The sequence below is a fragment of the Iodidimonas nitroreducens genome (genome assembly GCA_000710935.1).
Lineage (GTDB): Bacteria > Pseudomonadota > Alphaproteobacteria > Sphingomonadales > Rhodothalassiaceae > Iodidimonas > Iodidimonas nitroreducens.
Map to the genome: position 1 here is coordinate 57,672 of BAYV01000011.1, position 57,671 is coordinate 115,342.

Annotated in this window: 49 protein-coding genes (2 of these 49 cut by a window edge); 37 read left to right on the plus strand and 12 right to left on the minus strand. The window is 57.1% G+C overall.

The genetic code is table 11. The features are described from left to right. From AQ1_RS05130 to AQ1_RS05210, 17 genes are all read left to right on the plus strand, one after another. Positions 1–2,601, plus strand: partial view of a TonB-dependent receptor domain-containing protein gene (locus AQ1_RS05130; protein WP_042084905.1) — the 3' portion only. The gene continues 51 nt to the left of window position 1, outside the view; only the last 2,601 of its 2,652 coding nucleotides appear in the window; its start codon lies beyond the left edge, outside the window; the stop codon is at positions 2,599–2,601. A gap of 17 nt (positions 2,602–2,618) precedes the next feature. Next, on the plus strand, positions 2,619–3,494 hold the full coding sequence (locus AQ1_RS05135; protein ID WP_042084908.1) for a type II secretion system protein N: 876 nt from the start codon (positions 2,619–2,621) through the stop codon (positions 3,492–3,494). A 50-nt stretch (positions 3,495–3,544) separates the two neighbouring features. After that, positions 3,545–5,590 carry a type II secretion system secretin GspD gene (gene gspD, locus AQ1_RS05140; protein ID WP_161760439.1) on the plus strand — a complete coding sequence of 682 codons (2,046 nt, stop codon included), beginning with the start codon at positions 3,545–3,547 and terminating at the stop codon, positions 5,588–5,590. Continuing rightward, positions 5,571–7,130 (plus strand): type II secretion system ATPase GspE, encoded by a 1,560-nt coding sequence (gene gspE / locus AQ1_RS05145; RefSeq protein ID WP_081837097.1) that lies wholly within the window; start codon positions 5,571–5,573, stop codon positions 7,128–7,130. The genes gspD and gspE overlap by 20 nt, the downstream gene beginning before the upstream one ends. Next, complete coding sequence (gene gspF, locus AQ1_RS05150) at positions 7,117–8,376, plus strand: type II secretion system inner membrane protein GspF (RefSeq protein ID WP_042084910.1); 1,260 nt, start codon at positions 7,117–7,119, stop codon at positions 8,374–8,376. The genes gspE and gspF overlap by 14 nt, the downstream gene beginning before the upstream one ends. 10 nt (positions 8,377–8,386) lie before the next feature. After that, complete coding sequence (gspG, locus tag AQ1_RS05155) at positions 8,387–8,842, plus strand: type II secretion system major pseudopilin GspG (RefSeq protein ID WP_042085079.1); 456 nt, start codon at positions 8,387–8,389, stop codon at positions 8,840–8,842. A 3-nt stretch (positions 8,843–8,845) separates the two neighbouring features. Continuing rightward, complete coding sequence (locus AQ1_RS14425; protein ID WP_052370985.1) at positions 8,846–9,364, plus strand: GspH/FimT family pseudopilin; 519 nt, start codon at positions 8,846–8,848, stop codon at positions 9,362–9,364. Then, on the plus strand, positions 9,361–9,762 hold the full coding sequence (gspI, locus tag AQ1_RS05165; RefSeq protein WP_052370988.1) for a type II secretion system minor pseudopilin GspI: 402 nt from the start codon (positions 9,361–9,363) through the stop codon (positions 9,760–9,762). Before AQ1_RS14425 ends, gspI begins: the two co-directional genes overlap by 4 nt. 20 nt (positions 9,763–9,782) lie before the next feature. Continuing rightward, the gene (gspJ, locus tag AQ1_RS05170) at positions 9,783–10,439 is read left to right on the plus strand and encodes a type II secretion system minor pseudopilin GspJ (RefSeq protein ID WP_042084912.1); all 657 of its coding nucleotides are present in this window, start codon (positions 9,783–9,785) and stop codon (positions 10,437–10,439) included. Between the two features lie 2 nt (positions 10,440–10,441). Further along, a complete protein-coding gene (gene gspK / locus AQ1_RS14430) occupies positions 10,442–11,434 on the plus strand; it encodes a type II secretion system minor pseudopilin GspK (protein WP_052370990.1) in 993 nt (330 codons plus the stop codon). Beyond that, positions 11,431–12,729, plus strand: a complete 1,299-nt coding sequence (gspL, locus tag AQ1_RS05180) for a type II secretion system protein GspL (protein ID WP_042084914.1) — start codon at positions 11,431–11,433, stop codon at positions 12,727–12,729. Before gspK ends, gspL begins: the two co-directional genes overlap by 4 nt. Next, positions 12,726–13,226, plus strand: a complete 501-nt coding sequence (gene gspM, locus AQ1_RS05185; RefSeq protein ID WP_042084916.1) for a type II secretion system protein GspM — start codon at positions 12,726–12,728, stop codon at positions 13,224–13,226. Before gspL ends, gspM begins: the two co-directional genes overlap by 4 nt. After that, a complete protein-coding gene (gene gspN, locus AQ1_RS05190; RefSeq protein WP_042084918.1) occupies positions 13,226–14,011 on the plus strand; it encodes a type II secretion system protein N in 786 nt (261 codons plus the stop codon). Before gspM ends, gspN begins: the two co-directional genes overlap by 1 nt. A gap of 5 nt (positions 14,012–14,016) precedes the next feature. Next, a complete protein-coding gene (locus AQ1_RS05195) occupies positions 14,017–14,577 on the plus strand; it encodes a hypothetical protein (RefSeq protein ID WP_150007096.1) in 561 nt (186 codons plus the stop codon). 55 nt (positions 14,578–14,632) lie between these two features. Beyond that, on the plus strand, positions 14,633–15,187 hold the full coding sequence (locus AQ1_RS05200; protein ID WP_042084920.1) for a hypothetical protein: 555 nt from the start codon (positions 14,633–14,635) through the stop codon (positions 15,185–15,187). Positions 15,188–15,385: 198 nt separating this feature from the next. After that, positions 15,386–15,790 (plus strand): c-type cytochrome, encoded by a 405-nt coding sequence (locus tag AQ1_RS05205; protein ID WP_042084922.1) that lies wholly within the window; start codon positions 15,386–15,388, stop codon positions 15,788–15,790. A gap of 374 nt (positions 15,791–16,164) precedes the next feature. Beyond that, positions 16,165–18,945, plus strand: coding sequence for a TonB-dependent receptor (locus AQ1_RS05210; RefSeq protein WP_042085090.1), 2,781 nt, complete (start codon positions 16,165–16,167; stop codon positions 18,943–18,945). Between the two features lie 92 nt (positions 18,946–19,037). On the opposite strand, the gene AQ1_RS05215 is transcribed toward AQ1_RS05210, so the two are convergent. Next, a complete protein-coding gene (locus AQ1_RS05215; RefSeq protein ID WP_462687106.1) occupies positions 19,038–21,263 on the minus strand; it encodes an alpha-galactosidase in 2,226 nt (741 codons plus the stop codon). A gap of 189 nt (positions 21,264–21,452) precedes the next feature. Between AQ1_RS05215 and AQ1_RS05220 the strand changes: the two genes are divergently transcribed. The 4 genes from AQ1_RS05220 to glpD are packed head-to-tail and all read left to right on the plus strand — an operon-like array spanning position 21,453 to position 27,787. Then, entirely contained in the window at positions 21,453–23,420 is a 1,968-nt protein-coding gene (locus AQ1_RS05220; protein ID WP_042084923.1) for a beta-galactosidase, read from the plus strand. Then, positions 23,420–24,766, plus strand: a complete 1,347-nt coding sequence (locus AQ1_RS05225) for an alpha/beta hydrolase family protein (protein ID WP_042084925.1) — start codon at positions 23,420–23,422, stop codon at positions 24,764–24,766. The genes AQ1_RS05220 and AQ1_RS05225 overlap by 1 nt, the downstream gene beginning before the upstream one ends. Before the next feature lie 13 nt (positions 24,767–24,779). Next, the gene (locus AQ1_RS05230; protein ID WP_042084926.1) at positions 24,780–26,255 is read left to right on the plus strand and encodes an SLC5 family protein; all 1,476 of its coding nucleotides are present in this window, start codon (positions 24,780–24,782) and stop codon (positions 26,253–26,255) included. Further along, on the plus strand, positions 26,252–27,787 hold the full coding sequence (gene glpD, locus AQ1_RS05235; RefSeq protein ID WP_150007097.1) for a glycerol-3-phosphate dehydrogenase: 1,536 nt from the start codon (positions 26,252–26,254) through the stop codon (positions 27,785–27,787). Before AQ1_RS05230 ends, glpD begins: the two co-directional genes overlap by 4 nt. 16 nt (positions 27,788–27,803) lie before the next feature. On the opposite strand, the gene AQ1_RS05240 is transcribed toward glpD, so the two are convergent. Next, a complete protein-coding gene (locus tag AQ1_RS05240) occupies positions 27,804–28,604 on the minus strand; it encodes an SDR family NAD(P)-dependent oxidoreductase (protein WP_042085098.1) in 801 nt (266 codons plus the stop codon). 247 nt (positions 28,605–28,851) lie between these two features. Between AQ1_RS05240 and AQ1_RS05245 the strand changes: the two genes are divergently transcribed. The 8 genes from AQ1_RS05245 to AQ1_RS05280 all read left to right on the plus strand — a co-directional run bounded on the left by AQ1_RS05245 (position 28,852) and on the right by AQ1_RS05280 (position 35,978). Continuing rightward, positions 28,852–29,817 carry a 2-dehydro-3-deoxygalactonokinase gene (locus AQ1_RS05245; protein ID WP_161760441.1) on the plus strand — a complete coding sequence of 322 codons (966 nt, stop codon included), beginning with the start codon at positions 28,852–28,854 and terminating at the stop codon, positions 29,815–29,817. Continuing rightward, entirely contained in the window at positions 29,807–30,490 is a 684-nt protein-coding gene (locus tag AQ1_RS05250; RefSeq protein ID WP_462687107.1) for a beta/alpha barrel domain-containing protein, read from the plus strand. Before AQ1_RS05245 ends, AQ1_RS05250 begins: the two co-directional genes overlap by 11 nt. Continuing rightward, positions 30,480–31,418: an SMP-30/gluconolactonase/LRE family protein gene (locus tag AQ1_RS05255; protein ID WP_042085102.1), complete on the plus strand. Its 939-nt coding sequence runs from the start codon at positions 30,480–30,482 to the stop codon at positions 31,416–31,418. The genes AQ1_RS05250 and AQ1_RS05255 overlap by 11 nt, the downstream gene beginning before the upstream one ends. Positions 31,419–31,436: 18 nt before the next feature. Next, complete coding sequence (locus tag AQ1_RS05260; protein WP_042084928.1) at positions 31,437–32,189, plus strand: FadR/GntR family transcriptional regulator; 753 nt, start codon at positions 31,437–31,439, stop codon at positions 32,187–32,189. Between the two features lie 145 nt (positions 32,190–32,334). Then, entirely contained in the window at positions 32,335–33,342 is a 1,008-nt protein-coding gene (locus AQ1_RS05265) for a hypothetical protein (protein WP_042084929.1), read from the plus strand. A 22-nt stretch (positions 33,343–33,364) separates the two neighbouring features. Next, positions 33,365–34,453: a choice-of-anchor X domain-containing protein gene (locus AQ1_RS05270; protein WP_042084931.1), complete on the plus strand. Its 1,089-nt coding sequence runs from the start codon at positions 33,365–33,367 to the stop codon at positions 34,451–34,453. Positions 34,454–34,776: 323 nt separating this feature from the next. Next, positions 34,777–35,496: a DUF3800 domain-containing protein gene (locus AQ1_RS05275; protein WP_042084933.1), complete on the plus strand. Its 720-nt coding sequence runs from the start codon at positions 34,777–34,779 to the stop codon at positions 35,494–35,496. Next, positions 35,493–35,978 (plus strand): hypothetical protein, encoded by a 486-nt coding sequence (locus AQ1_RS05280; RefSeq protein ID WP_042084934.1) that lies wholly within the window; start codon positions 35,493–35,495, stop codon positions 35,976–35,978. Before AQ1_RS05275 ends, AQ1_RS05280 begins: the two co-directional genes overlap by 4 nt. Positions 35,979–36,169: 191 nt before the next feature. On the opposite strand, the gene AQ1_RS05285 is transcribed toward AQ1_RS05280, so the two are convergent. The 3 genes from AQ1_RS05285 to AQ1_RS05295 form a co-directional block, all read right to left on the minus strand. Beyond that, on the minus strand, positions 36,170–36,916 hold the full coding sequence (locus AQ1_RS05285; protein WP_042084935.1) for a SapC family protein: 747 nt from the start codon (positions 36,914–36,916) through the stop codon (positions 36,170–36,172). Then, entirely contained in the window at positions 36,916–38,454 is a 1,539-nt protein-coding gene (locus AQ1_RS05290) for a tryptophan halogenase family protein (RefSeq protein ID WP_042084936.1), read from the minus strand. Before AQ1_RS05290 ends, AQ1_RS05285 begins: the two co-directional genes overlap by 1 nt. Before the next feature lie 106 nt (positions 38,455–38,560). Beyond that, positions 38,561–39,451, minus strand: coding sequence for a PfkB family carbohydrate kinase (locus AQ1_RS05295; protein ID WP_042084938.1), 891 nt, complete (start codon positions 39,449–39,451; stop codon positions 38,561–38,563). 215 nt (positions 39,452–39,666) lie between these two features. Here AQ1_RS05295 and AQ1_RS05300 point away from each other — a divergent pair, with 215 nt between their 5' ends. Then, positions 39,667–40,650, plus strand: a complete 984-nt coding sequence (locus AQ1_RS05300; RefSeq protein WP_313980858.1) for a YeiH family protein — start codon at positions 39,667–39,669, stop codon at positions 40,648–40,650. Here AQ1_RS05300 and dctP read toward each other — a convergent pair. From dctP to AQ1_RS05315, 3 genes are read right to left on the minus strand one after another with little or no spacing between them, the layout of a single operon-like run. Further along, positions 40,635–41,696 (minus strand): TRAP transporter substrate-binding protein DctP, encoded by a 1,062-nt coding sequence (dctP, locus tag AQ1_RS05305; RefSeq protein WP_042084940.1) that lies wholly within the window; start codon positions 41,694–41,696, stop codon positions 40,635–40,637. The two genes, AQ1_RS05300 and dctP, sit on opposite strands and share 16 nt — an antisense overlap. 10 nt (positions 41,697–41,706) lie before the next feature. After that, positions 41,707–42,993, minus strand: coding sequence for a TRAP transporter large permease (locus tag AQ1_RS05310; protein ID WP_042084942.1), 1,287 nt, complete (start codon positions 42,991–42,993; stop codon positions 41,707–41,709). 3 nt (positions 42,994–42,996) lie between these two features. Next, a complete protein-coding gene (locus AQ1_RS05315) occupies positions 42,997–43,575 on the minus strand; it encodes a TRAP transporter small permease (protein WP_052371002.1) in 579 nt (192 codons plus the stop codon). 183 nt (positions 43,576–43,758) lie between these two features. Here AQ1_RS05315 and AQ1_RS05320 point away from each other — a divergent pair, with 183 nt between their 5' ends. After that, the gene (locus tag AQ1_RS05320) at positions 43,759–44,766 is read left to right on the plus strand and encodes an aldose epimerase family protein (RefSeq protein ID WP_161760443.1); all 1,008 of its coding nucleotides are present in this window, start codon (positions 43,759–43,761) and stop codon (positions 44,764–44,766) included. Here the strand turns inward: AQ1_RS05320 and AQ1_RS05325 are convergent. The 4 genes from AQ1_RS05325 to AQ1_RS05340 form a co-directional block, all read right to left on the minus strand. After that, entirely contained in the window at positions 44,761–46,929 is a 2,169-nt protein-coding gene (locus AQ1_RS05325) for a glycoside hydrolase family 31 protein (RefSeq protein WP_052371005.1), read from the minus strand. The two genes, AQ1_RS05320 and AQ1_RS05325, sit on opposite strands and share 6 nt — an antisense overlap. A gap of 51 nt (positions 46,930–46,980) precedes the next feature. After that, positions 46,981–48,396: an L-fucose/L-arabinose isomerase family protein gene (locus AQ1_RS05330; protein WP_042084945.1), complete on the minus strand. Its 1,416-nt coding sequence runs from the start codon at positions 48,394–48,396 to the stop codon at positions 46,981–46,983. Positions 48,397–48,398: 2 nt separating this feature from the next. Next, positions 48,399–49,448 (minus strand): tagatose 1,6-diphosphate aldolase, encoded by a 1,050-nt coding sequence (locus AQ1_RS05335; RefSeq protein WP_462687108.1) that lies wholly within the window; start codon positions 49,446–49,448, stop codon positions 48,399–48,401. A 184-nt stretch (positions 49,449–49,632) separates the two neighbouring features. Then, positions 49,633–50,352, minus strand: a complete 720-nt coding sequence (locus tag AQ1_RS05340) for a GntR family transcriptional regulator (RefSeq protein WP_042084950.1) — start codon at positions 50,350–50,352, stop codon at positions 49,633–49,635. A gap of 271 nt (positions 50,353–50,623) precedes the next feature. On the opposite strand from AQ1_RS05340, the gene AQ1_RS05345 reads away from it, so the two are divergent. The 6 genes from AQ1_RS05345 to AQ1_RS05370 form a co-directional block, all read left to right on the plus strand. Further along, a complete protein-coding gene (locus AQ1_RS05345) occupies positions 50,624–50,911 on the plus strand; it encodes a UxaA family hydrolase (RefSeq protein WP_042085109.1) in 288 nt (95 codons plus the stop codon). Positions 50,912–50,922: 11 nt separating this feature from the next. Continuing rightward, positions 50,923–52,095 (plus strand): UxaA family hydrolase, encoded by a 1,173-nt coding sequence (locus tag AQ1_RS05350; protein WP_042084951.1) that lies wholly within the window; start codon positions 50,923–50,925, stop codon positions 52,093–52,095. 27 nt (positions 52,096–52,122) lie between these two features. After that, positions 52,123–53,139: an Ldh family oxidoreductase gene (locus AQ1_RS05355; protein WP_042084952.1), complete on the plus strand. Its 1,017-nt coding sequence runs from the start codon at positions 52,123–52,125 to the stop codon at positions 53,137–53,139. Positions 53,140–53,151: 12 nt separating this feature from the next. Continuing rightward, positions 53,152–54,093: a hydroxyacid dehydrogenase gene (locus AQ1_RS05360; protein ID WP_042084953.1), complete on the plus strand. Its 942-nt coding sequence runs from the start codon at positions 53,152–53,154 to the stop codon at positions 54,091–54,093. Positions 54,094–54,377: 284 nt separating this feature from the next. After that, positions 54,378–56,813 (plus strand): TonB-dependent receptor, encoded by a 2,436-nt coding sequence (locus AQ1_RS05365; protein WP_042084955.1) that lies wholly within the window; start codon positions 54,378–54,380, stop codon positions 56,811–56,813. Positions 56,814–56,985: 172 nt separating this feature from the next. Beyond that, positions 56,986–57,671: the 5' portion of a universal stress protein gene (locus AQ1_RS05370; RefSeq protein WP_042084958.1), read on the plus strand. It continues 187 nt past the right edge of the window; the window shows 686 of its 873 coding nt (coding positions 1–686); the start codon lies at positions 56,986–56,988; its stop codon lies off the right edge, out of view.

Here is a 57,671-nt window from a genome sequence, read left to right on the forward strand (position 1 = left end):
TCCACGCTTTCTCTGGGCCTTGGTGCCGGGGATGCGGTGGCGCAAGCCGAGCCCGATATTGAAGAAATTGTTGTTTCCGGGAAATATATCCCCGATGAAAAGCGCGCCACATCCGAAGTATCGAGCCTAATTGATGCGGAAGATTTCGCCTTGTCTGGCGATAGCGATGCCGCCGCCGCTCTGCGCCGCGTTACGGGCCTGTCTCTGGTGGGGGATGGCTTTGTTTTCGTTCGCGGCCTTGGCGAGCGCTATTCAAAAGCCCTTTTGAATGGGGCGGAACTGCCCAGCCCGCAGCCGCTGGAACGGGTGGTGCCCCTTGATGTTTTTCCAGCCGGTTTTCTGGAAAGTGTGCTGGTACAAAAAACCCATTCATCGCAATATCCCTCGGAATTTGGCGGCGGTGTGGTGGCCTTGCGGACCAAGGGCCTGCCGGATGAAAATTTCATCAGTTTTGGTGTCTCATCAGGCTTTGATCTGGCCAGTAGCCTTGATGATGGCCTGTCGGTTGAAGGCAGCGGATTTGATATCTCGGGCGTTGATACGGGCGGACGTCAACTCCCCAATATTCTGCGGGATCTGCCTATTGGGGCGCTCAATTCCCTTGGCGGTGCCGAATTGGAAGCGGCCAGTGAATCTTTGCCGCAAAATCGTTATTCCATCGATAGCGAAACCAATGCCCCCAATGTGGCGGTTAATTTCTCTTTGGGCCAGCGTTATGAAATTGGCGATGAGGCGGAATTGGGCATCATCGCAGCGGCAAATTATGATAGCGAATTTCAAAATAAATTCGGCATCCGGCGCAGTGTAACAGTGCAGGGGGCCGATGGCAGCCTGGGCTTTAACGAAGATTTTTCGCCGGAAGTGTGCGAACGTCAGGAATTTGAAGGCGGCGGCGATGATTGCGGCTTTCGCTCTACGGAATGGGAAATCAAGCTCAATGGTTTGCTCACCGTGGGTCTGAAGCTCAATGATAATCACAGCTTTAAATATGATACTTTGATCCTGCGGAAAACAACCCGGGAAGCGGCCATCGAAAAAGGCGAGGCGGCGGATGATCCGGGCACTCTTGTGGCCGATAATCGCACTGAATGGGTGGAAGAGCAGCTTTGGATGAATTTGCTTTCAGGCGAGCATTTCTTCTCGTTTTTTGACAATCCTGTGCTGCAGGATACCAAGATCGATTGGCGCATGGCCTATTCTGAAGGCCGCCGGACTGCACCCCTGCGCCGCACATTCCGCTTTGAATTTACCGAATTTGATCAAACCTTCCGCCTGCCCACCGGCGCTTCATCGAATGTTTCAAGCTTTGGGGCTTTGGATGATGAAGTCTATGATCTGGGCTTTAATGGTCGGCAAAGCCTGACGCTTTGGGGTCGCGCGGTCGATCTCAATTTCGGGATGAGCTATTTCGATCAGCAGCGCACATCCGTGTTTCGTCGGTTCAGCTTTAATCTCAGCGGCTTGGGGCCTTTGCTCGATCTGCGCACGCAAATCCCCGAATTGATCTTTGCGCCGGAAAATATCGGCCCCGGGCAGATTCGGTTGATCGAATCAACACGGCAATCCGATGTTTCGGATGGCAGCTTTGAAAATTGGCAGGGCTTTGCCGGTTTTGATGCGCAAATTCTGGATACAGTGCGGCTGGCCGCCGGTGTGCGGGTGGAAAATTCCCTGCAAATCACCGAAACGGTGTTTACGCCCATTCCCGGCAGCCCCATCAGCCTGCCCAATGGAAGCCCTATCGAAACCCGGCTGGATAATGATTCGCTGCTGCCTTCGGCAACGCTTACCTGGGAATTTGCCAATAATATGCAGCTTCGTGGGGCTTTCAGCCAAACATTGGGCCGCCCCTCTTTGCGCGAATTGTCGTCATCGACTTTTCTTGATCCCGAACGCGATCGCGATGTGATCGGCAATCCCTTTCTGGGGATTACGGAATTCGATAATTATGATGTGCGCTGGGAATGGTATTTCGGCAATGGTGAACAGATCACTTTGGGCGGCTTTTATAAAAGCCTTGATAATCCCATTGAACGCACTTTTGTCTTTCTGGCCGATGAACCGGTGCGCACCTTCATCAATGCCGATAGTGCCGATTTATGGGGCATTGAACTGGAAGTGGAAAAGCTGATCCCGCTGGCCCAATGGTTTGATGGCGATTTTTTCCAGAACAGAGACTTCTTTTTCAAAGGCAATGCCACTTTCATCGATGCGGAAAGTCGACTTGATCCCGATTTTGCCAATGGGGCGCAAACCAATCTTGAACGCCGCCTGACCGGTCAATCCAAATGGCTGGGCAATGCCCAATTGGGCTGGCAAACACTTGATCTTGATGAACGGCTTGCGATCAATGTCAATTATACCGGTAAGCGGATCACCGATATCGGGATTTCCGGTGCCCCTGATTTGTTTGAAGATCCGCCGGTCATGGTCAATCTGACCTATGCCCGGGATCTGGAAATCTTTGGTGGCTTGTGGACCTTCAGCTTCGAGGCGGATAATCTTTTAGGCGAAGATTTCCGGCTGGTGCAGGGGGGGCTTGATGTTGAAGCTTTTCGCCTTGGGCGCGAGATTTCCATTGGTGCTTCGGTGCGCTTTTGATGGCAGCCTTCGCCTTTATGGATAAGCCCGGGTTAAGGGCCGAAGGGGCCGTGCGGATCGCTATTATGGCTTTGCAGATCGCGGCTGTGATCATGCTGGCCTGGCTGTTCGTGCGGCTTTTTTGGGCCCTGGTCGCGCCGCTTTCCATCAGCCCTTCGGCCCCCGTCTCGGCACTTTTGCCCATGCGGGCGCCGCCGCCTTTGGCCCGGCCTTTAAAGCTTGAAATCCTTCAAAGCTATGATCCATTTGAACGTCGGCAAAATGATGCTCCGCAGGCCGAAAGCCCGGCGGATTTGCCCCAAACCAGCCTTGATCTGAAGCTTTATGGGGTGCGGGTTGCCCTTGATCCCCATGATGCCGAACAGCGGGCCACGGCGATCATCCGCACGCCCGATCATCGCCAACAGGTGTATCGTCAGGGCGATCGGCTGATTAATGGGGTGCGCCTTTCCAAGATTCTTCCTGACCATGTGATCATCGACCGTGGAGGCGCCCGGGAAAGCCTTTATCTGACCGATAGAAAACGCCCTGCGGCAGAAAAGTTTTCTGTGCCCGAAATCAGCGATCAGCCGCCCAAAGCTGTGGATCAGCAGGCTGAGATGCTTGATTTGGAAGGGCTTTTGCAATCCGTTCAGATCAGCCCCCGGATCGAGAATGGAACGATCAGCGGATTGATCATGAAAGAACGGGGCACTGCAACAATCCTGCAATCAAATGGTCTTATTTCAGGGGATGTGCTGCTCTCTGTTGATGGCGTGCCGATGACCTCGGTCGCCAATCTGCAAAGGCTGGCGCAATCGATAAGCGGCACAAAAACCGTGACCCTTGAAATCGAGCGTGAAGGGGAGCGGCAAACCATCAGCATGCGCTCGGTGAGTAAGCCACGGGAATGACATCAAGACCACAGAGCGGGGAGACAAGGCGTAGGTCCGGGCGCTTTGGCTTGACTGCCGGGATTTTGGCCTATGCGGTCACACTATCCGGTTTTGGGGCCAGCACCAGCATAGGGGGATGGGCCCTTCTGGCGGTGTTCGGCCTTTCTGATGTGGCCATGGCGCAGGATAATCCCCAAGGTCTGGCTGCGGGGCGGGCCCGGGCAGAGGGGCAGGTGCTTAATTTTCGCGATGCCGATATTCGCGCCTTCATCGAAGATGTGTCGATGATGACCGGGCGGGCCTTTATCGTGGGGCCTCGGGTCACGGGAAAGGTCACGGTGATTTCTGAAGAGCCAGTGAGCCCCGCTGCGGTCTTTGATGTGTTTTTATCCACCTTGCAGGTGCATGGCTTTACCGTGACCCCCACCGCATCCGGGGCCTATAAAATCATTGAAGAAAGCCGCGCCGCCCAGCAGGCGCAGCCGCTTGGGCCTGAAGCTCAAGGGAAAGAAGATCGTTTCGTAACCGAAATTTTCCGCCTTCGCCGTGTCGATGGCCCCATGGCCATGCGTTCGGTGCAGCCGATCATCAGTGCGGATGGCCGGGCGATTGCCCAAGCGGGCAGCGATTTTCTGATCCTTGTGGATTATGCCTCGAATATGGATCGTTTGCGCCGGATCATCGCGCAGATCGATGCCGATCAATCGATCACCCGCACGATGGAATTGAAAAATATCTCATCCACTGAAATGGCCGGGATTTTGAATGAGCTTCTGGGTAAAAGCCGCAATGCCGAACCCGGCAGCGGCGGTGCAGCGCCCCGGGTGGTGCCGGTTGTGGCCAGCAATACATTGGTTTTGCGCGGCGAGCCAAAGGCGCTGGCAGATTTGATGGAAACCATCGAAGATATCGACGGCAAAAGTGCGGCGCGCAGTTCGATCCGGGTTTTTTATCTCAAACATGCCGAAGCCGCCGAGCTTGTGAGCCTGCTGCAGGAGGTCTCGCAATCGCTGGCGACATCAGGGGGAGAGGCGGCGGCGGGGCCACGGCGTGCCAGCATTGCCATGCATGAAGAAACCAATGCCCTGATCATCAGTGCCGAGCCCGATATGCTGCTTGCTTTGGAACAGGTGATCAATCAGCTTGATATTCGCCGGGCACAGGTGCTGGTCGAGGCGATCATTGTCGAAGTGTCGGATAATGCGGCCCGGGATCTGGGCCTGCAATATGTTCTGGGGGGTGGTTCGGGCAGCAATATCCCTTTCACTGCAACCAATTTTTCCAATACCGCGCCCGATATTCTGGCCGCCACCGGGGCGATTGCCGTGGGGGAGCAAACCAGCGGCGATAGTGATCTCCTTGATGGCCTGCAGCAGGCGGCGATCAGCTCTTTGCTCGGCGTTGGCGGTTTTGCCGCAGGCATTGGCGGGCTGACCAATAATGGCACTTTATTCGGGGTTATTCTCACGGCGCTGGCCGAAGATGTGCAATCCAATGTACTCTCAACCCCGCATATCATGACCATGGATAATGAATTGGCCAATATTTCGGTGGGTCAGGAAGTGCCGATCACCACGGGCGAAGTGGTGGGGGCGGATCTGGTCAATCCCTTTCGCACGGTTGAGCGCAAGGATGTGGGGGTGCAATTGGAAGTGCGCCCGCAGATCACCGAAGGCAATACGGTGCGGCTGGTCATCCGTCAGGAAGTATCGAGCATTTTAGGGCCGGTGAGCGCGGCCTCATCGGAACTGATCTTTAATAAGCGCGAAATTACCACCACGGTGATGGTGGATGATGGCGAGATCATCGTTTTGGGTGGGCTGATCGAGGATGATGAGCGGGTATCCCTGCAAAAAGTGCCTTTTTTGGGGGATATCCCCGGCATCGGGCGCCTGTTTCGCTCTGAAAGCCGATCGCGCGCCAAAACCAATTTGATGGTGTTTATCCGGCCCACCATCGTGCGCGATAAAAAGACCGCCGCCAGCGTGACGGATCGCAAATATGATTATATCCGCGCGGAACAGATGCTGCGCTCGGATGGTGGCGAAGCCCGGCTTGATAGCTATCTGAATAAGGTTTTGGGAGCAGGCCCCGATGACCAACCCCAACCCTGAGATCGTAACGCCGGATGCCTTTGATGCAGCGGCGGAGGAAAGCCGGGAGGAACAGGCCCCGCGCCTGAGCTATGGCTTTGCCCGGGCCCATGATGTGGTGCTGCTTGATTATGGGACAAAGGCGGTTTTGGGGGCGCGCGCACCCCTGGGCGGCCATGCTTTGCTGGAAGCCCGGCGGGTTTTGCGCCGTCCGCTGCGCGTGGATAGTTTGGACGGTGCGGATTTTGACCGGCTGCTGTCGGAACGCTATTCCCTAGAGGGCATGGCCGGGGATGATCTGGCATCCGGGGAAGGGGATCATGATCTCGATAGCCTGATCGATGATATTCCCCAAAGCGCCGATCTTTTGGATAGCGCCGATGATGCCCCGATCATTCGGCTGATCAATGGGTTGATCGCGCAGGCTGTGCGGCGGCGGGCCTCGGATATTCATATAGCCCCCTTCGAGCCGGCGCTTTTGATCAGCTTTCGGATCGATGGCATTTTGCATGAGGCCCTGCGCCTGCCGCCGCGTTTGGCGCCACGGCTGATTTCGCGGATCAAGGTGATGGCCCGGCTCGATATTACCGAAAAGCGCATTCCCCTTGATGGTCGGGTGTCTTTGAGTTTGGGCGGCAAAAGCATCGATGTGCGGGTGTCGACTTTGCCCTCGCGCCATGGGGAGCGGGTGGTGATGCGCTTGCTTGATAAGGATCAGGCGCATTTCCATCTTGATGCTTTGGGCATGAGCCGCCGAGCCCTTGCCGATTTGCAGCAGGCATTGGCCCAGCCCAATGGCATCATTTTGGTGACCGGGCCCACCGGATCGGGCAAAACCACCACCCTTTATGCGGGCCTGAGCCAGTTGAATGATGGCAGCCGCAATATTCTCACCATTGAAGATCCGGTGGAATATGCCCTTGATGGGGTGGGGCAAACACAGGTGAACAGCCGCGTGGGGATGAGCTTTGCCGCTGGTCTCAGGGCGATTTTGCGCCAGGACCCCGATGTGGTGATGGTGGGTGAAATCCGCGATGTGGAAACGGCCCAGATTGCGGTTCAGGCCAGCCTTACCGGGCATCTGGTGCTTTCAACCGTGCATACCAATTCGGCGGTGGCGGCCATCACCCGCCTGCGTGATATGGGGGTGGAGCCTTTTTTGCTGGCCTCGACCGTGAAGGCGATCATCGCCCAAAGGCTGGTGCGGCGTTTATGCAGCCATTGCAAAGAGGCTTATGCCCCCGATCCGGCGGAACGGCGGATTTTGGGCCTTGATGCGGCAGCCCCTGCGCCGCTGCTCTATCGCCCCAAGGGCTGCGACAGGTGCAATCACAGCGGCCACGAGGGGCGGATCGGGCTATATGAACTGGTCACCATCGAAGATCAGCTGCGGCAGATGATCCATGACAATGCGACCGAAGATGCGCTGGCCGAGGTGGCCTTCATGAAGCGCCAGACATTGCTGCAAAGCGGGCTTGATCATTGCCTCGATGGGGCCTGCAGCCTCACCGAGCTTTTGCGGGTGTGTCAGCCAAAAGGAGCAACGGATGCCAGCCTTTGATTATGAAGCGCTGGATGCCAGAGGCAAAAGCCGGAAGGGCATCATCACCGCCGATAGCCCCCGGCAGGCGCGGCTTGATCTGCGTGCCAGAAAGCTGATGCCGGTGGCCCTTGGTCTGGCCCAAGGGGGCATGGGCAGCGCCGGGCAGGGGGCAGAGGCCGAAAGCACGGCCAAGAGCAGGATGAGAAACAAGATGGGGCCAAAGGGCTCCCTGAATCAGAAGCAATTAAGCCTTGTGACCCGCCAATTGGCAACCCTGCTCGATGCCGGTGCGCCGGTGGATGAAGCCCTGCAATCCATTGCTATGCAGGCCGATCATCGGGCGGTGCGGCGGATTTTGCTGGCGGTGCGGGCCGATGTGATGGAGGGCCGCCGCTTATCGCAGGCGATGGCCCGGCATCCCGGCAGTTTCAATCCGCTTTATCGGGCTTTGGTCGATGCCGGGGAAACATCGGGGGCTTTGGGCACGGTTTTGCTCAGGCTTTCGGTGCATCTTGAAAAATCCCGGGCGATGCGCACCAAAATCGTCACCGCCCTGATCTATCCCATCATGCTCGCGATCACGGCGGTGGTTGTGATCATCGCCCTGATGACCTTTGTGGTGCCAAAGGTTGTGGATCAATTCGACCATCTGGGCCAAAGCCTGCCAGCCCTTACGCTTTTCATGATCAGCCTGTCGGATATCATCCGGGATCATGGGCTTATGATTTTGCTTGGTCTTGGCGGGGTTGGGGGGGCGGTGCGCCTATCCTTGCGCCGGGAAGCCGTGGCGCGCCGGGTGAGCATCTGGCTTTTGGCGATGCCCATATTGGGGCGGCTGATCCGCGCCGTGGAAGGGGCGCGCTTGGCCCGCACCTTGGCCACCCTGGTGGCTTCGGGGGTGCCGGTGGTGGAATCCCTTGAAAGTGCGCGGCCGGTTTTGCGGTCGATGCCATTGCAGGACGCTTTGGGGCAGGTAATCACGCAGGTGCGCGAGGGCAGCGCTTTGGCGCAGGCGCTGCGGCGGCTGGCGGTTTTCCCGCCTTTGATCGTTTATATGTCGGCGGTGGGGGAGCGTTCGGGGCAATTGCCGCAGATGCTGGAAAAGGCGGCGGATTATCTGGAAAGCGAATTTGAACAGGCAACCCAGATCACGCTGGGCCTTTTGGAACCGGCGATCATTATCATCATGGGGGCGATGGTTGCGCTGATCGTGCTGTCGATCCTGCTGCCGATTTTGCAATTAAACAGTTTAAGCCTGTTATAAGGAGATGACCATGACCGCTCATGCTGCACAGTCCCGCCATCCGCGTGCGGATCATCAGGCGGGCTTCACCCTTGTCGAACTGATGGTGGTGATCGTGATCATCGGCCTTTTGGCAACGGTGGTGGTGATCAATGTTTTGCCAAGCCAGGATCGGGCGATGGTGGATAAGGCGCGCACGGATATCGCCACCCTTGAGCAGGCGATTGAAATGTACCGATTGGATAATCTCGCCTACCCCAGCACGGAACAGGGGCTGGAAGCCCTGCTCAGCGCCCCCGGGGGGCTAAATCGCCCGGAACGCTATCGCACCGGCGGCTATATCAAACGCCTGCCGGCCGATCCCTGGGGGAATGCCTATCTGTATCTTTATCCCGGGGAGCGATCCACATTCGACGTGTTTTCCCATGGTGCCGATGGTCGGCCGGGCGGCGAGGGGCAGAATGCGGATCTGGGCAACTGGAATTGAGCCATGGCCGATTGTCGCCCCTTTGGCCCGCAATGCGGCCTCAGCCTGATTGAATTGATGCTGGTCCTTTTCGTGGTGGGATTGTCATCGGTCGTGGTCGTGTTCAGCCTTCCCCCCGCCACCCCCGATGTGGAGAAGAATGCGCAGGCTTTGACCCGCTCCCTGGAGATGGCCGGGCAGATGGCGATTTTAGGCGGGCAAAGCATCGGCATTTTGATCGATCCCGATGGCTATGGTTTTTATCGCCGCCACGAAGGCCGCTGGCAGGCTTTTGAAAGCCGATCTTTGGGCGGCGGAGCGCATCGCCCCTGGCCCCATAAACAGGCGGAGGATGTCACCCTTTCCATTGAACGCAATGGCCGGCCCCTTGCCCTTGATAGCCGGGAACCGCAGATTTTTTTCGATAGCACCGGGCAGGCGAGCCAGGCCCGGATCATGCTGGCGAGCCAAAATATGCAGGCAGAGATCGGGATCGAGGCCAATGGCCATATCGCCCTTGATCTGCAAAGGCGCAATCCATGAACGGGAAAGGCGGCATGGCGGGCTTCACCCTGATCGAGGTGATGGTGGCTTTGGGGGTTTTTGCCCTTGCGGTGCTGGCGCTTTTATCGGCGCAAACCCAAAGCCTCGTTACATCCGGGGGGGTGCGGGATCGGGCTTTGGCCCAGATCGTGGCGGAAAATCAGATGGTTTTATGGATGAGCCAGCCGCAATTATCCGGCCCGGGGATTGATCAGGGCCGGATCGAGGAAGCCGGGATGTTGTGGATCTGGACCGGGCGGATCATCGCCACCGCCGATCCTGCCATCAGCCGGATCGAGATCGATGTGCGGCGCGTTGAGGAAAGCAGGGTCGCCCCGGATCAGGGCAGCGGGGATGTTCTGGCCAGCCTCACGGCATTTCGCAGGGCAAGCCCATGATCAAGGCGAGCCCCATAAAAATGACAGGCGATGATCAAGGGCGGCGGGCAACCGGCGGCTTTACCCTTGTTGAGGTGCTGCTGGCGGTGGCGATCTTCGCGGTGATTGCCGCTGCAGGGGCCGGGGTGCTGGCGGTGGCGGTGGATGGTCGGGGGCAAATGGCCGATCTGGCGGATGATCTCGATCGCCTCAATAAAGCCCGGGCCTTGATGAAATCGGATTTCGCGCAGATCGCCCGTCGCCCGGTGCGCGATGCCATGGGCAATCGCCAGCCTTTTGTTTTTTATGGCAATGATCAAAGCGGCGCGGATCAACCCCTGCTGATCCTGACCCGGCATGGCTGGGATAATCCCGATGCCCTTTTGCCACGCGGCGGATTGCAATGGGTGGATTATCGGCTGCAGGATGGGGTGCTGATCCGCCGGGCCTGCCTTTATCCGGATCGGGTGCCCGAAACCCCCTGTTTTGATCAGCCTCTGCTTTTGGGTATTGAAAGCCTTTCCTTGCGTTTTCGGGTGGGGGATCAATGGCTTGATCGCTATGAGCTGCGCAGCGGGGGCAATGCCGCCATCGCTGGCGGCAATCTGGTGATGCTCCCCCGGGCATTAGAGATCATCACCAAAAGCCAAAGCCTGGGGTCTTTGCGGCAGCTTTTCCTGCTTCCCGGAGGGCCATGAGGATGAGGGTGTACGATCCCGATCCCCGCCAAAAGGGTGCGGCTTTGCTCAGCGTTCTGGTGCTGGTGGCGTTATTATCGGCCATGGCGGTGGTGATGCTGGCGGATGGGCGCGCGGCCATAGAAAAGCTGGCTTTGCTGCGGCAATCCGATCAGGCCTTCTGGTATGCCTTGGGGGCCGAGGAACTGGCCGCAGCGGTGATCACCCAAAGCCATCGGATCAGCCCGGATCGCGATAGCCTTCAAAGCCCCTGGGCGCAGGGCGAACAGATCTTTCCCATCACTGGCGGGCTTATCAGGGGGAGGATCATCGATGGCGGGAATTGTTTTAATATCAATGGATTGGTCAGCGATATGGGGGGGCGGCTGGTGATCGACTCCCTAGCTGCCGAAGAATTGGCCCGGCTTTTGGATCACCTTGATGTGGATGAGGCACAGGCCGCCCGGCTGATCGCCCGCTTTGGCGATTGGATCGATAGCGATCAGCGCGTTTCCCCACGCGGGGCCGAGGATTTTGCCTATGGGGGGAAGAATATCGGCTATAGAACCGCCGATAGCCTGATGGTCGAGGGCATGGAAATGCGGGCTGTGGAGGGGATGGATGCGGGGCTTTATCAAACCCTGCGCGATTGGCTCTGTGTTTTGCCCATGGCCGGGCCATCGGTGATCAATATCAATACTTTGGGCCCCAGCCAATGGCCGCTGCTGGCGATGATTTTCGGGGATCGCTTCACCGAAAGCCAGCTTCGCGGGCTGATTCTTGATCGCCCCGAAGGCGGCTATCGCGGGCAGGGCAGCTTTTTGGCGCAGCCCCTGTTCGGATCGATGGTTATCCCCAGCGAGATGCAGCAGCGCATCGGGGTAAAAACCCGATTTTTCGTGATCAGATCAACCATTTTACTGGATAGCCGCAGCCTTGTTATTCAAACGCTTTTTGAAAAGGCAGCCAATGGGCGGCTGACCCGCCATCGTCGGCAGATCGGACAGGATCTATGACCAGAACGCTTTTGATCCGCCTTCCCGCATTGCCGGATGATCCTTTGGATTGGATCGTCTTGTCTGATGCGCCACTGTCCGAGAGTCTCGCAAACGAAGAACGGGCAAACGAAGATCTGGCAAAAGCGGCGGCCGCGGCAGATCGGATCATCGCGCTGGTGCCGGGCAGTGATGTGGCCTCACGGTTCATGGCCTTGCCCCCGGCCCGGTTTTCGCAGATGCAAGCCGCAGCAGCCATCGCCCTTGATGATGATCTGGCCCATGATCATGAACGGCTGCATGTGGCGCTGGCCCCCGCCGATCAGCCCTCGATGGCGGGCGATGGGCCATCCCGGCGTTTGGTTCTGGCGCTTTCGGATCGGCTGATGGCGGGGTGGATCGCGCGCCTGCATGATTGCGGCGTGACCCCGCATCTGATGCTGCCTGATTATCTGGCGCTGGCATCGGGGCAATCGGAAAAAGAAGTGCAGATTTTTGCCGATGGTCAGATGATGATCGTCGCCTTGGGGCCCGATGATGGCTTTGCGATTGAAGCCGAGCATCTGATCCCGGTGTTAAAAACGCATTCCTGGCGGGCGGCGATGCTGGCCCATGGGGGCGGCGGCCATCTGCGTCTATATGTGGATGATCGGGCAGGCGAGCAGGCGGGTGCGGGGGCGAAACTGGCCCGGGATCTCGCCGATTTATTGCCGGATGCTTGGGAAATCGACCATGCGCCTACGCCGCCATCTTTGCTTGATCATCTGCGAAAACGCGGTGTTGAGGGGGCGGCGGCCAATTTATTGCAGGGGCCTTATCGGCGGGCTTCGGCCTTTCTGCCTGATATGCGGGCCTTGCGGCTTTTGGCGGGGCTTTTGGCGCTGGTATTTTTCGGCCATGGGCTGTGGCTTTATCTGGATGGCCAGCGCTATGCGGCGGAAGCCGATGCCGCTTTTGCGCGGGCCGAGGCGGTTTTTTCCCATGCCATGCCCGATCAGAAGCGGATCATCAATCCCCGGGCGCAATTGGATCAGGAACGCAGCCGCCTGATGGCGGCGGGGGGCGGGGCCGGTTTCCTGCGTCTTGCGGGTCTTTTGGTGGATGCCCTTGCCCAAAAGCCGGGCCTGCAATTGGTGATGATGCGCTATGATCATGAAAGCGAAAGCCTTCATTGCGATCTGGTTTATCAGGGCTTTGATGATCTGGAAGCCTTGAAGGCCGCCATCGAGGCGGGCGGTGGGGTGCTCGAAGATGGCGGGGTGCGCCAATCGGGGGATCGGATCGAGGGCAGCGTGGTGATAAGGATGGCCTCATGAAAAGCTGGTGGATGGATTTGAGCGGTCGGGAACGCAGGCTTTTGCAGGGTGCGGCTTTGATTCTCCTGATCCTTGGGGGCTGGCAATTTATCCTGCGGCCTTTGCTGGATTATCGGGCCGAGCAGATGGCGGTGCGCCAAAGCGCTTTAACCACTCTTGAGGAGATCGAAGGGCTGGCCGCCGATGTGCTGGCCTTGCGCGCCCGTCAAAAATCCATGGCCCCTTTGGCGGGCAAGGGCAATGCGACGGCGGATCCGGTGCGCAGCATCATCAGCCGCACGGCCAGCGAAAAGGGCCTGTCGATGACCCGCCTGATGCCAGAAGAGGATGGCGGGGTTACGATCTGGTTCGATCAGATTTCATCGCCGCAGCTTTTTAGCTGGATTGCCGATTTGCAAACAGAACATGGGATCAGGGTGATGCGGGCCAGCCTGTCTGATAATCGCGAACAGGCAGGCATCCGGGCGCAGATCCGCCTGCAAAAAGGGGCGTTTTGATGAAAGGACGTTTGATCCTTTTGTTCGTGCTGGCCGCCTTGGTTTTATGGATCGCCACGCTGCCCGCTTCGCTTGTTTGGCGGAGCTTTGGGGATCGGTTGATGGCCACCAATGGGGTGGGGGTGAGGCTGGTTGATGGCACGCTGTGGTCGGGCACATTGGATGGGCTGAGCCTTGATGGCCGCCTGCTGGGGGATTTTGGCTATCGCCTTGATGGCTGGGCTTTATGGCGGGGCAAGGCGGATATGGACTGGCAGCTTGCGGGCGGCGATCTGACGGGCCAGGGGCGCGCGGTGATGGGTCTGTTTGGGGGTGCTTTGGATATTGAGGGGGCGCTAGAGGGCGAGCTTGTCGGATTACCCCTGCGCCTGCCGCTTTTGGGGCGGTTTACCGCTGACATTGATGATCTGCGGTTCGTGCCCGGGGAAGGCTGCCGCGCGGCTTCCGGCACATTATGGAGTGATGCCCTCAGCCGCAGCCAATCGCTGCTCGGCTGGGTGGGGCCTGAATTGGACGGACGCCTTTTATGCCGCGATAAGATTGTGCATTTGCCCCTTAGCGGGCAGGATGCACAGATCAGGATCGAGGCTTTGATGCGGATATTCCCCGATCAGCATTGGCAGGTGGATATGGTGGTTGAAATGCGTGACCAGGCGCCCGATGAAGCTTTGGCCGGGCTTTTGCCGATGCTCGGCTTTCGCGCCGATGGCCGCCGCTATCTCTTTCAGCAGGCAAGCCCCGGTGCCCCATTGGTGCCGCTTTCCCTTGGCAGAAAGGACGGCTGATGATTATGTGCCATTATATTGTTGGTCTTATGTTGCGGCTGGGGCGGGTGGTGTTTTTGTTGCTGGGGGCGGGGCTTTTATTGGCCGCCTGCACAACGGGTTCGCCATCCGCGCCTTTATCCCCCAGAGCATCAAACCCGGCAGCGTCTATCTGGGATGATGAGGGCCTGCACAGAATCGGGCGGCTGCCCTCCCAAGACCTGCCGGCGGGCACCTGCGGGCTGTTTCTCTTTTCCAAAACCCCCGAACCGGCGCTGGTTTTTTATGAAAATTCCGCATCCGCCGCAGCCTTGATGCGCATCGATGGGGCGCTGATGACAATCCCCCGGATTGCGGCCGAGGGGGATGTGGAAGCCGGATATTTTACCCGTCAGATTTTTGCCACGGCGGATGGCGCTTTGCGGCTTCAACTGAGCTTTGAAACTGAGATCAGCGAGCAGATCATCGGTGGTGCGCTGGTCCCTAAAGGCACGCTGCGCCTGAGCGGCCTCGATGGCTGGGACCAGATGCGGCCGGTGGGCGGGTTGATCGCTTGCCGACAGGCGGATGCGCCTGCTAAGAACTGAAGCCATGCATGAAAGGCGGTTGTCTTTCAATGAAAGTGAATAATGCAAGGATTTTATGATGCGCCTCAAAATGGGATTCGCCCTTCTTTTTTGCCTGTTTGCGATGCCATTGGCGGCGCAGGATCTGGAAACATCATCGGCAACGCGGTTCATTGAAAGCCTGCCAGAGGTGATCCGTTTGGGTGAAGATTTACAGGAAAGCGGCTTGGCTGAAGGTTTTCAAAATGCCCTGAAGCCCAGCGCCGAGCATGGCTTTTCCCCCTATCAGCGGGGCACGGATTGGATGAAGACGGCCGCCCCCGAAAGCTACCAGAAAATGAAGGATGTGGCCGCCGATCATGGTTTTTCCGATGTGGATGAATGGGCCAAAGTTGGCGATCAGGTGATGGGCGCTTTCATGGCCATGGAAATGCAAAATATTCCCGATGAAAGCCGGGCCATGGCCGAACAGATGACCCCGGACATGCTGGCGCAGATGCCCCAAGCGGTGCGCGAACAGATCGAAGGCATGAAGATCATGCTGGCAGCGATCAAGGATGTCCCGGAACAAAATATCGAAACGGTGCGGCCCTTAGTGCCGGATCTGAAGGCGGTTCTGGGCGGGCAATAAGCCAAAACATGATGGCGAGGGATGAAGCGGAGCAGGGCGCGACAATAGACCGCCCTTTTCGATCTCCTCATTCATGCCATATCTGTTTTATAGGCTATGATAAACGGTCTTTCATGTCCGGTAAGATCATTGGCCGGGATCATGGCTCATGTGTTGTAAAGACCAGGCAGCTATAAAAGGAGAGTGGATGTGCCAAGGATGCGTTTATTATCGGCGATCTTAGCGGTTTTAGGTTTTGGGGCTTTGGGCGCGGGCGTTTCTGCCTTGCCTGTGATGGCTCAGGAAGCAGGCAATGCCGATGAGGGGGCGAAGATTTTCCGCCGCTGCCAGGCTTGCCATACGGTCACCGAAGGCCAGCATCGCGTGGGCCCCTCGCTCTATGGCGTGGTGGGCCGTCAATCGGCTACGGCTGAGGGCTTTCCCCGCTATTCCGATGCCATGAAAGCATCCGATATCACATGGACGGAGGAAAACATCTCGAAATATCTGGAAAATCCGCGGGCGTTTATTCCCGGGAATATCATGGCCTTTCCCGGTCTGCGGAAGGAACAGGATCGCTTGGATGTCATAGCTTTTTTAGAGCGTGCCGCCGAAGCGGAGTAAGCGACCGGATTAAGCGGCCGGCCTATGCTTTGGCCGCGAGCCGTCTTCTGACTGTGTGAAAAAATCCTACATGTGTCCAAGCTTTTGAGGGCCCAAAGATCACCGCCATCTGGCGCGCCGGTCTTTGGGTCTTTTTCATTTTGACTAAAAATTGCTTATTTACAATAACTTGCAAATTTAACCCTTATAAAGCGCAGAATGCTGAAAAGGGGTATGTGCCAGCTTGACTAAAGATATTTAATATCATAAGTCATATAAATAAACGGGTGAAAAGGATTGCCCGTTCGATCAGGGCCCGGATGCGTCTGTGCAAGAAAAAGCACAATAAAAACAAGCACCCGTGCCCATTTGGATTTTTTGGGAGGGAGAATGAGATGACACATAAGGCCCCGGATGCGCCCTGTTCCCGGCGTTTCTTCACATCCATGACCAGCCGTTTTGCGCTGTTGTCTATGCTGGCTTCGGCCCCGGTGCTGGCGCAGGACGCGGGCACATCAGGCGAAGATGAACCTTTTGAAATCGATGAGATCGTCGTTACCGGGATTCGCGGCAGCTTGAACCGGGCGATGGATATCAAGCGCAATTCTGATCGGATCGTTGATTCCATTTCATCAGAAAATCTTGGCAAATTCCCGGATTCGAATGTGGCCGAATCCCTTCAGCGGATTTCCGGGGTTTCCATTGATCGGTCCGGCGGCGAAGGCCAGTTCGTCACCGTGCGCGGCTTTGGGCCGTCGTTCAATACGGTGCTGGTGAATGGCCGCACCTTTGCCACCGAAAATCAGGGGCGGGAATTCAGCTTTGATCTTTTGGCCGCCGATCTGATCACCGGCGCCGATGTTTATAAAAGCTCGGTCGCCACCACCCAAACCGGGGCTTTGGGGGCTACCATCAATGTGAAAACGGCCCGGCCCCTTGATATTGGCGGCTTCAAATTCGTGGCCAGCGCCAAGGGCATGTATGAAGAGCTGTCGGAAAGGGTGCAGCCTCAGGGTTTTGCCTTTATCAGCGATACCTTCATGGATGATCGTCTGGGCCTTTTGCTTTCGGTTTCCCATCAATCGCGCGATGCCCAGATCGATTCTGTGGAAACCCGTGGCTTCAATCCCAATAGCAGCCTGCCACAGGCCGGGCTTGAAGGGGTGTTTGTGCCGCAAAATTTCGATCAGATCACCAATTTTGAAAATCGGGATCGCACCGGGGTCACCGGGGTGATCGAATATAAGGCAACAGACCGGCTGCATTTCACGGTGGATGCCCTGTGGAATCGCTTCAAGGTGAAAAGCAATGCGGCCTCTATCGGCCATTGGTTCACCGCCGATCAGATTTTGGATGCCGAGATTGACAGCAATCGCACGGTCACCAATCTCACGCATTCTGAAAATGGGGCCACTGATTTCATCAGCCGCACCTTTAATCGGCCCACTAAGATCAAGGCCCTTGGCTTCAATGCCGATTGGCAGCTCAATGATATGATCAATCTGGTGTTTGATAGTTCATGGTCGCGCGCCACTTCCAATAATGGCGGCAATGATAGCTTTGCGGTGATCGGCTTTAATAATGGTGTCAGCTTCAGCAATGATGGCACAACCGATCTGCCTTCGGTGACCGGCCTGCCCGCCAATCTGCAGGATCCATCCATTGGCCGGGCCCATATCGCCATTCGCGAGGGATGGGATGTGACCGATGAGATTTTTGAAAACCGCCTCGATAGTGCATGGGAAGTGGATGGCGAGCATCTCAAGCGATTGAAGATCGGTGCCTATTATGCGGATCGCACCAAAACCAACGAGCTTGTGCGGACCGATCCCAATACCCTGTGCCTGTTTTGCGGCTATTTCGTGGATGTGCCGGATTCGATCCTTCGGCCTTTTGAAAATAGCGGCTTTCTGGCCGGATTTTCTGGCGATATTCCCCGCGCGTTTCAAACCTTCGATCCTGATGATCTTTTTGCCTTCCTCGAATCTCCCGAAGCCGCCACAGCCCGGGATACGCTGTTGAATCTGGCGCCCGGCACCACCGCATCCCTGATCGGACCCAATGGATTTTCCGCACAGGTGCAGCCCGATAGCTTTCGGGTGAATGAAATCGTCGCCGATGCCTATATCGAAGCGGATATCGAGGGCGAAGTGGGTGGCCTGCCATGGTTTGTGAATTTGGGCGCGCGCTATACCCACACCAATCTCACTGCAACCGGTTCGCAGCTCACTTTGAATGATCTGCGCACGGTTTTTGGCGATGAAACAATTTTCCAAGGCGTGTTTGCGGGCGGGGTGGAAACGGTTCGGCAGTCCAATTCCTATGATAAATTCCTGCCCAGCCTGAATGCCAAGATCGAATTCACCGACGAGATCATCGGGCGCTTTGCGGCTTCGAAAACCGTGACCCGGCCGCAATTGACCGATCTCGCCCCCCGGGTGAATTTCGATGTGCTGCGCCCGGGCAATCTGATTGCCAGCGGCGGCAATCCCGATCTGAAGCCCTTTACATCGGATAATTTCGATCTGTCTTTTGAATATTATTATGCGCCGGGCGGCTATTTCACCGTTGCCCTGTATTATAAGCAGATCGACGATTTCATCGTCTCGACTTTGGCGGTGGAAGATTTCCCGGTGGATAATGCCGATAATATCTTCCCCGGTGGCCTGGCTCCGTTCAATGTGCGGCGGCCACGCAATTTTGAAAGCGCGAATGTGCGCGGTGTTGAAATTGCCTTCCAGCATCTGTTCGATTATCTGCCCGGTGTGCTGAGCGGCTTTGGGGTGACGGCGAACGCCACGTTTGTTGCCAGCAATGCCGATGTGGATCAGGGCAGTATCAACCAGACCTTTGCCCTTGAAGGGCTAGGCAATTCGCAGAATTTCATTCTGTTCTATGATAAGGGCGGCTTTGAAAGCCGGATTGCCTATAATCGCCGGGGCGAATTCCTCCAAACCGTTTCCAATCCGGTGGGGGGTGATCCGATTTTCGTCAAAACCTTCGATCAGATCGATGCCCGGGCAAGCTTTGCCATCACGCCCAATGTTTCGGTTTTTGTGGAAGGCATCAATATCACCAATGAAAAAGTGTTCAAAACCGGACGTTTTGACAATCAGCTTTTGCAGGTGGTGAATACCGGTGCGCGCTATGCCTTTGGGGTGCGTACGGAATTCTGACCCTGAGGGATGGGGTTGTTCCCATCCCTGATTGAACCGGCCGGGGCCCCACCCCGGTCGGTTTTTTTATCAGGGGGCGGCCCAAATGGGCTTCAGATCGCCTGCAGATGCAGGATCAAAAGGCTGTGGGGCATCATCCGGGGCGGCAAAAGGCCCGATTGCATCAAAACCGCGCCCGATGCGGTGATCCCGCCGTCAAATAATTCGGCCCAGAAAGCACTGTTGCCGGGGTCGGGATTTTGCGGCCATAGGGCGCGCATCTGATAAGTGCGATGGGGTTCCAGACCAGAAAAGCGGATTTTGGGCGGCAGGCTTGTAGGGGCGAGGCTGCTGGCAGCGAGATCATGGCCAAGATGGGCGATGCTGACCAGCGCCTGCCCGCCACCATCTTCGATCATGGCAAAGGCATCAAAGGGGGCGGGGCTATCAAAGCGCACCAATTGGCCGGAATGGATCAGCCCGCGCGTGCGTTTATAAAGCGCGATGGCCTGGGCCAGAATGGCTTTATCGGAGGGTGTTTCCTGCCGCAGATCGGCTTCGATCCCCATATGCCCAAACAGCGCCACCGCCGCCCGGGTTTCCATGGGGAAAGCCCGTTTGGTAATGTGGCACAGATGCGGCCCCACATGCGCCCCCATGATTTCGGGCGGAAAAAACAGCGAAAATCCGCGTTGGATGGCCAGCCGGTCCATGGCGTCATTGCTGTCGGATGTCCAGATGCGATCGGCGCGGGCCAGAATGCCATAATCGGCGCGGCCTCCCCCCGATGCGCAGCTTTCGATCTCGACCTTGGGATGGGCCGCGCGCAGGCGATCCAAAAGGGCATAAAGGGCATGGATCTGCCGCTCCATCACCGGTTCACCCATTGCCCCGCCGGGATGAAGATTATCGCGGTTCATATCCCATTTCAAATAGGCGATGGGATAGGTTTTCAAAAGATCATCAAGCCGGGAAAACAGCATTGCGCTCACCTCCCCGTGGCTGAGATCAAGGCAAAGCTGATGGCGGTAGGGGATGGGATCGGCCCCTGATGCTGCCAGCACCCAATCGGGATGGGCGCGAAAAAGATCGCTATCGGGATTGACCATTTCCGGCTCGACCCACAGCCCGAAATCCATGCCCTTTTCGTGCACATGATCGATCAGGGGCCCGAGGCCATCGGGATAGATTGCGGGATCGACGAACCAATCCCCCAATCCTGCCCGATCATGGCGCCGGCCTAAAAACCAGCCATCATCAAGCACGAAGCGCTCCGCCCCCACCGCTGCCGCTTCATCGGCCAATTGGCATAAGGTTTTAAGATCATGCTGGAAATAGACCGCTTCCCAGCTATTATAATGAACCTTGCGCGGCATGTTTTTAAGGCCGGGCGATAAAAGGCTGTGGCGCACAAAATGATGGAAATGTGCGCTCAGCCCGTTCAGGCCCTGATCGCTGATGCTGATGAACACATCGGGGCTTTGATAATGCTCGCCCGGTGCAAGGCGAATTTCGCCGGGCAGGAACAAAGACCCTGCCTGTAGATAGCATCGGCCATCGGGCAATTGCCCATGGATGAGGCGGTGATGACCGCTCCATCCCAAATGAAGGGCAAGGGCCGATCCGCGATGATAATCAGTGCTGCTTTCCTTCAAAATCAGCGCCGGGAAGCTGTCATGAGATGTGCGCCCCCGGCGGTTTTCCCGCACGAACTGGCCCATGAAGCCTTTGGTTTCGCGCATTTGAAATTCGCCCGCCCAGCGCCCCTCGAACGATAGAATCTGATCGAGATGATCGGGGACCGGGATGGTGATCGCAGCACAATGATCGATGATTAAAGGCTCGGGCTCGGCGGATTGATTGCACACTTCCGTTGAGGCTTTCAAAACATCGCCGATCATCGCCAGCCGATGGATGATCATGATCCCTAATCGCGGATCGGATGCGGTGATCATGAGGGCCTGGCCGCCCGCGATTTCATCGGTTTTGATCCTGTCCCAGCGGGGATTGAAATCCCAGCCACACCCCCCCTGATGCAGGCTGATCGCCGGAGCGCCCAGCCAGCCCGCGGCAGTGGTGGGGCTGAGGGAGAGCGGGGCATCGATGGCCGGGCCGCCGGGCACTTCATAGCGTTCATCAAAATGGGCCAGCATGGCGGGGGTGGTTTCGGCGGAGAGATGCCGGCCCAGATAAAGCAGCGCCGGCAGACTGCCCCGCAGATCGATGATGGCGCTGAGATGATCGCCCTTCAGCACATGGAAAGCAGGGCGATTTTTTTCGGGCTTCAGGGCGCGCCGTGCATCCAATGGCTGGTCAGATCGCTTTTTGCTGGTCATCATGATCCTCATCTGGGGCAAAGCTTAGAAAATGGGGTGGAAAAACTTTACAGCATCGGAAGCCGCCAGCCTTGCATCCTTATAAAATCTTATTAATATGATCAATAGGCAGCGATCTAAAAATAAAGCCTGCCATATAATCAGAACAAAGGATTGGCAGCATAAGCCGATCTTGATGAAAGGGGAGGGGGAATGCTTGGCGTTTGTTATTATCCTGAACATTGGTCGCCCGCTTTATGGCCCGATGATGCCAGGCGCATGGCCGATCTGGGCCTGAAGATGGTGCGAATCGGGGAATTTGCCTGGTCGCGATTAGAGCCAAAGCCCGGAGCATGGCAGATCGATTGGCTGGATCAGGCGATTGAAACCCTTGCCAATGCCGGATTGAAGATCGTGATCGGCACCCCCACCGCCACGCCGCCGAAATGGCTTATCGATGCGCATCCCGATATTTTGCCGGTCGATCCCCATACGGGCCGGGTGCGGGGCTTTGGATCGCGGCGTCATTATGATTTTTCAAGCCGCCTTTATCGCGATCTGGCGGCAGGCATCAGTGAAAAGCTCGCCCGGCATTATGGCGGGCATAAAGCGGTGATCGGCTGGCAAACCGATAATGAGCTCTGTTGCCATGAGACGGCGCTGTCCATCTCGCCACAGGCGGTGGTGGCTTTTCGCGATTGGTGCAGGGCGCGCTACGGCACCATCGCCGCCCTCAATGAAGCCTGGGGAAATGTATTCTGGTCGATGGAATACAATGATTTCAGCGAGATCGAAGCCCCCTATGGCGCGGTCACGGAAACCGCCCCGGCGCATCGCCTGGCTTTTCGCCGCTTCACATCCGATCAGGTGGCCTTGTGGCATCGCGCGATGATCGCGGCCATCCGCCCCCATGCGGGGGATCAGTTCATCACCCATAATTTCATCCCCATGGCGGAAACCGGGGTGGATAATTTTGCTCTCGCCCGGGGGCTCGATTTTGCATCCTATGATAATTATCCTTTGGGGCGCACCGATCTGGTGCTGGCCGATGCGGGGGCGGAGGAATTTCAGCGTTTCATGCGCACCGGCCATCCCGATCTGGGGGCCTGGACCTTCGATCAAAGCCGCTGCCTCACACCCTCTCGCCAATTCTGGGTGATGGAACAGCAGCCCGGGCCGGTAAACTGGGCCCGGCACAATCCCCGCCCGGCTTCGGGCATGGTGCGGCTCTGGACATTGGAAGCCTTTGCCCACGGGGCCACATGCGTCAGTTATTTTCGCTGGCGCCAAGCCCCTTTTGCGCAGGAACAGATGCATGCCGGGCTTTTGCGGCCCGATCATAGCGAGGCGGAAGCCTGGCCCGAAATCAAGGCTGTTGAGGCCGAAATCAGGCAGTTGAAACTGGCCGATCTGCCTGCCCCAAAGCCAAAGATTGCAATGATCGTTTCGGCCCCATCACAATGGGTGACCGAGATCGAGCGCCAAGGCGACAGCTATGATCATGAAAGCCTGATGCGGCAATATTACACGGCCTTCCGGTCTTTGGGGCTGGATGTGGATATCGTGAGCACAGAGGATGATCTGACAGGCTATCGGCTCATCTGTGCGCCGGTTTTATCGATCATCAGCGAAGCCGAGGTGGAGGCTTTGCAAAAAAGCGGGGCGACGCTGGTTTTCGGCCCCCGCAGCGGGGGGAAAACGGCGGATTGTGCGATCCCCGAAGGATTGGCCCCCGGGGCCTTGCGGGCCTTGTTGCCGATCAGGATTTTGATGGCGGAAACCCTGCGCCCCGGCTGCGGTGGCAGCCTCCTATGGCAGGGGAAACATTATAGCGCCCGGGCGTGGCGCGATCATGTGGATCCCGGCCCGGCTGAATGCCTTGCCCGCTTTGATGATGGCAGCCCGGCGCTGGTGCAGTCGGGGCAGGCCTATTATCTGGCGGGCCTCACTGATGCGCCATTCCTGCGCGATTTTTTCCGCCATTTATGCGCCTTGCCCGGCCTTGATCTGCCGACGCTCGATTTGCCTGATGATCTGCGGATCAGCCGCCGGGGTGGGCTGGTTTTTGCCTTTAACTACGCCGCCAAAGCTCAGCCGGCCCCGGCCCCCGATGGGGCGGATTTCGTGCTGGGTTCGGCGATGATCCCCGCCCATGATGTTGCTATTTGGAAGGATATCTGATGATCCGTCTCGTTTTATTGGCCTGTGCCGCCCTTGTGATCAGCCCTTTTGCGGCGGGGGCCTTTCCACCCTCTGATGCCCCGGAACTGGCGGCACGGGGCGATTATGCGGTGGGTTATTCCGGCTTGACACTGGTCAATCCCGATCAGCCTGATCCCCAAAGCGGCGGGCGCGCCGATCGCTCCCTTGATCTCGCCATCTGGTATCCCGCAAAAGCCCTGCCCGATCAGAAGCAGGAGATCACCTATCGCAGCCCCACCCCCTTTACCCCCACCATCGATCCTGCCGATCTGCCTGCGGAAATCACAAGGCAGGGCCGGGCGATCTTGGATGGCGAACCGGTGCGGGGCGAAGCGTTTCCGCTTTTGGTGGTGTCGCATGGCTATCAGAACTGGACCAGCCTTTATAGCTGGCTGGGGGAAGCGATGGCATCGAAAGGCTATGTGGTGGTGGCCATTGCGCATCGCGATATTTTGCCGGTCAACGCCATGGTGCAGCAATTATCATTCGCCACCACCGTGGCCCATCGCAGCCGGGATCAGCGCTTTGTGATCACGGCCTTACAAGAATTAGCGGCGGATGGCGAAAGCCCGTGGCATGATCTTTATGATCCCCAAAAGATCGCCCTTTTGGGCTATTCCATGGGGGGCTTTGGGGCGATCACCACCGCCGGTGCGGGCTATGATCCGGCCTCATTGGTGATGCAATCCATGCCCAAGGATATCATGCAGGGCCTGTTGGAAGATGATGCCCCGCCGCCGCCCGCAGGGGTGAAGGCGCTGGTGGCTTTTGCCCCCTGGGGCTATCAGCCGCCTTTTTCATCCTGGCGGCCTGAAGCGCTCGCCCGGATCACCCTGCCCAGCCTGTTCATCGATGGGGATCTTGATGATGTATCCGATTATGCCAAGGGCGTGCGCCCCTTATGGCAGGCGATGACCGGCTCGGATCGCTATCTTTTGAGCTTTCAAAATGCCCGGCATAATATCGCGGTCAATGATGCGCCCCCGGAATTGAAGGATTATTTCCAGTTTCGCGAAAGATTGGAAGAGCCGGTTTGGCGCACGGATCGAATCCTCGCCATCAACATTCATATGATCACCGCTTTTCTTGATTGGACCTTGAAGGGCGATGATGCGGCCCGCAGCTATCTCGATGTGCCCACGCCTCTGGCTCAGGATGGGGTTTGGCCGATTGGTCAGGGCGAGCAGGTGGGCGCGGCATTGGCTGATGAGGCCGGGGCGAGCGCGGGCTATTGGCGGGGCTTTCATCGGCGCTGGGCGGTGGGGTTGCAGCTTGAACATCTGCTCCCTTCAGCGGATGGGGCAGCGAACGTGACAGGGGATTGAGATCGTGGAGGAGATGGATCTCAAATCGGTTCAGGTCATCGTTTTTTTTGCCGTCACTGCGCTCATCGGCTTTGCCACCTGGCGGAAAGTGCGCGGCGCGGGGCGGAAAAGCAGCGATAGCAACAAGGAATTCTTCCTCGCGGGCGGGGGGCTTTCCTGGGTTTTTGTGGCGGGGTCGATCACGCTTACCAATCTTTCCACCGATCAATTGGTGGGGATGAATGGCAATCAGATGGCCCTCTTGGCCTGGTGGGAATTATTCGCGGTGCTGGGGCTGATGATATTGGCTCGGCTTTTCCTGCCGGTTTATTATCATTATCAATGCACCACCACCACGGAATTGCTGGAAAAGCGCTTCAAGGATCATCATGTGCGGGCAGTGATTGCCCTGCTGTTTTTACTGGGCAATGTGTTCATCTATCTGCCGATCATGCTTTATACCGGCTCGTTATTCATGAAATCGATGTTCGGGGTGGAGGCGCCGATTTTATTGATCGCCACGGCCTTTGCCATTGTGGGGGCGGCCTATGCCATTCTGGGTGGCCTGCGGGCGGTGGCGGTATCGGACACCTATAGCGGCATCCTGCTTTTGGGCATGGGGATTTTGGTGGTGTATCTGGCCCTTGATGCCATTGGCTTTGATTTATCGGGCATCCCGCGTGAAAGGCTGACGATGCTGGGCGGCAATGATAGCCCCATCCCCTGGCATACCTTGCTCACGGGGATGATTTTCATCCAGATTTTCTATTGGTCCACCAATCAAACCATCACCCAGCGGGCGATGGCCGCGCCCACGGTGAAAGAAGCACAAAAAGGCGTTTATGCGGCGGCCCTGATCCGGCTGGTGCTGATCCCGCCGATGATCGTTTTGCCCGGCATTGTTTCTTATAAGCTTTATGGTCCTATCGGCGATGCAGCCTATGGCCGGATCGTGGGCGATGTTTTGCCCTTGTGGCTTTCGGGGCTGTTTGCGGCCGCCATCGCCGCCGCCGTGCTGACCAGCTTTAATAGTGTGCTCAATTCATCGGCCACCCTTTATGTGTGTGATATTCATGAACGCTATATCAAGGCAAAGCCCAATGTGGTGCGGTTGAATGCGGCGATCACCTTGGGGTTCGTTGTGGCCGCGCTGATGCTGGTACCGGTTTATGATGGGGCGGCCAGCATCATCAATCTGGTGCAGCAATTGAATGGTTTATTGTCGATGCCGATTTTGTCTGTTTTCATTCTTGGTCTGTTGTTCCAGAATGTGGATGCCCGGGCGGCGATTATCGCGGTGGTTTTCGGGGTGGGGCTTTATGCCATCTTCACCTTTTTATGGACTCCCTTACACTATATCCATCTGATGTTTCTGACCCTGATCAGCACGCTTTCGGTTTCTTTGCTGGTCAATAGGCTGGTTTTTGGCCGCCATGTCCGATTTGAACTGCCCATGCGCAGCCAGCAGGCTGTTAGCATCCCTAATGAGGAGAGCGTGACAATCTCATGAGTATGATGGAGCAAGACCCGGAACAGACCTATGATGTGCTGATCGTTGGGGGCGGGGTGAATGGTGCGGGCATTGCCGCCGATGCCGCCGGGCGGGGCTTATCCGTTTTATTATGCGAAAAAGATGATCTGGCCAGCGCCACCTCTTCATCGAGCAGCAAGCTCATTCATGGTGGCATCCGCTATCTTGAGCATTATGAATTCCGGTTGGTAGCCAAGGCTTTGGCCGAGCGTGAAGTGCTCCTTCGGGCCGCTCCGCATATCATCTGGCCCCTGCGCTTTCGCCTGCCGCATCTGCCATCTTTGCGCCCGGCCTGGATGATCCGCATCGGCCTTTTTCTCTATGATCATCTGGCCCGCCGCGCCAGCCTGCCGGGATCGCGATCTGTGCGCTTTGGCCCCGATAGCCCGCTTAAACCCGGTATTCAAAAGGGCTTTGAATATTCGGATTGCTGGGTGGATGATGCCCGGCTGGTGGTGCTGAATGCCATGGCGGCGCGCGATCATGGGGCGCTGATCTTGCCGCGCACCCGCTGTGTTTCGGCGCAATATGAGGGCGCGGTTTGGCAGGTGCTTTTGCATAATGAGTTCAGCGGCGAGCAACAGCGGGTGAAGGCCCGGCTTTTGGTGAATGCTGCAGGGCCATGGGTGCAAAGCTTCATCGAAGAAAAGCTGCATCGCCCCTCGCCCCGCCATGTGCGGCTGGTAAAGGGCAGCCATATCGTGGTGCCCCGGCTTTATGAGGGCCCGGAATGCTATATCTTGCAAAATGATGATAAGCGGATTGTTTTTGCCATCCCCTATGAGGGAGAATTTACCCTGATCGGCACCACCGACAAGGAAATCAGCGGCGATCCCGGCAAGGTTGAAATCGATGCCGACGAACAGGCCTATCTTTTGTCGATCATCAATCATTATTTCAAGCGCCAGATCACGGATCGCGATATCTGCTGGAGCTATGCGGGGGTGCGCCCCCTGCTTGATGATGAAAGCAGCGATGCCTCCACTGTGACCCGCGATTATCTGCTGACCCTGACCGGAATGGCCGAGGGTGGGGAAGATGGGGCCAGGGCAGAGGGCGGGGCGCCCCTGCTATCGGTTTTCGGCGGCAAGATCACCACTTTTCGCCTGCTGGCAAAAGAAGCGGTGGATAAAATGCAGGCGGTCTTCCCCGATCTGGGGCCATCCCGCACCCAGGAACAAACCCTGCCCGGCGGTGATTTTGATAACCCCGCCACCCTTTATGATCGGCTGAAGGCTGAAGCCCCGTGGCTGCCCGATGATGTGGCGCGCCGCTATGTGCGCAGCTATGGCACGGCGGTTTTTGCATTGCTTGATGGATGCACCTCGCTTGCTGCCATGGGCGAAGATTTCGGTGCCGGGCTTTATGAGGCGGAAGTGCAGTATCTGCGCCGCCATGAATGGGCGGTGCAGGCCGAAGATATTGTGTGGCGGCGCAGCAAGCGCGGCCTGTTCATGACCAAGGCGCAGCAATCGCGTTTGCAGGAATGGCTCAACAGCCGTAATGATTAAGCCTTGATAACAGCCTTTAGCGCATCACCCGGCCGCCATCGACAAACAGCGTTTGGCCGGTGATCATGGCCGCCATCCGCGAGGCCAGAAACAGCGCCGCATGGGCGCAATCTTCGCCCGATATGGTTTGCTTCAGCGCCTGTTGCGCCAAACACTCCGCCAAAGCCTCGTCGGTGACCCATAAGTCCTTTTGCCGTTCGGTCATCACCCAGCCGGGGATCAGGCTATTGACGCGAATACCATCCGGCCCCAATTCCCGGGCCAAAGCGCGGCTCAGCCCCTCAATCGCGGCTTTCGCCGCCACATAGGCCGGATAGCCCGAAAGCCCCAGATGGGCGGAGTTCGACCCCACATTGATGATCGCGCCCCGGCCTTTTTCGCGCATGGCGGGGGCGGCTGTTTGGGCCGTGAAAAAATGCGGGCGCAGATTGGTATCAAGGCTATCGGCCCAGCCTTTTTCATCCAGATCAAGCAGGCTGTGGCGGGTATCGCGGGCGGCATTATTGATCAGAATATCGATGCTGCCATGCTGATCGGCAGCCTTTGCCATTGCCGCGCAGAGGGTGCTAAGATCGCGAATATCGCACGGGATGAACAAGGGCCGCTGGCCGGTTTCCTCGGCCACCGCATCACAGAGCGCCAAAGCCGGGGCTTGGGTCAGCGACACAAAGGCAACCCGTGCGCCCTGACTTGCGAAGGCATGGACGAAATACGCCCCGATGCCCGATCCGCCGCCGGTGATGAACACGGACTGCCCATCCAGATCGGTAAGCTTAGGATATGGCTGGCTGGCAATGCCTTCAGTTTTTGGGGCCATGATCAATTCTCGTGCCAAATAAAGAGGATGAGATGCGGAAAAGACAGATAAGTTCATGCTTTAGCAGCGGCGGGGCTTTACAACAAGATTATTTATCATATAAATTTAGCACAACAAGATCGAACCATCCCGATTTTTCCCATAAAGTTCGAGAATCTATAGAGACCAAGAGACTATGTTGCCTTTAAAGCCTATGAAAGAACCAAAGAATGGTCGGCATGAAAATGCCCAAGCGGGGACCGCGCGGATGAATATGAATGCGGATAGGGCGTTTTCGATTGTCGGGGATTGGGGAACCAGTCATCTCAGGCTTTTTCTGGTTCATGATAACCGGATCATCGATCAGTGTGATGGGCCGGGTCTGGCGGCGGCGATTGCCGATCCCGGCGATGCCTTCATGCGGGCCACAGCAGGCTGGCGGGCGGATCATGGTGCTTTGCCGGTGCTTTTGGCGGGCACGGTGGGATCGAATATCGGCTGGCGCGAAGTGCCTTATCGGCCATGCCCCATTGCCTGTGATAAGCTGGTGGATGGGGCGGTTCATTTCCGCCATGAAGGCCATGATCTGGCGATCATTCCCGGGCTCAGCTGTATCAATCCTTTGGGCTATGCCGATTATATGCGGGGCGAGGAAACGCAGATCCTGGGGGCTTTGATGAGCGATCCGGCCCTGAAAAGCGGGCGGCAGATCATTTGCCTGCCCGGAACCCACAGCAAATGGGTGATTTTACAAGATGGGGTGGTGGAGCGGTTTTTTTCCAGTTTGACCGGCGAATTTTATGGGATCATCAAGGATCATAGCGTTTTGTTGCTGGGGTCTGCGCCTGATGACGGTTTTCATGAAACCGCCTTTATCGAAGGGGTGAAGCGGATTTGCGCAAACAAAGGGGCGATGTTGCTCAATCGCCTGTTTGAAGTGCGGGCCCGGCAGATTTCCAAAGAATTGACAGTGGGCGAAGCGGCCTCGTTTTTATCCGGGCTTTTGATCGGCGCGGATGTGGATGCCGCCCTGCGTATTCTGGATTGGCGCCATGCGGGCTATGATCGGGTGAGCATCATCGCCACCCGGCATTTGTCCGATCTTTATGCCTTGGCCCTTGATCGTTATGGGGTGGCGTCCCAGTCTTTGGATGGCAAGCAGCAATCGGGCACCGGATTGATGGCGATGGCGGCCCGCTTGCGTGATTTGGAAAGGTCTGTCGATGTCCCTTGAAACAGTCTCTGAACGATCCATTGATCAAAAAGCCCAAGCGCTGCGCCACCGGCTGGGTGAGAGGCTTGCAGCGATGCCGATCATCGCCATTCTGCGCGGCATCACCCCCGATGCGGTGGAGGATGTGGGGGCGATCCTTGTGGATGCCGGAATCACGATCATCGAGGTGCCCTTGAATTCGCCCAATGCGATGGATAGCATTGGCAGGCTGGCCCAAGCCCTGAAGGGCCGCGCCGTGGTGGGGGCGGGCACCGTGCTCACGCCCATGGATGTGGATCGGGTGGTGGAAGCGGGGGGCGAGATCATCGTTTCTCCCGATTGCCATGCCCCGGTCATCCGGCGCGCCATTGCTTTGGGGGTTGAGCCCATGCCCGGTTTCGCCACGGCCAGCGAGGCGTTTTCGGCCCTAAGGGCGGGGGCGCGCTTTTTAAAATTATTTCCCGCCGCCAGCTATGGCCGGGGGCATATTTCGGCACTGAAGGCGGTTTTGCCCGATGATGTGCGGGTTCTGGCCGTGGGTGGCGTGGGGCCGGATCATCTGGCGGATTGGGCGGCGGCGGGGGCGGATGGCTTTGGCATCGGCACGGGGATCTATAAGCCGGGTCTGCATCCTGATGCTGTGGCAAAGGCCGCAGCGGCCCATGTGGCGGCATGGCATCGTCATGTTGGCTGAAGCTTATGGGCGGATCGCCTGCGGGTGCACTTTGGGCGAGGGCATTCAATGGCACGAACCCTCACAAACTTTATGGTGGACCGATATTGAAAAGGCCCGGCTTTGGCGGGCAAAGCCGGATTTCCCGGCATTGGAACGCAATCCGGGCGCGGTGATCGAAGCAACCGCGATCCCCCTGCCGGAACGCTTATGCTCTTTTGCCTTTACCAAAGAACCGGATGTGATTGCGGCGGCCTTTGCATCGGGGCTGGCCTTTTATCATCTGGAACATCGCACGATCGATTGGATTGCCCGCCCGGAATTGGGGAAAACGGGGCGGCGCTTCAATGATGGCCGGGCCGACCGGGCGGGGCGCTTTTGGGTGGGCAGCATGGTCGAAGACGAAGGCATCGCCGGGGCGGCCAGCGCCAGCCTCTATTGTCTCGATCTTGATGCCCGGCTGCATCTGCGGCAAGGCGGGATTGCCATCTCCAATGGGCTGTGTTTCAGCCCCGATGGGAAAAAAGCCTATTTTGCCGATAGCCCAACCCGGCGGATCGTGGTTTCTGATTATGATGGAAAGAGCGGTGATCGCCGGGCACAGCGTCTTTTTGCACAAACCCCGGATGGCGCTTTTCCCGATGGGGCGGCGATTGATGCGAAGGGCGGTTTGTGGAGCGCATTCTGGGGGGCGGGGCTGGTGCGGCATTTTGCCCCGGATGGCCGCCTGATGGATGATCTATCCCTGCCGGTGCCTCAGCCAAGCTGCGTTTGTTTTGCCGGGCCGGATTTGGATTATCTGTGCATCACCACAGCCCGAGCCGGGCTTTCCGCCGAAGCCCTTGCCATGGCGCCGCAATCGGGCGATGTTTTTATTTATAAAATAAAACAGGCGGGTTTGCCGGAAAATCGGTATGAGGGGCTCATTCCGGGCAAACGTTCCTTCTAATCCAAGGGTGGGTGAGAAATGCAGAATCATTCAGGTCGTAACCTGACCTATGTCATCGTGCATGATCTGGGGCGGGCGATTGTGAAAGGCCATTATGATCAACATAATCCTTTCCCGATCGAAGCCGCCCTTTGCACGCAATATGGAGCCAGCCGCAGCGTGCTGCGCGAAGCGGTCAAGATGCTGACAGCTAAAGGCTTGCTGAGAGCGCGTCCCCGTCAAGGGACCTGGATCGAGCCGGAAGAAAACTGGAATCTGCTTGATCCTGATGTGCTGCAATGGCTGTTGGAGCGAAAATATTCTCCCCAATTGCTGGTGGAATTTACGGAAATGCGGCTGGCCTTCGAGCCGATGGCCGCTGCCCTTGCTGCTCAGCGCTGTCAGCCCGAAGATATCCAGAATATTCTGGCGGCCCTGGATCGCATGCGCGAAGCCGAAAAGGGCAATGATGATCCCTTGAGTTCGGATATCGCTTTTCATGTGTCGATCCTCAATGCCTGCGGCAATCGCTTTTATGCGCAGTTGAAAGGCATGATCAACACCGCCTTGCGGATTTCCATCCGCCTGACCAACCAGCGCAAAGGCGTGCCTTTGGCCAGCATCCGCGATCATAAAAAGGTGGTGGATGCGATCATGGCCCGTGATCCCGAAGCGGCCAGCGAAGCGATGCGCGCCCTGATCGTTGAAGCGATGATGCTCATTCAGCAATCAAAGGCTGATGAACTGCAAAAAGCTGCCAGCATCGGTAGCTCAATAAAAAGCGCGCAATGATAGAATTGAAGATATTTTTATAAACTGATAGTTTGTATTTCTCACCTTTTTCAGAAGGGCTGAACGCTTCTGGACAAGGTCCATGATGGCTTGCCGCTCGGGCTTTATCCCCAGCGCTCGGGCCGGATCCATGAGGAGTGCAAACATGAAAAGACAATCGATTCTGGCGATCCTGACCACTTGGCTGCTTCTGGCTTTCGGGAGCACCGCCATGGCCATGCCCTGCATGATTTTTGTGCATGGAAAACAAACCGATACGGGAAGTTTTACCAATTGGACCCAGGCCCGGGATTATTGGCGTTCGGGGGGGTCGGATTTCATCGGTATTTCGACCAAGAATTTCAATGCCTCGCATTATGTGGTGGGCTATAATGGCACCCGGCCCTTTTGGGATTCTCTGGCGGCGGGTGAGGTTGCGGCTGAAATTATCAATGCAACCAATGGCGGAGCCGATGGCGGCGGCAATCGCTGTGCCACAAGCTGGGCGGCGGGCGGCAATTTCTGGATCATCGCGCACAGCATGGGCGGCACGGTGATGGATTTCATTCTGGGCAATGCCAATAGCAGCACCCCCAATTTCAATCTCAATGGCGCCTATGATGTGGTGGCTCAGCGCACCAGCCTCGTGGTGTCGGTTGGCGGGGCCCATCGCGGTTCTCAAGGGGCGGATGCGGTTTGCGGCGATGCGGCGTTATTGTGTAATTTCATTGCCGGTTTCATTCAGGATTGTGATGATGCCACCTTCTGGCTGCGCAGTTCCGATGATGTGCAGGTACGGACATTTTCCAATGCGCCGGCCCGCAATGTCTATTTGATTGGCGGTTTTGAAGCCATTTTCGGGGCCAGCGCCTGTTTATCGGGCGAAGATGATGGGGTGGTGCAATATGCCTCGATCTTTGCCTGTGGGGGCAGTGCCACCGCCAGCTATAATAACAGCAATGTCTGCAATAATGGCTTCAAGCAGGAAGCATCGGGCTTTTTCAATCTCGATTCCGCCCATGAAAATCATAATGATGAGCGGAATGCGGTTGATTCCGATGAGCGCCGTCAGGTCCCGGATGGTTTCTGGACCTGCGGTGGCGCAAGCTGTGCGCCCAATACCCGGGTGCAAACAGGCATGACGACGGCCCGTTTCATCAGTACCCTTTATTGATATGTACAAAGGATCAAGGATCATGAAAAGACTGTTGTCTTCGATTACGCCGAAGATTGTGGGCGCGATCATGGCCGGATCGGTGCTGATGGGGTCGTCATCGGCCCGCGCGCAAGGGTCCGCCGAAACCATCCCCGATCTGGCGGCCCATGCGGCGGCCAGCTATCGCCAGCAGGCCCGCTTTCCAGCCTGGTCGCAGCCGGTGGCGCGCGGAGCGGTGGACCCGGTGCTTGCCGAACGCATCCCAACCCGCCAGATCCTGCCGAGCGAAAGCGGCATGGGCTTAAGTGTTTGGCCCGATGATATGCGCTTTGAATCCGGGGATGAGGCCCGGCTTTATGCGCGCCTGGAAAGCACGGGCAAAAATGATGAGGATCTGCTCAGCATTCCCAATGCTGATGGGGCCACAGGGCCATGGCAGATCAGCGCTGTTGTCACCGGCCAGCTTTCCGGGCCGCTGGGCACGATCAGCTATCAAGATGATGGCCGCAATGGCGATGAGCAGGCGGGCGATGGCATTTATACCGCCCGCTTCACCTTGCCCGAAGCCTTTGATCCCTTGCCGGGCTATGCTGAAAATATTGCCGTGGTCGTCACCGCCAACAATGGCAAGGGCGAGGAATATAAAGGCATCACCGGCTTTTTATACAGCCATCCCGCGGCCCGCCTCACCGGCCAATATGTTGAAAAGCTGGTGGATGGCGATCTGGTGATCAGTGCCGAGATCGAGGCCACCACAAAGGGCCGCTTTCATCTTTCGGGAACCATGCACAGCCTGCGCGGGGTTCCTTTGGTCACAGCCCAAAGCGCGGAAAATCTCGATGCCGGCACCCATTGGATCGATCTTCGTTTTTATGGATTGGCATTGAGCGAGGCCGGGGCGAAAGGGCCCTTGACCCTTGGCAGTGTCACCCTTGCCAGCATCAAGGGGCTGCCCAATGCTTTGGGCCCGGTTTTGCATGATGTATATCGCACCATGCCTTTCGTGCCCGAGCAATTCCACAGCCGTTCCTTTGATCGGCCGGATCTGATGGAACAGGCACGGCGGCTGGATGTGGGCCGGATCGATCTCGATCATCAGCGCGGCGATAAAAAACCGCCTCGCAATTAAAGCCTTTTAAGCGGGGCTTACTATAGGGGCCGGTGCCGGATCAGGGCATCGGCTCAATTTTTATGAGGCAAGGAGATGCGCTGCTAGTGTCCATTGTGTGGATTTAAGCGATTGTCTGTGATGGGACGATCCGAAAGGGGAAAGGCTCCGGGTTACATAAATTGATAAGGGACTAATTTTGAATTATAACTCTTTTAGGTTGCATATTTTTCTTATTTGTATAAATAAGTCGTATAATTAGGACTTCTTCAAAAAATTTTTGAGATTAACAGGTTAATCAAGACGCATGTGATTGAGCAGGTATCCCTTATGAAGGCTGGAGAATGACTGAAGAGCGATTGTTCAATGTTTATTGTGACGAGAGCTGTCATCTTGAGCATGATGGTTCACCAGTAATGGCTTGGGGTGCCATCTATTGCCCTGAAGCTGCGAGCCATATCATTTCCCTAGCTGTGCGGAAGCTGAAGTCCGAGCACGGCCTTGCACCTGATTTTGAGGCCAAATGGACAAAGATTTCCCCAGCTAAAGTGGAATTCTACTTAGCATTATTAGATTTATTCCTGGCCGATGAACGAATGCGTTTTCGTGGCATCCTCGTCCCTGATAAGGGTCTTCTGGATCACGCGCGCTTCGGTCAGTCACACGATGACTGGTATTATAAAATGTATTTTACAATGCTGCGCCCGATCTTTTGCGCACCGCATCACTATCGCATTTACCTCGATATAAAAGACACGCGTGGTGGGCCAAGAACTCGCAGGCTTCACGAGGTACTAGCCAACAGCCTTTATGATTTCAACCAAGAATGCGTCGAGCGGGTTCAGCAGGTCCGATCACATGAGAGCGAACAGTTACAATTAGCCGATATTTTGATCGGCGCGCTCACATACGCGAACCGTGGCCTCAGAACCAGTCCCGCAAAGACAGCGATTGCAGCGCGGCTATGTGAGCGCCTTGGGCAGAACATACTTACCCGCACATCCTCTTTTTCTGCAACGAAATTTAACATTCTAGTATGGCGGGCACGGGATCTAACTGGATGACGCCGCCCGATCTGATAATGTTCGGCGGAGAATGGGCCGTCTATGAAGCTGAACTCTACCGCATCTTCAAAGAAGAAATCGCGGGGGGTAGTTTGATGTTTTGCCATTCTCCCGTTAAATGCCGCCGATTGCCAGAAGCAGCAGGTCGCTGGGCTTCATTCTGGCATCTTGTGCAGGAGGGCCGCGTGGAGGATGATCGCACGCCCGATCTACGCCGCTGTGAGCGAATTCGCTGGGTGCGCTGGGTAATTGAAAATGCGGCAGATCATTCCGAGATTGACATATGGCAGAACACTCGCAATGGAAGAGTGAGCAGGCTACTTTGGTTTCGTGAGGAATATCTGGTCGTTCTGGCAGAGCGTACAGGCTATTGGTTGCTTTTGACAGCTTACTGCACCGACAAAAGTGGTCGGATCAAGCAGCTTAGGAAGGAGCGTGACGTTTTTCTTCGCGCTCATATGACGGGAGTCCAAAACGACTGAAGCCGCCCGAGTGAACTAGGGCGGCCTCGAATGCTCTTCCTACTCATGGCAGGTGAGACAGATACAAAATGCGTGTATCAAGGTCGTTTGTCAAGAAAATTCAGAGAGACAAACGCAAGGCATCGAGTCAAACAGATCTTTTTGATCAAATTGGACTTGGCCGGTGCCGGATCAGGGCATCGGCCCCTTATTTATGGCATCGAAACATGGGCGGAGACGAGATCGTCGCCCCGGCGGATTGCTAAATGAAGCAGGCGCTGAAGATGGCGCTCCGATTGGAGCATCGCAAAAATCAGCCCCAGATACTGATCGAGATTGAGGCTTTGAAGGCTTGCCCCATCAAGATCGGCCAAAGCCTCTTCATCGATGCCATAAAGCCCGGTGATCTGCGATGTGGCGCCCGTTTGATGGGTCAGTTCAATATCCTTGCGCCGGATCAGATGACAAGACAGCAGCCTTTCGATGAAGGGGATCGTTTCCTGATGATCCTTGCGCATGAACAGCAAAAGCCGCAGGGCATCATCCAGAAGGGGGCTGGGGGCCCCCCTTTCATCATAAAGGCGCAGAGCTGAAGGCGCATCGCGCACCAGCGAGGGTGAGGCGAAATCGGCGCATATGAGTGGCGCTGCATCGTCATTTTCCCCCAAAATAAAGGGATAGCGCAGGAGATTGAGGGGGATATAAGCCGCCCCCCAGCCACCATCCCGGCAAAAAAGATTGCAGGGTTCGGATAATCCCAAAAGGGCGCTGAGGTGGAATGTGCCCGATGGTTCGCCCTTCATCAGAAAAAGGGGGAAACAGCCTGCGGCTTCCAGAATTTCCGAAAGGCCAAGGGGCGTGCTGCGCCAATTGGCGGCATGGGCAAAGCTGCGATCGGGGCGCAGGCCATAATCCCCATGTTGGGCGGGGCTGAGGGCGGTGATCATTTCATCCATCATCAGATCGCCTGAAAACCGTGGCGATGCACATGGTTGATCAGATCCCGATGGCGGGGCAGGGTGCTTTCCATCCGCCCCATAAGGCCATCCAGCATCTGTTGCCAGCGGGCGGGCGCGCCCTGGCCCCGAGGCGGATTCCTTGGGGCGGCAAAGCCCATGCCATAGAGCACATAGCGATAGCTGAGATAGGAAAAAACCTCATTTTCAGCGCCCAGATGATCGGGCAGGGGGGGCTGATCGCGCCAAAGGGCCAGCAGTTCGGCCAGATCATCGGGCCAGCTTTGGGCATCGCGGTTTGCCAGCCAGAAAGGCTCGGTGCGGCGGCTTAAGATATAATGGAGCTTCAGGAATTTCAGGATGGCGGGCCAGAAATGCGCAAAGCGCTGATTATAGCGGCGGCTGGCAATGGCCAGATCGCCGTGATCAAGGGGCAAAAGGGCGCATAAAGCCTGGGCTGAAAGCTCGGCCAGCATCAGGGCCGAAGCTTCCAAAGGCTCGAAAAATCCGGCAGAAAGCCCGATGGCCACGCAATTTTTCTGCCACAGGCTTTGGCGATAGCCCGATTTGATCTTTAAAAGGCGGGGCGTGGCCTCGGCTTCTTTCATCCCGGCATGTTCGAGCAGGATCTTTTGTGCTTCATCATCGGAGAGAAAATCGCTGGCATAAACATGGCCCAGCCCCCGCCGTTCCTTAAGCGCGATATCCCAGATCCAACCGGCTTTTTGCGCTGTTGCATGGGTTTGGCAGCTTAAAGGGGCATCTGCTGTGGCATGGGGCTTTTGCACGGCAATAGCGCGATCAGCAAACAGGATGTGGTTGCAATCCCGAAAAGGCACCCCCAGCGCCGTGCCAATCAAACGGGCCGAAAAGCCGGTGCAATCGACAAAAAAATCGCCGTCCACCCGCCCGCTTTGCTGGCAGATCAGATGGCCGATGGCACCATCTTCATCCAGCCCCACATCCAATACATCATCGCGCAGATGCCTGATGCCCAGATTTGTGGTGCCATGCTGGCATAAAAGGCTGGCGAAAGCCCCGGCATCCAGATGATAGCCATAGTTGAGATGCCCCTCATAATCGGCTTGCAAAGGGGTTTTGGGGCCAAAACCGGCAGCGCATAATCGCGCCTGCACATGGTGGAAATCGGCAAAAGCCGGGCGCTGCTCTGCCCCCATCGCACACCAAAGGGCAAAGGGATCAAAGCCATGGGCATCAAGCGGCGGGGAAAAAGGGTGATCATAATGATCATCAGCCGATCCATCCGCCCAGCCGATGAAGCGGCTGCCCTGTTTCAGCCCTGCTGTGGTGGCGCGCAGGAAATCGGTTTCCGTAAGGCCGATGCGTTTTAAGCTTTGGCGCATGGTGGGCCATGTGCCTTCGCCAACGCCGATGGTAGGGATGGAGGGGGATTCGATCAGGGTCACCGTGCCACCCCGGCCCTGTTCGGTTTTGCAATGGCTGGCCAGCAAACAGGCGCTGAGCCATCCCGCCGTGCCGCCGCCCACGATGATGATATTCCGGATAGGGCGCTGGGGCATGATGGGCCTTTTACTGCAGAGGGACAATGGATCGGGATGCGCAAAGCAACAGAATTAATCATATAATTAGAAAGAGCAAGCCGGAAAGCAATGCAAGCTTCGGCCTTCAGGGATCGGGAAAGGCTTCGAGATCGGCGCGGCTGGGCACCCCGGCGCGGCCCCCGGGGCGGCTGACCTTGATCGCCGCCGCCTGATTGGCAAAGCGCACGGCATCGGGTTCGTCTTTGCCCTCGCCCAAAGCAAGGGCAAAGGCCCCATGCCACACATCGCCCGCCCCCAATGTATCGCGCACCGTCACTTTTGGGGCCGGAAAATGAGTGATCGCCCGCTGATCATGGACCAAAGTTCCGGCGGCGCCCAAGGTGACACAACACCACGCCCCGGTTTTCCGGGCGATCATCGCCAGCATCGCTTCGGGATCATCCTTGCCGCAATAATCGGCCAGGCCCGGCTGGGAAAAGGCGATATGGCTGGCCGCCCTGATCAGGCCATCCTGGCCCGCCAGCGGCATATCCGCATCCAATATCGCCGGAATCCCATGCTTTTTGGCCTGATCGAGCAGGGCAGTGGCCCCTTTTGGCCAGCGGCAATCCGCCAAACAGGCGGCAAAGGGGCGGATATCCACCGAGGTCAACCAATCACAGGCATCGGGGATCGCAGGATCAAGGAAATTGACGATCATCCGTTCGCCGGACCGGTCCACACAGACCGATGAGAGCGAGGATCGGCAGCCAGGATAACGCCGGAGATGGCTAAGCTCTACCCCATAATCGGCCAATTCGGCAGTGATCAGATCGGCAATGGGATCATCCCCCAAGCGGGTGATCAGCGAGGCTTCGCCGCCCAGCCGGACAATGGCCACTGCTGCCGTCGCCGCCGGACCGCCCCCCATCTGGCTGCAGGCACTGGCCCGATATTTTTCGCCGCGATCGGGCAGGCTTTCCACAGAAAACAAAAGATCCTGAACGGCATGGCCAAGACAAAGAATTCGTGCCATCCCTTTATGCTCCTTTCATCTCAGCCCTGTTCAGCCACTCGCCGCTGATCTATAAAGCCATGAGCTTGGGCAATAGTTTTTCTATTGATATGCAAAAGCAAATATTGCTAACTCTTTTATAAGATATAAAAGCCAGAAGGCTGGCGGTTTGTCCAGCCCGGAAGCCATGCCATCTGAATGCGGCCCGCAGATCAAGAGAAAGGCGTTTCATCACAGTGACCCAATATCTGGCGCAGATGCGAAGCCTTGTCCCCGGCCTTGTGCTGTGTTTCACCATCGCGGCGGCGGCGAATTTTCTGTCCGAGCATTATGGCGCGCCGGTGATGCTGTTTGCCCTGCTTTTGGGGATGGCCTTTCATTTTCTGGCCGAAGATGGCAAATGCCTTGCGGGGATCGAGTTCACGGCCAAGCGTCTGTTGCGGATCGGGGTGGCGCTTTTGGGGGCGCGGGTGACGGCCGGGCAGATCACCAGCCTTGGGATCGGGCCGGTGATTGCGATCCCGGCGCTCGTTCTGATCACCATTTTATTTGGCATTCTGTTTTCCCGCCTGCTTGGAAAATCGGTGCGTTTGGGCCTTCTCACCGGCGGTGCGGTGGCGATCTGCGGGGCCTCAGCGGCATTGGCCATTGTCGCTGTTTTGCCCCCTGAAGATGGCGAGACGGATACCCTGTTCACGGTGATTGCGGTCACCACATTATCCACCATTGCGATGATCGCCTATCCCATTTTCTATGCCACATTGGGGCTGGATGATGCCGGGATCGGCTTTTTGCTGGGGGCCACCATCCATGATGTAGCGCAGGTGGTGGGGGCTGGCTATGCGGTATCGGATGGGGCAGGGGATGTGGCCACCTATGTGAAAATGCTGCGGGTGAGCCTGCTGCCGATTGTGGTGCTGGCCATTGCCTTTATGTATCGCAAGCAGAAAAGCGGCGATAAAAAAGCTGCGATTCCGGGCTTTGCCATCGCTTTTGGGCTGATTTTACTGGCCAACAGTCTGGGCCTGATCCCGCCGGTTCTGGCCGGGGCGATGACCGAAGCCTCGCGCTGGTTGCTGGTGGCGGCAATTGCTGCTTTGGGGGTGAAAACATCCCTGAAAGCGATGACCGATCTGGGGCCGCGCTATCTGGGGCTGGTGCTGGGGCAAACGGTATTTTTGGCTTTTGCCGCGATTGGCGCACTCTATCTGATCGCGTGACCCCGGGATGATCCGCCCAAGCCTTCACAGCGGGCGATTTCCGCCGTCAAAAGATCCAGCCATTCCGGCCCATAGCGATCCTTATACCATGCACGCAAAGGCTGGGCGGCCTTGACGAAGGCCGCTTTTTCTTCGGCATCAAGGGTGATCACCGTGCCGCCGGCGGCTTTGAACGCATCAAGGGCTTGTTGCTCGCCTTCTTTTGGCAATCTGCGGGTGATGGTTTTTAGGGCTGCAAAGCCCTTTTCCACCGCTGCGCGATCCTGTTCGGGCAGCATCGCCCATTGCTTTTCGGAATACCACCACATGGCCGCCATATAGGCATGGCCATCAAGGGTGAGATAATCCAGCGCTTCATGCAGCTTGGCCCCCACAATATCCTGCACGCTGTTTTTGGTGCCTTCCACCACACCGGTTGCGAGGGCTGTATAAACCTCGCCCCAGGCGATGGGGGTGGGATTGGCCCCAAAAAGCCGCAAAAGTTCCTGCTGCATGGCCGAAGGGGTGGAGCGGATTTTCAAACCCGCCAGATCCTGGGGTTTGTGGATCGCTTTGTTTGCAGTGGCCAGATGCCGCCAGCCGCCGGTATCCGAGATCACCATCAGGCGCAGGCCCAGATCCCGTTCGAGGGCGGCGCGGCGCAACTGATCGAGCATCGGCCCATCCAGCACACAATGTGCCACCGCATCATTGGGTAAAAGATAAGGCAGATCAAGCACCTGAGCCGCCCCAAACAAACGGCCAATGCCGCCGACCGTGGTCATGTGAATATCCAAAAGGCCGCTGCCCAGCCCATCGAGACATTCCCGCTCATTGCCGCAAAATTGCCCGGATGGAAATATATCCACCCGCACCCGGCCCACTGTTTCGCGCTCCACCACCTCCTTGAAGGCGGCAGCGCCTTTATAATCCTCATCTTCAGGCGAGCTTAAAAAGCCGATGGTGATGATGCGTTCGGGCTGGTCTTTTGCCGATGTCAAAACGCCGATGATCGCGATCACGAACAGGGCCGCCAGAATGATCATCGCGCGGATTTGCGGGTTCATGGCATCCCCCTCAGCCCAAACCCATAAGCCGGGGCAGGGTCATGGTGAGGGCGGGGATATAGGTGATGAGGAAAATGACAAACACCTGCACCGCCAGAAAGGGCAGCATTTCGCGAATGATGCTTTCCACCTTTTCGCCTGAAACCGAGGCCGCTACGAACAAAACAAGCCCCATCGGCGGGGTGGCCAGCCCCACGGTCACATTCACGCACATCACGATGGCGAAATGCAGGGGATCGACCCCCAGATTGATGAACAAAGGCCCCAAAACCGGCCCCAAAATCATGATCGCCGGGCCGGCATCCAGAAACATGCCCACGATGAACAAAAGGATATTCACCGCAAAAAGCAGGATCAGCACATTATCCGATACGCCCCCAAGGCCGCTGGCGATGGTATCGGCCATGCCGGAAACCGAAATCATCCAGGCAAAGGATAAAGCCGCCCCCACCAGTAAAAGCACCACGCCCGATTGCATCGCCGCTTCACGAAACACATCGGGCAGATCGCGAAAGCGCAAGGTGCGGGTGACGAACAAGGCCACTACAAGGGCATAGGCGGCGGCAATGGCTGCGGCTTCGGTGGGGGTGAAGATTCCGGCCAAAATCCCCCCGAGCAGGATCACCGGGGTAAGCAGGGCGGGAAAGCTGATTTTGAAGATATCATAGCGTTCGCGCAAACTGGCCTTGCGGTTTGAGATGGGATAATTGCGGCTGCGGGCGAGCCGTGCTGTGAGCACCATCATGCCCCCGGCGATCAGAATACCGGGCACGATGCCTGCGGCAAACAACCCACCCACCGAGACATTCATGATGAAAGCATAGATGATCATGATGCCCGATGGTGGAATGATTGGCCCCACAACCGAGCTGGCCGCGGTGATGGCGGCGGCAAAGGGGCGGGAATAGCCGCTTTTATGCATGGCCGGGATGAGCATTTTGCCCAAGGCCGAGGTATCGGCCACCGCCGAGCCGGACAGCCCCGCAAACAGGATGGATGACAGGATATTCACCTGAGCCAGGCCGCCCCGCACATGGCCGATCAGCGATTGGGAAAAACGCACCAGGGCTTCGGTGATGCCGCCCCGGTTCATGATTTCACCCGCCAGAATGAAAAAGGGCACGGCCATCAGGGGGAAGCTATCCATGCCATTATAAAGCCGCGATAAAAGAGCGGGCAGATAGCGCCCCTGCCCATCGATCACAAGGCTTAATCCCGGCCCGATCAGAAGGGCAAAAACCACCGGCGTGCCAATCGCCAGCAAAAAGATGAAAATCCAGAAATAAGCCAGCGACATCGGCTATTCCCCCTCGATCACGGGGCGGGCAGGGGCGAGAGGATAGCCGCCATCGGGATCGATCAGATGCATCACCCCGCGCAAAAGATGTTCGATCGCCACCGACATTAGGGTCAAAAGCCCGATGGGCATGATCGCATAGAAAAAAGCCATGGGGATGGGCAGGCTGGCGGCGCTGATATCGGCCCCGCGCGCCACAAATCCAAAGCTCAGTTCAAACAGAACGAACAAAATCCACAAAACCAGCGCATCGATCAGAATTTTGAGGGCGGCCTGAAGGCGAACCGGCAGCGGGGTGATCAGCATCAGAATGGCCACCGCCGCCCCCCGGCGATAAGCCCAGGGGGCAACCAGAAAGGCCGACCACACCATCAGCGCCTTGGCCAGTTCCTCGGTCCAGATCAGGCTATCATTGAGAGCATAGCGGAAAAGCACCTGCAACAGAACGATCCCCAGCATGGCCATCAAAAAGACCACCGAAAGCGTGCGCCCGGCGCGCGAAAGCCCTTGATTGATGCGCCCCAGACCATGAATGATGGACAGGATCGAAAAACCTGAGGGCTTGGGCTGGTTTTCGGGCATTCCTGACTATCCCAACTTATCTATCTTATATATGATAGCTTTTATGATGCAGTAAGGATAGGCTTTTTTGCCACATCTGAAACCGCGCTATTCAGGCCATTCAGGCCAATTGGGGCATGTAAAATCAATTTTGGGGCACGAAAACAGATTATGCAGCGGATTATTATATCAGGCCATGGGCTGATGGCCGACCTCATCCCCATGGGGGCGGTTTTGCAGCGTTTGCAGATCAGCCTGCCCAATAGCTTACCCAACAATTTACCCAATAGATTACCCAATAGCTTACCGAGGGCGGACTCTCCTCGCGATCTGACTTTGGGCTTTCCCGATCCGGCCGCCTATCCTGATTTTTCGCCTCATTTCGGGGCCACCGCAGGCCGCTATGCCAATCGCATCCGGGATGGCCGTTTTGAGCTTGATGGGAAAATTATTCAGCTCAGCTGCAATCAGGATGGTCGCCATCATCTGCATGGGGGCCAGCGCGGCTTTGGCAAAAGGGAATGGACGCTTTTGGATCATGGGGCGGATTGGGCGGACTGGGGCTATGAGGCAGCGGATGGCGAAGAAGGCTATCCCGGTGCCTGTGAGGTGCGCTGCAGCTATCGCCTTTTGCCCGGGCCCATTTTGCGGGTGGAGCTGATGGCCCGCAGCACCAAGCCCACTATTATCAATCTAGTGCATCACAGCTATTTCAATCTTGATGGCGGGGGTACGATCCATGAGGCCCGGCTTGAAATCGACGCCGATCATTATGTGCCCGTGGATGAGGCTGCGCTGCCTTATGATGGGGTGCAGCCGGTGGCTGGTACCCCCTTTGATTTTCGCACCGCCCGGCCGATCCACGCCAAAGCCGCAGGGGATGAACAGGCCTTCCCCTATGATCATTGTTTCATTCTATCGTCGCCCATCGGTGCCGATGGCCTGCGCCGGGCTGCCCGGCTATCGGGGGCGCGGCAGGATCTGGCGATGGAGCTATGGACCAATCAGCCCGCCGTGCAATTTTATGCCGGGCACAAGATCAAGACCGCCATTCCCGGGCATCAGGGCGTGGCCTATGGTGCCTTTTCCGGTTTGTGCCTCGAACCGCAAATCCCCCCCGATAGCCCGAACGGGCCCTTTCGGGCGCATGCCATCCTCCGCCCCGGTGAAGACTATCACCAGATCAGCGAATTTCGCTTTTACCCGCTATGAAGCGATGAACCCGCTGCCCGCTTCCCAGATCAGGCTGATGGGCGGGCGGCCCTCCACAAGGCTGAGGGCATCTGTGCGGCTGACCGCCGGGCCAAGGGGGATCTGCGCGCCCTTTCTGGCGAAAACAGCGATCTCGTCCAGCGCCAGTTGCAGGTGATGGCAGCGCCCGCCCATGAAAGCTTCGCCCGCTGCGGGTGTTGTGGCCTCGCCCCTGATCAGGGCCGGAATCGGCAGGCGAATCCAATCCCCTTGAGGTAGAAAGGCCGTTACATTTCCATCGGGATCAAGGCAGGGGGCCACCAAAAGATCGGGGCCACATAAAAATTGGGTGTCAAAGCCCCAGGCGGCGCGATCATCGGGAAAGCCTAAAACCATCGCGCGCTGCACCGGCAGGCCGCTTTGATGGGCCATTTCCATGGCCTGCCAAAGATAAGGCAGCAGGCGATAGCGCAGGCGCAGGGCATCCATCACCGCCCCTTCGGCCGTCTCGCCATAGCTCCAGGGTTCGCGCGGGCCAATGCCATGAAGGCGCATATGGGCCGCGAAAACCGCCGCCTGCGCCCAGCGGGTATAGAGCACCTGATCGCGTTGATCGCCATAAAACCCGCCCACATCCGTGGCATAAAAAGGCCCGCCCGATAGGCCCCAGCTTTGCCCGCCGCGCAGGCTGGCCGCCAGCCCTTCAAAATCGGCCTGCGGGTCGCCCCCCCAATGGGCGGGATAGCGCTGGGAACCCGCCCAAGCAGATCGGCTGAATAAAAAGGCCCCCGAAGGGCAAAAGGCGGTCGCCGCCTCATAGCAGCAGCGATTATATAAAAGGCTGTAAACATTGTGTAATTCTGCACCCGTTGCGCCATTATAGGCGATCATGTCCTCGGTGACCTGCTCGCCGAAATCGGGCTTGAGCATATCGATGCCCAGATCAAACAGGGCCTGATGGGACTCGCGCCAGAAGGCATAGGCATCGGGATGGGTGAAATCGATGAGGCCTGAGGCCGGCAAAGGCGTGAGCACCGCGCCGAACGGCTCCAGATCCCATTCATAGCGATAGGGCTCGCCGCTTTCGGCATCCTTTAAAAGCCAGCCTTTGGCGGCCAGATCGTCAAATAAGGGGCCATCGACCGAGACCATGGGATATTCCCAGACACAGATGCGAAAGCCCATGGATTTCAAGGCGCTGATCACCTGCTTGGGATCGGGATAGCGTTTGGGATCGAAACCGAATTGAAAGCGGCGATCGGTATCCTGCCAGGCCCGGCCATCAAAGGTGATGACATCGCACGGCATATCATGATCCCGCACGGCCTTGGCGGCGTCCAGAATCTCGTCGGCGGTGCGGTAATAGGCTTTCGATAAAATAACCCCAAGGCTCCAAAGCGGGGGCATAGGGGGGCGGCCGGTCAGCGCCGTATACTGGCCGATGATCGCCGCCCCATCATCGCCGGTGAAGAGAAAGAGATCGAGATGTTCATCGGCCAGATCAAGCACATAGCTGCGATGTGACCAGGGCGCATAGCCAATGGCGTGGGTCACATCAAAAGGGGTGTGAACGAACAGACCCCAGCCTTTGGGGCTGAAGGCAAAGGGGGTGTTTTTATAAGAATGTTCACCATTCACCCCCAGCGCATCTTCATTATGGCTGCAAATGATCTGGCCGCGCCGATCCAGCCGCCCCCATTTTTCGCCCAAACCATAGATCGGCTCATCATGATCCAAGGCAAGGGAGATGAGCCAGCCCCGGGATGTGCTCCCGCTTTTGGGCCGGCGCGCGAAAGGCGGCAGGCGGTGGCGGCGCACGAAATGGCCATCATCGGCGCTTTTGATCAGGCATTTGCCGTTTTTTTCGAGCGCAAAGGAAAAAGGATCGAACTGGATCACAAGGCTGAGATCACCAGCGTTGACGCGGGCGGTCTCGCCATTCTCCGCCAAAGCAAGGCTGGGCGCGCGGGCATCCGGTTCGTGGCTGATGATCCCATAATCATGAAGGATGGCCCCCTCATCAAGGCTGCGCAGGCGCAAACCCTGATCATAGAAGCTGATGGCAAGGGACCCTTGGTTGCTGATCAGAAGGACGGATCGATCCTTCATGATTTCGGGGGGTGCGATGATGCGTAAAGGCGCAATCCGGCCCCATGATGGGGTGGGGATCGTGGCGTCAGCCATGGGTCGAAACCCCTTGTGGGCCCTCTTGTGGGCCCTCTTGTGGGATGAGCATCAGCAAAGCTCCAGAACGGGCAGGGACAGCCTTTGGGCCACTGTGCGCAAGGCCGCCCGATGATCGCCATAGGCAATGGCGAAATGATGCTCCAGCCCTTCATCCATGATGGTGTCACAGACCTGCCGGGAGGGCAGATCAAATCGGATGGTGCCCGATGTGCCGGTAAAGGCCATGGGTGCGGGGATGACCTCGGCCCCGCCGATGACCATCTTGTTTTCGCCCCCGGCCTGGGATATGCGGGCGATGGTGATGCGCCCGGGCTTGATTTTATATTGATGGAGCAGGGGCATCTTGCGATTGGTGTGGATTGTGGCTTCGGCCTTTGAAGCCGGATCGCGCATCGATAAAGGGGCCGATCCGCAATGCCACAAAACCGCGGTATCGTCGGCGAAATCCAGATCAACCAGATCGGTCATCCAGGCCGGTTCGCCCGCCAGTTCCTGTAAGAGCAGCTGGCTCATCGCCCCATGCACATCGGCTTCGCAGGCGGTGGGAATTCTGGCTTCATTGAGCATCGCCACCGGACCGCAGGCCGCACAGCCATAATCGGTGAAAAATTCCGGCCAGCAGCGCACCGCAAGGCTTTTGGCTCCGGTTTCCGCCTGCACATCTTCAAGGGCGCAAAAGCTGCGCAAAGAGCGATCAAGCTGATCGGCATCCACCTCATCAAGATTGCCAAGGGCATCGGATTCGGCCTGATGATGGCGGGCCACCCGCGCCGCATCGATGCCCCGCGCCCGGCTGAACAGATCATCCATGCTGATCCGGTTGACCGACAGCCCGCCCAGCCCCTTCAGCACGCCTTCATCAAAAGCACAGGTATCAAAGCCATCGGGATGCTGGCCGATCACGGTGATTTTGGCATCCTTGATGGCATCAAGCGCGCGGATCACGGCTTCATCCGTGCTTTCATCATGGGGCTTTTCGTTGGCTTTGGAGGAAGGCGCTTTTGCCGAAGATTTTACTTTGGGGCTTGCCAAAGCCCGCAGATCGGGCCCCAAATCCGGGGCTTTGGGATCGCTATAAAGCCAGCCCAGATCATGGCCCGATTTTTTAAGAGCATGGGCCGCCAGATTAAGCCCGCATAAGGCATTGAGCCGCAGCCGACCCCCCAATCGTGGTTCGGGCACCGCCCAGATTGCCACCGGGGCTTTCAGGACATCGGCCAGAGTACGGGTCATGGTGGCATCGGTGAAGGTGATCTGCATGATCAGCACAAGATCAAATGTTTGCCCCTTCAGGCTTTCCATCGCCTGATTAACGGCATCGGCATCGAATAAAAGATCGCGCGGGCCGATGGTTTTGATCCCCGCCCGATCCAAGGCGGCAAAGGCCTGATTCTTCATTTCGGTGGCAAAGGGCACGTCGAAGGTGGGGCGCGCCAGCGGGAAGACGGCATAGCTGAGACTCATGATCAGCCTCCAAAACCTTTATATACATGACGAAAGCGCGCATCGGCCGGGACCAGCCCCGGTCCATCGGGACCATAGCAATCATGCGCCATGAAGGGCAGGGCCTTTTCATCGGTGAGCCGGTTCAGATCCTTCATATAAGGGATGGCTTCATCTCTTAAAGCCTGTCGGATCGCCGCCATGTCGGGAAATGCCTGGAAGGCTTCGAGCCAGATCGCCCGGCCCGCCAGATATCCCGAGGCCCCGGCCGCATAGGCATGGGTGAGGATATTGCGAAAGGCCGCCATGCCCGCCCCCGCCGAGAGCATCACCCAGGGCCTGCCCGCGGCCTCGTTCATGGCATCAAACCAGCTTTGGACCCGTTCCCAATCATCGCCCCCCACGCCGGGGACATCATCGGCGGCCAGCGGGCTTTCCAGCTTGAACAGATCGACCCCATAATCGGGATGAGAAAAAACCCGCACGCTTTCCAGCACCAGATCGGGCTTTTTGCTTTTCATTTCCACATAATCGCCGGTGCGTTCGGCATCATGGGCCAAGGGATAGACGAGCAATTCAAAAACGAAAGGCAGATCGAAACGGGCGCAGGCCTCGCCAATGCGCTTGGTGAAATCCTGCTGCGCCCGGCAGATCGCGGCATCGGCATCGGGGCGATACCAGGCCAGAACCTTGACCGCATCGCCGCCCACGCGCTTGATTTTTTCCACCGACCAATCATCGATTTCCGATGACAGGCGGCCTTTGTCGGTTTCCTTGAAAATGGAATCCTCAAGGGTGAGGATCAAGCCCAAAGCCGGATCATAAAGCGACAGGCCCGCAGGATAAGCATAATGGGGATCGAGCAGCATGGCGGTGGATTGGCTTTGCAATTCTTCGATCAACAGCGCCTTGAACGCGGCCACATCCTCCCACGGGGCTTCATCCAGCCCCCTGATTTTGGCGATGGGGTTTTTGATCGGCGGACGTTGATCCACCGCAGTCATCTTGAAACGGCCCTGACGATCAGCCATGCGCCGCATGCCCCATAATTTTCCTGCGCTCAGGCTCATCATCGCTCTCCATCACAGATTGGAACAGGGGTGGGCGGCCGTGTGGGATCGGGCCTCAAGGCACGGCTGCGCGTCCGCATTATTGCAGTTATCTATAAGAGTTATATGACATAAGAAAAGATAATGGCAAGCCTTGTAAAAGGGGCGTGCCTAAATTCCAGGATATTTTTATCGATGTCAGGAAATTTCAGCGAATGCTGACGGCATAAACCAGCCGCGCGGTATCGCAGCGCGATGTGCGTAATTCCACCGGTCGCCCGGCAATATCAATGGCGATCCGGTCGATCTGCAAAATCGGCGACCCCAAGGGCAGATCAAGACGGCTGGCATCTTCCTTGCGCGCGATATCGGCGTGCAATTCTTCTTCGGCCTGCACGATATTGATGTCGAATTCCGCCTGATAGAGGGTGTAAAGGGCATTGGGCAGGGGATCATAGCGATCAATATCGGGAAACAGCGCCAAGGGCAGCACGATCATCTCGAAAATCGCCGGGCGCCCCTCTACCCAGCGGGTGCGGCGCAATTCCACCACCATATCATCGGGCTTGATGGCCAGCTTGCGCGCTTCGGTGGCATTGGCCGGACGGCGGCTGATGGATTTTTCACCGCAATCGGGGATCACCTTTTCGCCCCCCGGATGGGCCATGCGAAAAAACCGAAACAAAGCGCTTTGCTCGTTATATTGGCTGACATAGGTGCCTTTGCCCTGCCGCCTTTCGATCAGATTTTCCGATGCCATGGCATCCAGCGCCTTACGCACCGTGCCTTGAGACACCCCAAGGCTGGAGGCGAGGGCATGTTCGCTGGGCAGGGCTTCGGCGGCTTTCCACACACCTGTGCTGATCTGCTTGACCAGATGATCATAGACTTGTCGATATAAGGGCCGGAAACCGGGCGCTCCATCCATGGATCGGGGCCTTGAAAGCGGGAGGGTGAGGGTGAGCTAAAGACTGATGGACCTTCAGAATATCGCGCATTGGCCCCTTTTGTCTATCATTTGTTGTATTGTATCTTATATAAGATAGCTTATAAAAGGAGCGAGTCTGAGGGATGGCTGTTCGACCGGCCCATGATAAGTGGCTTGGGGCTTGCCTGGGGCCGTGATCAGGATGCTATCGAGGCATTGGGCGACAAAAGACACGTCAAAAGCTCATTCTAAAAAAGCAAAGGAAATCGCCGTGAGTATTCCACATCTTTTGGTTCATGATAAACGCGATAATGTTGGCGTTGTGGTGGTTGAGGGTTTGACCGCAGGCACCGAGATGCTGTGCGTGGTCACTCAGGATAATTCAGATTTTAAATTGGTGGCGCGTCAGGATGTGCCCATCGGCCATAAAATCGCCCTGACCGATCTGAAGCTCGAAGAGAATGTCGTCAAATATGGCGAAAATATCGGCCGGGTGGTGGCCGATATATCCAAAGGCGAGCATGTGCACACCCATAATCTGAAAACCAGACGCTGGTAAGGAGCCGAAGAATGAGCAATTCCCAAAAAATCATGGCCTATCGGCGCGAAAACGGGCGGGTTGGTGTGCGCAATCATGTGGTGATCCTGCCCCTTGATGATATTTCAAATGCCGCTTGCGAAGCCGTGGCGAATAATATCAAGGGCACTTTGGCGCTGCCCCATGCCTATGGCCGCCTGCAATTTGGCGCCGATCTCGATCTTCATTTCCGCACCATGATCGGCACGGGGGCCAATCCCAATGTGGCGGCCTGTGTGGTGATCGGTATCGAACCGGGCTGGACCCAGAAAGTGGTGGATGGCATTGCCGCCACGGGCAAACCGGTGACCGGCTTTTCCATCGAGCAGAATGGCGATATCGCCACCATCGCCAAGGCATCGCGGCAGGCGAAAGATTATGTGCATTGGGCAACGGCGCTTTTGCGCGAGCCTTGTGATCTGTCGGAGCTTTGGATTGCTGCCAAATGCGGGGAAAGCGATACCACCACCGGCCTCGCATCCTGCCCCACGGTTGGCAATATGTATGACAAGCTGATCCCAAAAGGCATTTATGGCTGTTTTGGGGAAACATCCGAACTGACCGGGGCCGAGCATCTGTGTCAGGCGCGGGCTGCAACGCCTGAGGTCGGTGAAAAATTCACGCGCACCTTCATGGCCTATCAGAACGAGGTGATCGAGCCGCATAAAACATCCGATCTTTCCGATTCCCAGCCCACCAAGGGCAATATCGAAGGGGGGCTGACCACCATCGAGGAAAAGGCCCTGGGCAATCTTGAAAAGATCGGCAAGAAAGTCAGCTATATCGATGTTCTGGAGCCTGCCGAAGCGCCGGCAAAGGGGCCGGGGCTTTATTTCATGGATACATCATCAGCGGCGGCGGAATGTTGCACCCTGCAGGCGGCGGCGGGCTATGTGGTGCATATCTTCCCCACCGGTCAGGGCAATATCATCGGCAATCCGATCATGCCGGTGATCAAGCTGACGGGGAATCCGCGCACCGTGCGCACCATGTCGGAACATGTGGATCTCGATGTTTCCGCCATCGTGCGACGGGAGTGGACCATCGATGATGCGGGCGATGCCCTGATCGATCTGATCGCCGCCACGGCCAATGGCCGCTTTACTGCGGCCGAGGCTTTGGGCCATCGGGAATTTGTGATGACCAAACTCTATCGCAGCGCCTGACCGGATGATCATCATGGGCTTTTTTACATGACGGAACCCGTTCGCCTGAGCCTTGATGCGGCGCAGGATCTGGTGGCCCGCGCTTTGCTGGCCGCCGGATGTTCGCCCGATCAAGCCGCGATCACCGCCCGGGCTTTGGTGGCTGCCGAGGCGGATGGGCAGGCGGGCCATGGTCTGTCGCGTGTGCCATCCTATGCTGCTCAGGCGAAAAGCGGCAAGGTGAATGGCCATGCGGTGCCCCATGCGCAATCGGTGTCCCCAGCGGCGCTGCGTATTGATGCAGGCTATGGCTTTGCTTATCCGGCGCTGGATCTGGCGGTTACAAAGCTGGTGCAGTTGGCTCCCACGATGGGCATTGCCAGCGCCACGCTTTATCGCTCGCATCATTTTGGGCAGGCGGGGGCGCATGCTGAAAAGCTTGCCGATGCGGGCCTGATCGGGCTGGTTTTTGGTAATTCACCTAAGGCCATTGCCTTTTGGGGTGGGCAGGCCCCGATGCTGGGCACCAATCCCGTGGCCTTTGCCGCTCCCTTGCCCGAAGGACCGCCGCTGGTGATCGATTTTGCGGTTTCGGTGGTGGCCCGGGGTAAGATCAATGCTGCCAAACAGGCCGGTGAAACCATTCCCGAAGGTTGGGCGCTGGATCGTGATGGGCAGCCCACCACCGATCCCGATGCGGCTTTGGCGGGTTCGATGCTGCCCATTGGCGGTGCCAAGGGGGCGGCGTTGGCGATGATGATCGAAATATTGGCGGCGGCCTTGAGCGGATCGCATTTCGGCTTTGAAGCCAGTTCCCTTTTTGATGGGGAAGGACCGCCTCCCGATCTGGGGCAAACTTTGGTGGCTATCGATCCCATGCGGCTGTCTGCCGGGGCCTATCAGGATCGGATGGCGGTGTTTCTGGCGGTTTTGGGGGCCGATGCGGATGTCCGCCTGCCCGGCAGCCGTCGTTTGATCAATCGCCAGCGGGCCGCGGAAAACGGCCTTTTGGTGCCCGCCGCACTTTATCAAAGCCTGCAGGAACTGGCAGCATCAACAGCATGAAGGGAATTGGCCATGGCTGATATCGTGATCAGTGAATTCATGGATGAAACAGCGATTGCCGAAGTGCTACAGGGCTTTGATGTGCTTTATGATCCTGATCTGGTGAATGAACCGGCGGCGCTTTTGGCGGCTTTGGCGGATGCCCGGGCTTTGATCATACGCAATAAAACCCAGGTGCGCGGGGATTTGCTGAAGGCAGCGCCCCATTTGCGGGTGATCGGGCGATTGGGGGTGGGGCTTGATAATATCGATCTTGATGCCTGTGCGGCGCGGGGGATCAAGGTGTGCCCGGCGCGGGGGGCGAATGATCTCTCGGTAGCGGAATATGTGCTGAGTGCCGCGATGAATCTGTTGCGGGATATGTGGTCGGGGCGCGATCAGATGCTGGCCGGGGATTGGCCTAGGCTGCAAATGATCGGGGCCGAGCTTTCAGGCCGGACGCTGGGGCTTGTGGGCTTTGGCAGCATTGCCCGCGAAGTGGCGCGTCGGGCCCGCATCATGGGGATGCGGCTGGCCATTTATGATCCCTATCTTGATGCAGACGATCCGGCGCTGGCGGCCGATCTTGCTGGAGTTGTGCGCCTGGATTTGGCGGATATGCTGGCCGAAGCCGATGTGCTGAGCCTGCATGTGCCCCTGACCGAGGAAACCCGCCATCTGATCGATGCTCTGGCCTTGGCGCGGATGCAACCGGGTGCGATCCTGATCAATGCCGCGCGGGGCGGGGTGGTGGATGAAATGGCTTTGGCCGATGCCTTGCGCGCGGGCCGCTTGGCGGGGGCGGCGCTCGATGTTTTTGAAACCGAGCCGATGACCGCCGAAAGCGGGGCGCATCTGCGCGATGTCCCCAATCTTTTGCTGACCCCGCATATTGCCGGGATCACCGAGGAAGCCAATCTGCGTGTGAGCCTGATGACCGCACAATCTGTGGCGGCGGTACTGGCCAGCGCCTGAGCATCGGGCCATGCGCCGGATCAGATTATCTTCACAATAAAAACGTTAAATCGTCTCTCGGATGCCCTGATTCTGGCGTTGGAGTCTGGCTTTTCTATCTGTTATGTCTTATATAAGATATATCTCACAGCATGGCAGTTACATGCTGATGGAACGGCATCAAGATCGCAGGCGGCCTTCTAAGAGCCGCAAAGGCTAGGTCGAATTGATAGGGACAAGATGCGGACAGAGCCGGGCGGAGCGCCGGTTTCAATCCGGGTCTTATATAAGGGAGGATAAAATCCATGACACGCAGATTTCTGGCAACAACAGCCCTTGGCACGATGTCTGTGCTTTTGGGTTTGCCTTTATCGGGAGCTTCATCAGAAGTCGTGGCGCAAACGGTGCTCGATGAAATCGTGGTGACCGCGCAAAAACGTCAGCAAAGCCTCACCCGGGTGCCGGTGGCGGTCACCAGCATCAGCGGTGCGAAGCTGGAAGCGGCGCAGGTCAATACCGTTGAAGATATTCAAAAGCTGGTGCCCAGCCTGTCATTCGGCAAGGGCGGCACCAATCGAAATTCGAATCTCTCCTTGCGCGGTGTGGGGACCATTTCCTTCAGCGTGGGGGCCGAACCCAGCGTCTCCACCCTTGTGGATGGCGTGGTTCTGGCCCGGGCCGGCCAGGCCTTTACCGAGCTTTATGATCTGCAACGGGTGGAGGTGCTGAAGGGCCCCCAAGGCACGCTTTATGGTAAAAATGCCTCGTCAGGGGTGGTTCATTTCATCAGCAAAGGCCCCACCGAAACATTGGAGGCATCAGCCAGCGCGCTGTTTGCCGAAGATGGGGAATATCGTGTGCGGGGTATGGTTTCAGGTCCCCTGACCGACAAGATTGCGTTGCGGGTCAATGGCTTTTATGGCGAATTGGATGGCATTGTGCGGAATGTGACCCAGGATCGCGATGTGGATGGCTATGAACGCTATGGCGCCCGGGCAATGCTGGATTTCAAGGTCACCGATCGCCTGTTCACAAGGCTAACCGCCGATTATTCTGAAACGGAAGATAACTGCTGTGCCGAATTCGTGCGCGGGGATGATGGCTCGATCCGGGCGCAGGCGGTGCTTTTGGGCGGGGCGACCCTGCCCACCGGCGAAGAAGATATCAAATTCGCCGCCATCAATGCCTTGCAGCGATCAGATAATGAAAATATCGGCTTCTCCCTTGATTCCACCTATGATTTCGATGGGTTTTCGCTGACATCCATCAGCGCCTATCGCGAATGGGATAATACCGAGCGCCAAGATATCGATGATGGCCCCTTTGGCGCCACCGAACGCGATGGTGATAATCCTGCCAATATCACCCTTGATAGCGTGGATGGCGTTTTGGTGGGGCAGCCCACGGCGCGCGATTTCGGTCCCCAAACATGGGAGCAATGGACCCAGGAATTTCGTATTTCATCCGATGATGATGCCCGCTTTACGTGGCAGGCCGGGGCGTATCTCGGTTTTTCCAATGTGGATCGGCAATTCTCGCGCTTTGATGCTTTATGCGTGAACGATCCCGGCGGGCTGATCGGGGGTGTTGATATCGGCGGCCTGGGGGCCACGGATTTCTGCCCCACGACCAATATCGTGCTGCCCAGCGCCACGGCGGATATGACCATCGATAATGACAGCTATGCCCTGTTTGGCCATGGTAATTATAATATCGATGAAAAATGGAGCGTCACCGGCGGCATCCGCTATACCTATGACGAGATTTCCTTCACCCATCAAAGAGAGCGGGTGGGCGATGAATTCATCGATATTCTGGGTAATCAGGATGGCAATCCCAATAATGATGGTGGGGTTTTTGCCCTGCAAACGGATCAATCCCTGCAATCGGGCAGCACAGATAATGCCAATCTTTCGGGCACCTTCTCGGTCAATTATCAGGCGAGCGAAAATCTGTTCGTTTATGCCAAATATGCCCGGGGCTATAAGGGGCCAGCCTTCAATAATTTCTTCAATGCCCGCACGGCGGAAAGCCTTGGCCTGGAGCAAACGGCTGATTTCAACGGCAGCTTTACCCCGATTGAAGGCGAAACATCCAATGCCTATGAGCTTGGATTTAAATGGCAATTGGATCATGCGGTTTTCAGTGTGGTGGGCTTCCGGCAGGATTATTCAAATTTTCAGGCGAATAATTTTATCATCACCGCCGGCGCTGTGACCACCAATCTCACCAATGCCGGTGATGTGCGGACCCAAGGCATTGAATTTGAAGGCTCTGCCGATCTATCTGAACATTTCAGCATCTATGGCGGGATCACCTTTGCCGATGCGGAAATCGATAATTTCTGCGCCGGATTTGATTCAACCCAGCTTGGCGGTAATTGCGACCCTCGCAAAGGCGAGGATCTGCCCTTTGCGCCCAAGGTAAAGGGTTCGGTCACCCTTGATTACGATCGCCCCGTGGGCAACGGCATGGCGCTTCTGGTGAGCAATAATCTGGTTTTCCAAAGCGAATCCTTTGGGGCTCTGAATGAAAATCCCAATGAGGAAATCGATGGCTATTATCTTTATAATGCCAGCATCGGGGTGTCTTTGGATGAAGGGCGCTATGAAGTGCGGGTCTTTGGCAAAAATCTGTTCGATCAATCCTTTATCGTGGCGACCAATGAAGGCGGGGCGGTGGCCCGTTTGCCGCGCGATCAATCCCGCTATTTCGGCATTCAATTAAAAGCAGGTTTTTGATCGACTTTCTATCATGGCTCTATCACGCCGGGATGAGAGGGGGCATCGTGCTTGTCCTTTTCTTGTCCCGGCTTTTTGGGCATGAAATATCTTGAAATTCTCTTTGGTTAATGGTGGAATGAGAAGTCTAGTATTTCGCCAAACCCTTTGAATTGATAGATTTATAGCCCCTATGCCCCATCTTATCGCCTGCACGGATGGTTCTTATTATGCCAGCGGGGTTTATGAAGCTGCCGCGTGGATTGCCAACAGAACCCATATTTCCATCAAGCTCTTGCATGTTCTGGATCAAAAGCAGGAACAGCCCGATGATGTGGATTTGAGCGGTGCCCTGCATCTGGAGGCAAGCCGGGAATTATTTGCTGAACTGGCCGCCCTTGATACGGCGCGGGCGCGCTTGTTGGAAGTGAAAGCCCGCGCTTTGCTCGAAACCGCAGTGAAATATCTCAGGGGAAAAGACGCGCGATCGGTGGCCACCGTCTTAAAGCAGGGCACCCTTGTGGATGCCTTGGCCGAATTGGAGCGTGAGCCGAAAGCGCAGATGGTGGTGATCGGCAAGCGGGGCGATTATGCGGCTTATGATCACCAGCATCTGGGGGCAAAGCTCGAACGCGTGATCCGGGCCTGTCGGCGGCCCATTCTGGTGGCAAACCAAACATTCCGCCCCATCAAGCGGGTTCTGATCGCTTTCGATGGAGCGGCAAGCTCGGAAAAAGTCATCGCCTATGCGCTGGATCAATCTTTATTGAAAGGGCTGGATCTGCATGTTTTATCGGTGGGGGCGCCGCGTTCGCCTATTGATCAGGCACTGGCAAAGGCCGCAGATCGTTTGCAGAATGCAGGTTATAACGTGACATC

Coding starts and splice junctions, on each gene's coding strand:
- AQ1_RS05135 (WP_042084908.1), top strand. CDS start 2,619: ATGGATAAGCCCGGGTTAAGGGCCGAAGGGGCCGTGCGGATCGCTATT.
- gspE (WP_081837097.1), top strand. CDS start 5,571: ATGACCAACCCCAACCCTGAGATCGTAACGCCGGATGCCTTTGATGCA.
- gspF (WP_042084910.1), top strand. CDS start 7,117: ATGCCAGCCTTTGATTATGAAGCGCTGGATGCCAGAGGCAAAAGCCGG.
- gspG (WP_042085079.1), top strand. CDS start 8,387: ATGACCGCTCATGCTGCACAGTCCCGCCATCCGCGTGCGGATCATCAG.
- AQ1_RS14425 (WP_052370985.1), top strand. CDS start 8,846: ATGGCCGATTGTCGCCCCTTTGGCCCGCAATGCGGCCTCAGCCTGATT.
- gspI (WP_052370988.1), top strand. CDS start 9,361: ATGAACGGGAAAGGCGGCATGGCGGGCTTCACCCTGATCGAGGTGATG.
- gspJ (WP_042084912.1), top strand. CDS start 9,783: ATGACAGGCGATGATCAAGGGCGGCGGGCAACCGGCGGCTTTACCCTT.
- gspK (WP_052370990.1), top strand. CDS start 10,442: ATGAGGGTGTACGATCCCGATCCCCGCCAAAAGGGTGCGGCTTTGCTC.
- gspL (WP_042084914.1), top strand. CDS start 11,431: ATGACCAGAACGCTTTTGATCCGCCTTCCCGCATTGCCGGATGATCCT.
- gspM (WP_042084916.1), top strand. CDS start 12,726: ATGAAAAGCTGGTGGATGGATTTGAGCGGTCGGGAACGCAGGCTTTTG.
- gspN (WP_042084918.1), top strand. CDS start 13,226: ATGAAAGGACGTTTGATCCTTTTGTTCGTGCTGGCCGCCTTGGTTTTA.
- AQ1_RS05195 (WP_150007096.1), top strand. CDS start 14,017: ATGTGCCATTATATTGTTGGTCTTATGTTGCGGCTGGGGCGGGTGGTG.
- AQ1_RS05200 (WP_042084920.1), top strand. CDS start 14,633: ATGATGCGCCTCAAAATGGGATTCGCCCTTCTTTTTTGCCTGTTTGCG.
- AQ1_RS05205 (WP_042084922.1), top strand. CDS start 15,386: ATGCGTTTATTATCGGCGATCTTAGCGGTTTTAGGTTTTGGGGCTTTG.
- AQ1_RS05210 (WP_042085090.1), top strand. CDS start 16,165: ATGACACATAAGGCCCCGGATGCGCCCTGTTCCCGGCGTTTCTTCACA.
- AQ1_RS05215 (WP_462687106.1), bottom strand. CDS start 21,263: ATGATGACCAGCAAAAAGCGATCTGACCAGCCATTGGATGCACGGCGC.
- AQ1_RS05220 (WP_042084923.1), top strand. CDS start 21,453: ATGCTTGGCGTTTGTTATTATCCTGAACATTGGTCGCCCGCTTTATGG.
- AQ1_RS05225 (WP_042084925.1), top strand. CDS start 23,420: ATGATCCGTCTCGTTTTATTGGCCTGTGCCGCCCTTGTGATCAGCCCT.
- AQ1_RS05230 (WP_042084926.1), top strand. CDS start 24,780: ATGGATCTCAAATCGGTTCAGGTCATCGTTTTTTTTGCCGTCACTGCG.
- glpD (WP_150007097.1), top strand. CDS start 26,252: ATGAGTATGATGGAGCAAGACCCGGAACAGACCTATGATGTGCTGATC.
- AQ1_RS05240 (WP_042085098.1), bottom strand. CDS start 28,604: ATGGCCCCAAAAACTGAAGGCATTGCCAGCCAGCCATATCCTAAGCTT.
- AQ1_RS05245 (WP_161760441.1), top strand. CDS start 28,852: ATGAATATGAATGCGGATAGGGCGTTTTCGATTGTCGGGGATTGGGGA.
- AQ1_RS05250 (WP_462687107.1), top strand. CDS start 29,807: ATGTCCCTTGAAACAGTCTCTGAACGATCCATTGATCAAAAAGCCCAA.
- AQ1_RS05255 (WP_042085102.1), top strand. CDS start 30,480: ATGTTGGCTGAAGCTTATGGGCGGATCGCCTGCGGGTGCACTTTGGGC.
- AQ1_RS05260 (WP_042084928.1), top strand. CDS start 31,437: ATGCAGAATCATTCAGGTCGTAACCTGACCTATGTCATCGTGCATGAT.
- AQ1_RS05265 (WP_042084929.1), top strand. CDS start 32,335: ATGAAAAGACAATCGATTCTGGCGATCCTGACCACTTGGCTGCTTCTG.
- AQ1_RS05270 (WP_042084931.1), top strand. CDS start 33,365: ATGAAAAGACTGTTGTCTTCGATTACGCCGAAGATTGTGGGCGCGATC.
- AQ1_RS05275 (WP_042084933.1), top strand. CDS start 34,777: ATGACTGAAGAGCGATTGTTCAATGTTTATTGTGACGAGAGCTGTCAT.
- AQ1_RS05280 (WP_042084934.1), top strand. CDS start 35,493: ATGACGCCGCCCGATCTGATAATGTTCGGCGGAGAATGGGCCGTCTAT.
- AQ1_RS05285 (WP_042084935.1), bottom strand. CDS start 36,916: ATGATGGATGAAATGATCACCGCCCTCAGCCCCGCCCAACATGGGGAT.
- AQ1_RS05290 (WP_042084936.1), bottom strand. CDS start 38,454: ATGCCCCAGCGCCCTATCCGGAATATCATCATCGTGGGCGGCGGCACG.
- AQ1_RS05295 (WP_042084938.1), bottom strand. CDS start 39,451: ATGGCACGAATTCTTTGTCTTGGCCATGCCGTTCAGGATCTTTTGTTT.
- dctP (WP_042084940.1), bottom strand. CDS start 41,696: ATGAACCCGCAAATCCGCGCGATGATCATTCTGGCGGCCCTGTTCGTG.
- AQ1_RS05310 (WP_042084942.1), bottom strand. CDS start 42,993: ATGTCGCTGGCTTATTTCTGGATTTTCATCTTTTTGCTGGCGATTGGC.
- AQ1_RS05315 (WP_052371002.1), bottom strand. CDS start 43,575: ATGCCCGAAAACCAGCCCAAGCCCTCAGGTTTTTCGATCCTGTCCATC.
- AQ1_RS05320 (WP_161760443.1), top strand. CDS start 43,759: ATGGCCGACCTCATCCCCATGGGGGCGGTTTTGCAGCGTTTGCAGATC.
- AQ1_RS05325 (WP_052371005.1), bottom strand. CDS start 46,929: ATGGCTGACGCCACGATCCCCACCCCATCATGGGGCCGGATTGCGCCT.
- AQ1_RS05330 (WP_042084945.1), bottom strand. CDS start 48,396: ATGAGTCTCAGCTATGCCGTCTTCCCGCTGGCGCGCCCCACCTTCGAC.
- AQ1_RS05335 (WP_462687108.1), bottom strand. CDS start 49,448: ATGATGAGCCTGAGCGCAGGAAAATTATGGGGCATGCGGCGCATGGCT.
- AQ1_RS05340 (WP_042084950.1), bottom strand. CDS start 50,352: ATGGATGGAGCGCCCGGTTTCCGGCCCTTATATCGACAAGTCTATGAT.
- AQ1_RS05350 (WP_042084951.1), top strand. CDS start 50,923: ATGAGCAATTCCCAAAAAATCATGGCCTATCGGCGCGAAAACGGGCGG.
- AQ1_RS05355 (WP_042084952.1), top strand. CDS start 52,123: ATGACGGAACCCGTTCGCCTGAGCCTTGATGCGGCGCAGGATCTGGTG.
- AQ1_RS05360 (WP_042084953.1), top strand. CDS start 53,152: ATGGCTGATATCGTGATCAGTGAATTCATGGATGAAACAGCGATTGCC.
- AQ1_RS05365 (WP_042084955.1), top strand. CDS start 54,378: ATGACACGCAGATTTCTGGCAACAACAGCCCTTGGCACGATGTCTGTG.